The organism is Dermacoccus sp. MPR-E5 (genome assembly GCF_058809565.1).
Window position 1 is genome coordinate 169,923 of record NZ_JBXASS010000003.1, and the last position, 57,527, is coordinate 227,449.

Consider the following 57,527-nt stretch of genomic DNA (forward strand, 5'->3'; position numbering starts at 1 on the left):
CGCGAGAGATACCGCGGCTCGTGCGGCAGGTTGCTGACGTTGACGCTCCAGCTCGGCAGTCGCGTGACGGCCGACATCGGCAGACGGCCGTTCACCGCGCGCGCCGTCGTCGCGACGAGGACTGCGGACGTCACCCACCGCCCCTTGAACGCACCCTCGGCGATGCGGAACCACAGGCTGCTCGCGTCGTAGGAGCCTGTCAGCGTCGTGGTGTTCACCAGCGTCCCGACGATCCGGGCGCGCGGTTCCAGCGTGGGCTGATCGCGCACATTGACGCGGTAGGAAAGCGTCGCGGTCGCCCGTCGCACGAGGACCGACGTTGCCCCCGCACGGACCACCTGCCTCGACGCAGGAACCGCTGCGAAAGCCTGCGGCGCCCCTTCGATCACGAGGGCCGTCGTCGCCGCAGCGAGGCCGGCGTGTCGAAGTGCGCCACGTCGCGTCAGTGTCTCCATCGCAGAATTCCCCCGTCACTCGTCGGCGCGCTGCCCGCCCCGCCATCAGCTCTTGAGTGTGACACACATCACCGCGGCTCGCGGGATCGTGCGTCACGCTCGTGAAACAGCGGCGCGCTGCGGCAGCACCGGTGCGGCCACCGCCTCGAGACACACCCCCACCCGGGGGCACCCACGCGTCGTGCCGTCCGCGCGAGAATGGGCCCATGACTTCTTTCGACGCCTGGCTCGAAGCCGCTTCCATCGATGACTCCGTGCGCGAACTGCGCCCCGATTACCGTGCCGTTCTCGTCGTCGCGCAGGGCCTGCACGGCGGTGAGTCGAACGAGGAGAGCGAGACGCTGCTGTTCGCCGCCGAGGAGCACGTACGCGGCGTGCTCGGGCACACGCCTCCCGAGGAACTGCCGCACATCGCGGCCTGGCGCGATGCGTACCGCGCGTTCGGCGCGAAACCGCAGCGCACACGCAACTCGGCGGAGGCGCTGCTGCGCCGAGCCGACGCCCTCCCCCGCGTCAACGCGCTGACGGATGCCTACAACGCGGTGTCCGTGCGTCACCAGACGCCCCTCGGCGGTGAGGATCTCGACGCCTACGACGGTGCGCTGCGCCTCACGCGCGCCACCGGCGACGAGGAGTTCTCGACGATGTCGTCGGGCGCCGAGACGATCGAGCACCCCGACGCCGGCGAAGTCGTCTGGCGTGACGACGCCGGCGTCACCTGCCGCCGCTGGAACTGGCGTCAGTGCTATCGCACCCGCCTGACGGACGAGACGACTAACGCGATCTTCATCTGCGACATCCTCGACGTCGAACCGGGTGACGGCGAGCAGCGCGCCACCGAGGTGCGCGACGCGCTGTGCGAGGCGCTCGAGGCCGTCAGCCCCGGAGTGACGCTGACGAGCCGCATCCTCTGATCCATCGGCGGCGCCGATGTTGCCCGGGTTTCGCGACATCGGCGCCCCGTTTCCCGGGCAACATCGGGGCGGCCGACGTCACGTCGCGCGCCTGCCGACTCACTAAAACTGCCGAATAACGCCCAAGAGTCGCCTTTCACCTCTACTGTGATTCACATCACGATGACAAGAGGTGACGCATGCCGAACATGGCCGACCCAATCTGGACGCACGCAACGAGCGCACCCGAGCGCCCCGCGCTTCGCAGCCCGAGCACGACCTGGAACTACGCCACGCTGAGGGACAAGGTGGCCGCGTTCGCGGGGCATCTACGTGACCACGGCATCAGCCAGGGCGACCGAGTCCTGCTCATCGCCCCCTCCGTTCCGGAGTTCGCCGTCGCCTACTACGCCGCGCAGGCCGTCGGGGCGATTGCGGTGACTCTCAACACGATGTCCACTCCCGCAGAGATCGAATACGTGGCGACGGACTCGGGCGCTCGGCACATCGTCGCGTGGCACGCGAGCGCCGCGGCTGGCGAACGCGTCGCGAGCAAGCTGACGATGGACCTCGTCATCCTCGATGCCGGCGCCGACGCCGCCACGCCAGCCCCGCTCGACGAACCCGTCGAGCGCGCTGACGACGACACCGCCATCCTGCTGTACACCTCCGGCACGACCGGCCGCCCCAAGGGGGTCCAGCTGACGGTGGCGAACCTCTTCGCCGTGGCGAGCGCGTTCATCACGCAGCTGAACTTCGCGCCGACGGAGAAGTTCGGCACCGCGCTCCCCCTGTTCCACGTCTTCGGTCAGTGCGTGTGCATGAACACGGCCATGCTGGCCGGCGGGTCGTTCTCGGTGCTCTCCCCCTTCGAACCACGCGCGATGCTGGCGATGATCCGCGACCACGAGATCAACGTCGTCGCGGGTGTGCCGACGATGTGGAACTACCTCGTCCACGTCGAGGGTGACTTCGGGCCGAAGGACTGCCCCGACCTGCGCCTCGCGGCCTCCGGCGGTGCGAGCCTGCCTGTCGAGGTCATCACCGCCTTCGAGCGTCGCTTCGCCTGCACCATCCTCGAGGGGTACGGCCTGACGGAGACGACGGGCGCCGCGAGCTACCACCGCGACGGCATCGAGCAGCGCGCCGGCACCGTCGGCGTCGCGCTGCCCGACACCGAGATCGTCATCGAGAGCCTCGACGGGGGCCGCGCGCCCGTCGGTGAGGTCGGACAGGTGCTCGTCAAGGGCCCGACGGTCATGAAGGGGTACTGGAACAACGAGGCGGCCACCGCCGCAGACCTGAGCGACGGTTGGCTGCGCACCGGCGACCTGGGCCGTCTCGATGGGGACGGCTACCTGGCGATCGTCGACCGGGCGAAGGACCTCATCATCCGCGGTGGGTACAACGTCTACCCCCGCGAGGTCGAGGAGGTGCTCTACAGCCACCCCGACGTCGTCGAGGCAGCCGTCATCGGCGTGCCGGACGAGCGTTACGGCGAGGAGGTCGCAGCCGTCGTCGTCCTGGCGCCGGGGCGCGAACTGAGCGCCGACGAGCTGCGCGCGTGGCTCAAGGAGCAGCTGTCCGCGTACAAGGTGCCCCACCTCATCCGCTTCGACGACGCACTGCCCAAGGGCGCCACCGGAAAGATCCTCAAGCGCGCCATCGAATGGACCACCGACGAAGGAGCAACACCATGACGCAGGTCCAGACCGTCACCGGCCCCATCGACGTCGAGCAGATGGGTGCGACTCTCGTCCACGAGCACATCTTCGTGATGAACGAGGAATACCGCCTCAACTACGCCGAGTGGGACGATCAGGCCCAGATCGCCGATGCCGTCGAGCAGCTGACGCAGCTCGAGGGGCTCGGCATCGACACGATCATGGATCCCACCGTGCTGGGGCTCGGGCGCTACATCCCCCGGGTGCAGCGCATCGCGCAGCAGGTGAAGCTGAACATCATCGTCGCGACGGGCGTCTACACCTACAACGAGGTGCCGTTCCAGTTCCACCACAGCGGGCCGGGGCTGCTGTTCGACCAGCCCGAGCCGATGGTGCAGCTCTTCCTGAAGGACCTCAACGACGGCATCGCGGACACCGGAGTGCGTGCCGCATTCCTCAAGTGCGCCATCGAGGAGCAGGGCCTGACGCCCGGCGTCGAACGCGTCATGCGTGCCGTCGGCGCGACGAGCGCGCAGAGCGGCGCGCCGATCACGGTGCACACGCACGCCGCGAGCGAATCGGGGCTCGTCGCGCAACGCGTGCTGGCGGAGGAAGGCGCCGACCTGAGCCGGGTCATCATCGGTCACAGCGGCGACTCGACGGACCTCGACTACCTGTGCCGCCTCGCCGACGCAGGCAGCTACCTCGGCATGGACCGCTTCGGCCTCGACGTGCTGCTGCCCTTCGAAGAACGCGTCGACACCGTCGCGGAATTGTGCCGACGTGGGTACACCGAGCGCGTCGTCCTCGCGCATGACGCGTCGTGTTCCATCGACTGGTTTCCCGCCGAGGCACGCAAGGCGGCCGCGCCGAACTGGAACTACCGCCACATCAGCGAGGACGTCCTGCCGGCCCTGCGTGAGCGCGGCGTCGAGGATGCTCAGATCACGACAATGCTCGTCGACAACCCGCGCCGCCACTTCGGCGGCTGACCCTGGCGCCGAGCACTCCGGCACCTGTGTCCGCACGAAACCCGCCCGAAGGTTGAGGTGATTCGCGCTCCATGGAGCGCGAATCACCTCAACCTCCCGCGCCGCCGAGGGGCCCGCGGCCTCAGACGGACGCAGCGTCGGCGAGTCGTTCGTAGCCGTAGAAGTCGCGCTGGCGTTCGTTCACCCAGACGCGAGGCCCGTCGGGGGCGCTGATGAGCGCGGTGCGCCCATAGGTCTCGTCGACGATCTCGACTTCCACCCCGGCCTCGCGACACAGGCGCTCGAGATCGTCGAGCGCGTCGATCTGGAACGACAGTGCGGCACCGCCCTCCCCCTCGTGGACGAGCACCTCGCCGCCGCCCGCCGCGACCATCTCGACGAAGGTGCCCGCGTCACTGCGCAGGACCGGGTGGAGACCCAACGCCTCGAACGCCGTGACGGTCGTGTCAATCTCGCCGACCAACGACAGCGGCGTCACCATGAGCGCACCCGGTCGTCGCGGCCCCGTCGGCACCCGTCCTTCGACGACGGCGACGTCCGGCCCCGCAGGGCCGCGGTGCACGTCGAGCACGCGGCCGAAGTCCTCCGTCACCATCGTTCCGCCAACCCCCACCGCGGCCAGGGCGCCGCGCGCGGCATCGAGATCGGCGACGACGACCTGCAACGCGCAGGAGCCGGTCGGCGCCTCGTCGGAGGCGGCATGCACGCCCAGCAACCCACCGCCCGACATCTCGAACTCGGCGTACTCGGGCGAGGTCACGACCGGGTCGCCTCCCAAGGCCCGCGCCAGGTCACTCCATCGCTCGGCATCGCCGGTGAACACGATCTGCCTCACCGCCACGCGCTGCGTGCCCTGCTCTTTCATCGCTTCTCCTCGAGGTAGTCGCTCATGACGTGCTCGACGAAGGCGGACAGGCTCAGCCCCTCGTCGATGCTGCGGTGCTTGATCTCGCGAACTAGGTCCGCAGGTAGGTAGACGTTGAACTGTGCCTTTTTCGGACGATTCTCGACCATCACCCCTCCTTGTTATCTTGCTAGCAATTTAGCATGGACGACGACGTTACCGCGCCAGAAGCAGGAAGTTGCTCGACACGACGACGCGGCCCGGCTCCCCGAAGGGGAACCGGGCCGCGTCGCTCGTGCAGGTGGGTCAGATCGCTCAGGCGGCGTTCTTCACCAGGTTGCGTAGCACGTACTGCAGGATGCCGTCATTGCGGTAGTAGTCGGCCTCACCGGGGGTGTCGATGCGAACGACCGCGTCGAACTCGATCGGCTCGCCGCCGTCCTTCGACGCGACGACCTTGACCGTCTTCGGCGTCGTGCCCTCGTTGAGCGCCTCGATGCCGGTGATCTCGAACGTCTCGGTGCCGTCGAGGCCCAGGTCGTCCGCGGTCTTGCCGGCCGGGAACTGCAGCGGCAGCACGCCCATGCCGATGAGGTTCGAGCGGTGGATGCGCTCGAACGACTCGGCGATGACGGCCTTGACGCCGAGCAGACGCGTGCCCTTGGCAGCCCAGTCGCGCGAGCTACCCGAGCCGTACTCCTTGCCACCGAGGACGACGAGCGGAACGCCGGCCTCCTGGTAGGCCTCGGACGCTTCGAAGATCGTCGTCTGCTCACCACCGTTGAGGAAGTTGCGCGTGAAGCCGCCCTCGACGCCGTCGAGGAGCTGGTTCTTCAGACGGATGTTCGCGAACGTACCGCGCACCATGACCTCGTGGTTGCCGCGACGCGAGCCGTAGGAGTTGAAGTCCTTGCGCTCGACGCCACGCTCGGCGAGGTACTTGCCCGCCGGGCTGTCGGCCTTGATGTTGCCGGCCGGGCTGATGTGGTCGGTCGTGACGGAGTCGCCGAGCTTCGCGAGCACGCGAGCGCCCTTGATGTCGGTGACCGGCGTCGTCTCCATCTTCATGCCGTCGAAGTAGTTCGGCTTGCGCACGTACGTCGACTTCTCGTCCCACGCGAAGGTCTTGCCCTCGGGCGTCTGCAGGCTCTGCCAGCGCTCGTCACCGGCGAAGACGTCGGCGTACTCCTTCGTGAACAGGTCCTTCTTGATCGCGCCCTTGATCGCGGCGTCGACCTCCTCGGCGGACGGCCAGATGTCCTTGAGGAACACATCGTTGCCGTCGTCGTCCTTGCCGATGGCGTCGTTCTCGAAGTCGAAGTCCATCGTGCCGGCCAGCGCGTAGGCGATGACGAGCGGCGGGGAGGCGAGGTAGTTCATCTTGACGTCGGGGCTGATGCGGCCCTCGAAGTTGCGGTTACCCGACAGGACGGCCGTCGCGGTGATGTCGTTCGCGTTGATCGCGTCCGAGATCTCCTGCTCGAGCGGACCCGAGTTACCGATGCAGGTCGCGCAGCCGTAACCGACGAGGTAGAAGCCGACCTTCTCGAGGCTCTCCCACAGACCGGCGGCGTCGTAGTACGCGGTGACGACCTTCGAACCGGGCGCCATCGACGTCTTGACCCACGGCTTGCGCGTCAGGCCCTTGTCGGCGGCCTTCTTCGCGAGCAGACCGGCGGCCATCATGACCGACGGGTTCGACGTGTTCGTGCACGACGTGATCGAGGCGATCGCCACGTGACCGTGGTCGAGCGTGAACGAGCGACCGTCGTTCATCTTCACCTCGACCGGCTTCGAGATACGGCCCTCGGCCGACGGCACCGCGGCCTCGACGGGCGTGACGGGCGTGGAGTTGTCGGCCTGCTCGTCGCTGCCCGGCTGCATCGGGTCGGAGGCCGGGAACGTCGTGCCCTCGACGCCGTTGCCCTCGACACCCGAGGTGTAGCTCGGCAGCTGCTCGCGGAACGTCTTCTTCGACTCGGACAGGATGATGCGGTCCTGCGGGCGCTTCGGGCCGGCGATCGACGGGACGACGTCGCCGAGGTCGAGCTCGAGGTACTCGGAGAAGCGGGGCTCGTTGCTCGGGTCGTGCCACAGGCCCTGCTCCTTGGCGTAGGCCTCGACGAGAGCCACCTGCTCGTCGTCACGGCCCGTCAGGCGCAGGTAGTCGAGCGTGACGTCGTCGATGGGGAAGATCGCACACGTCGAACCGAACTCGGGGCTCATGTTGCCGATCGTCGCGCGGTTGGCGAGCGGAACCTCGGCGACACCGTCGCCGTAGAACTCGACGAACTTGCCGACGACGCCGTGCTTGCGCAGCATCTCGGTGATCGTGAGGACGACGTCCGTGGCTGTGACGCCCGGCTTCGTCGAGCCCGTCAGCTTGAAGCCGACGACGCGCGGGATGAGCATGGAGACGGGCTGGCCGAGCATGGCCGCCTCGGCCTCGATGCCGCCAACGCCCCAGCCGAGCACGCCGAGGCCGTTGACCATCGTCGTGTGCGAGTCGGTGCCGACGCAGCTGTCGGGGTAGGCCTTGCCCTCGCGCACCATGACGGTGCGGGCGAGGCGCTCGATGTTGACCTGGTGGACGATGCCCGTGTCCGGCGGGACGACCGCGAACTCGTTGAACGCCGTCTGGCCCCAGCGCAGGAACTGGTATCGCTCCTCGTTGCGCTGGTACTCGATCTCGATGTTCTTCTCGAACGCCTGCGGGTTGCCGAAGTCCTCGATGATGACGGAGTGGTCGATGACCATCTCGGCCGGGGCGAGGGGGTTGATCTTCGCCGGGTCGCCGCCGAGGTCGCCGACGGCCTCACGCATCGTGGCGAGGTCGACGACACAGGGAACACCGGTGAAGTCCTGCATGATCACGCGCGCCGGCGTGAACTGGATCTCGGTGTCGGGGTCGGCGTTCTCGTCCCAGTTGCCCAGAGCAGCGATCTGCTCCTTCGTGACGTTCGCGCCGTCCTCGGTGCGCAGCAGGTTCTCGAGGAGAACCTTGAGGCTGTACGGGAGGTTCTTGCTGCCCTCGACCGTGTTGATGCGGTAGATCTCGTAGCTGTTCGAGCCAACCTCAAGGCTGCCCTTTGCTCCGAAGCTGTCCGTGCTCTGACTCACGCCGACTCCTTCGTCTGTTGCCTGGGCACGCACCCCTCGGGCACGCGTCCCGCGTCATTTATCTTGACGTCAAGATAATCAAATCACACGCCGGGAACGGGCCTCAGCAAAGGCATGCCTAACTTCGACAGCCCCGTCGTGACGCCGCTCTCACGATCGATCGTAGGCCGATCCGACGCGCCTGTCTGCCCGTGCGCACACTTGGTCGCGCCTGTTCCTGCTCACTGCCGTCGCGCCGAAGAACGGCTGACGATCAACCCCGCGGACGCAGCGTCGCGATGCACTCGATGTGCTGCGTCATCGGGAACGCGTCGAAGCCGCGCAGGTTCGTCAGCTCGTACCCGTGCGACACGAAGTAGCCGAGGTCGCGCGCGAGTGCCGCCGGGTCGCACGCCACGTACGTGACGACGCGCGGTGCGAGGCCGACGATCGTCGCGACGACATCGCGTCCGGCACCGGCGCGCGGTGGGTCGAGGACGACGACGTCGGCGCGCTCCAGCGGCAGGCGCGCCTTCTCCACGGGTGAGGTGAGGAGGTCGACGTGGCGCGCACCGCCCATGTTGGTGCGCGCGTGGTCGACTGCGTCCGCGTCGGCTTCGACACCGACGACGCGCCCGTCAGGCCCGACGAGGTCGGCGAGCGCCCGCGTGAACAGGCCGACACCGCAGTACAGATCGAGGGCGCTCTCCCCCGGCTGCGGGTCGGTCTCGTCGATGACGGCGTCGAGGAACGTCGCCGCGGCGCCCGGGTGGACCTGCCAGAAACCGCGGGCACTGACGTCGAACTCCGCACTGCCGTGCGCCGATTCGACGACCTCGCGGACGGTCGGCGTGATCTCACCCCTCGGCTGAGGCAGTTCGATGCCGATGATGTCGTCGCCGACACTCGGGCGCACCAGGTCGAACCCGGTGACGCCGGCGTCGAAGCGTTCGTGCAGGGCGGGTGTGAACCCGGCATCGGCGATGAGGCAGTCGTCGATCTCGACGAGGCGGTGCGAGCGGTGCTCACGCAGTCCGGCCACGCCACCGTCGACGGCGAGTTCCAGGCGGGTGCGCCAGCGCAGACCTTCGGCTATCGGGCCGTCACCGGGCAGGGCCTCGACGGTGAAGTCGGGGAAGCGTGCGTCAACATCGAGCTTCGCGATGCGGGTGAGCTGTTCGCGCACGACGTCGGCCTTGAGGCGGCGCTGCGCGTCGAGACTCGCGTGCTGCCAGTCGCAGCCCCCACACAGGCCCGGCCCGGAGAACGGGCACGGCGGCGTCACCCGATCCGGTGAGGCGCTGAGGATCTCGATGGCGTCGGCGCGCAGGAACTTGGACTCGCTCGTGCCGTCCGTGATGCGCGCGACGACGCGCTCCCCCGGCAGCGCGTGCCGCACGAACACGACGCGCCCGTCGTGACGCGCGACGCAGTGACCACCGTGCGCGACGTTCTCGACGTCGAGCTCGAGGCGCTGCCCCTCCATCGCAGTGCCCTTGCGAGTGCGTCGACGGTTCTGCGCGCTGCGGCGCCCGGGTGCGGTGCGAGAGGTTGCCATACGCCCCAGGGTTCCTGTCGTCGCCGCGAAACGCAACGAAGGTGGGCTTGGCTCGGATGGACACGGCTTCGATAAGGTCGAAGCGTGCACTACGTCATCATGGGTTGCGGTCGCGTCGGCTCCTACCTCGCGCGCAACCTCCAGGACGCCGGCCACTCCGTCGCCGTCGTCGACCGCGACGAGGCGGCGTTCCGTCGCCTGCCGAGCTCGTTCGAGGGCAGGCGTGTCGTCGGCATCGGTTTCGACCGCGACACCCTCGTCGCCGCGGGCATCGAGCAGGCGTATGCGTTCGCCGCCGTGTCCAGCGGCGACAACTCGAACATCCTCGCCGCACGCGTCGCGCGCGAGACGTACGGCGTCGACCACGTCGTCGCCCGTATCTACGACCCGGGCCGCGCCGAGATCTACGAGCGCCTCGGCATCCCGACCGTCGCGACGGTGCGCTGGGCCGCCGACCAGGTGATGCGGCGGCTCGTACCGCAGCAGGCCGTCACGGTCCACCAGGACCGTACGGGCAGCGTCAGCATCGTCGACATGCCCGTGGACGCCGCGTGGATCGGCACCCGCTACCGCGACCTCGAAGCCGCGACGGGCACGCGCGTCGCGTACGTCGCGCGCACCGGCACGGCGCTGCTTCCGCGCGAGGATCTCGTGCATCAGGACGGCGACACCGTGCATCTCGTCCTCGCCACCCGCGACGTCGAGCGTGTCGAGGCCGTGCTCGCGGCACCGCCGTCGAGCATCACGGGTGTGCGCCCTGCGTCGTCAGGAACCGCGTCCTCCGGACATGCAGAAGCGTCCAACCCGACGACCCGCCGGCCCTGAGTCGACCCGCCGCCCGTCCGATCCGAACCGAAAGGCCCAGCATGCGCGTCGTCCTCGTCGGAGCAGGCAGCGTCGGACGTTCCATCGCCCGCGAACTACTGCTCAACGACCACCAGGTGCTACTCATCGACAAGTACGCTCGCGAGTCCCGCGTGCAGTCGATTCCGGAGGCCACCTGGCTGCTCGCCGACGCGTGCGAGGTCACGACGCTGCACGAGGCCCAGCTCGAGGCAGCCGACGTCGTGGTCTGCGCGACCGGTGACGACAAGGTCAATCTCGTCGTCTCTCTGCTCGCCAAGACCGAGTTCGGCGTGCCGCGCACCGTCGCACGCGTCAACAACCCGAAGAACGAGTGGATGTTCGACGACGGCTGGGGCGTCGACGTCGCCGTCTCGACGCCGCGGCTCATGACGGCGCTCGTCGAGGAGGCCGTCAGCGTCGGTGACCTCGTGCGCCTGTTCGAGTTCCAGCAGGGCAAAGCGACGATGGTCGAGCTGACGCTGCCCGCTCACGCGCCGTTCGTCGGCAGCCGCGTCGACGAGGTGCACCTGCCCGCCGACTGCGTGCTCGTCGGCATCATCCGCGACCAGCTGCCCATCGCACCGAGCCCCCACGACACCCTGCATGCCCTCGACGAACTGCTGTTCCTCGCGACCCCGTCGGCCGAGCGCGAGCTCGCGGCGACGCTGACGGGCCGGCGCCCCGAGGAGATCTCGACGGTGCACTCCGGCCCGCAGGCCTGAGGCCGCTCCGGGCTCGCGGCAGCGACGTTCGTCAGCGACCCTCGTCGACCTCGGCGGGCCGGATGTTCCTCCCGCGCCCGAGGTTCTCCTCACGGGCGATGTCTTCGACGTGCTCGGCGTGTTCAAGGCGCTCGTGGCCCTCGGGGTCGTCGTGCAGCAGCGGGTCGTGCGACTCGAGCGGCGTCTCACCCTTGACGAGCAACAACACCATGAGCCCGAGCGCCGCGAGGTACAGCGGCCAACCGAGCACGATCTTGCAGACGCCGAGCGCGGTGACGTCGTCGGCGAGGTACAGCGGCACCATGACGGCGAGACGGATGGCGAACAGCGCGGCGAACACCCACGTCAGGCGCGTGCAGACGCGCACCATCGAGTGGCTGCGCTGCCATGCCGTCGGGTCGTCCTTGAGGTTCGGGTCGCCGCCCGCGACGATGAAGCCCACGAGCGGCCAGCGCACGGCGATCGACAGCACGCTGATCGCGAGCATGACGCCGCCCTGGATGAGCCCAGGCAGGAACACGTCGGAGGCGTGCCCGGAGCGCTTCGCGAGGAACGCCGCGAGGGCCGTCGCGAACGCCGCCATGAGCACGAACCTCAGCGTCTGACGCTGCACGAGACGCAGTAGCGCGGCGAGGACGAGAACGGCGCCGGCGGCCAGCAACGCGGCGTTGAGGTTCTTCGTCGCCGTCCACACGATGACGAAGGCGACGGTCGGCAGCGCGGCCTCACAGGAACCGCGCCAGCCGCCCATCGCGGTCGACAACCGCTCGCGGATGACGGCCTCGACGGTGTTCGGTGCGTTCACGGCTGCTCCTCGGTGCGTGGGCTCGGCACCAGTTCGTACGCGGGGTTGAAGATGGCAGGCCGGGTGCGGTGCGTCGCGGCGAGACCGCGCGCCCGCACGACGACACCGGGCTCGATGCCGCCGATGTGGCGTCGCCCCAACCACACGAGCGCGACCTCGTCGCCGTCCGCCTCGCGGACCTGGGCGACGACGGCGGGCACGTGACCGTCCGCGGCTCGCTCGTCGACGGAGGCGATGACGCCCTCGACGACGCGCGGTGTGCGCACCGGCGCGAGGCCCGGCATCGACGCCGGTTCGCGTTCCGGTGGCGAGTCGAGGCGGTGCGAGCCTCGCCGGCGCTCGACGCGGCGTCGCAACCCGGTGGGCGCGACGCGGCGCGCGAGCCACGGACGCATCAGCGGGTCTCCGTGATCTCCGGGCCGCGCTCGAGGGGGCCGACGGTGGAGGCGTCGGTGTGCTGTTCGTGCTCCTGCGCGCTCGCCTGAGCCTGCGCCATGAGCTCGGGCGGCAACGTCAGTTCGAGCAGTTCGCGCGGGGCGCGCGGGTCGGAACCACGGTGCACGACGACGGTGCGGACGAACTCCATCGCGCGGGCTGCGGCCTCGTCGTCAGTGGCTGCGTCACCGGAGAGGACGGCGCGCAGGAACCAGCGCGGGCCGTCGACGCCGACGAAACGAGCCGGCGAGAACGTCGTGCGTCCGTCGGGTCCCTGGCTGGGCATCCGCACGTGCAGTTCCGTGCCGAGCGGTCCGTCGACCTCCTCGGCCGTGCCTCCGCCGGCGACGATCGCCTCGGCGATCTCGCGCCGGATGCCGTACCAGACGCCCGTCGTCTTGGGCGCGGCGAACACCTGCAGCTGCACCGCAGACGTGCCGGCCTCGCCGAAGACGGCCGTCATGCCCGTGAGGGTCTGGGACGTCTCGTCGACGTCGAGGCGCAACTCGATGTCCGCGGTCGGCACGAGGCGCAGCGAACCGAAGTCCATCTCATCGCGCGTCGGGGCCGAGGCGGAGTCGAAGGGGCCGTCGCTCAGGTCGACCTCCTCCCGCGGACGCAGCTTCGAACGGCGTCGGCGCGCAGCCTCGTCGTCCTCGGCGCTCGGCTCGTCGAGGTCGACAGCCTCGGCATCGAGGTCGCCGGCGTCGAGGTCATCAACGTCCGTGGAAGCGTCGTCAGCGGGCGTGGTCGGTTCGACCTCTTCGCTCGTCGCAGCGTCCTGCGCCGCGTCGGCGCCCTTCTTGCGTCGTCCGAAAACGGCCATGTTCACTTTCCCTCTCGCTGGGGCGCGCGCCCCGTGTCGAAACCACCGCTGGAGCCGTGGCCGGATTCACCGCGTTGCGTGCTCGTCAGCGATTCGACGTGCTCGAACACCACGGGCTCGACGCGCTGGATGACGAGCTGGGCGATGCGATCGCCGCGTGAGATCGTGAAGGACTCGCGCGCGTCGGTGTTGATGAGGTTGACCTGGATCTCGCCGCGATACCCCGAGTCGACGACGCCCGGTGCGTTGAGCACCGTGATGCCGTGGCGCGCCGCGAGCCCCGAGCGGGGGTGCACGAAACCGGCCCAGCCAGGCGGCAGTGCGAGCGCGACGCCCGTCGGGACGAGCGCACGGTGGCCGGGCGCGAGCGTCAGGCCGATGCGGGCACGCAGGTCGGCGCCCGCATCACCGTCGTAGGCGTAGGCGAGCGGCTCGAGACCGGCGTCGAGCTGGAGCACCTCGACGTGCAGGGCTTCGGCGGCACTCATCCTCAGGCGCAGTCGCTGCAGACCGGCAGGCCGCCGTCTTCCTCGGCGAGCTGGCTGCGGTGGTGGACGAGGAAGCACTTGCTGCAGGTGAACTCGTCGGCCTGACGCGGCAGGACGCGGACGGACAGCTCTTCGCCGGACAGGTCGGCTCCCGGCAGCTCGAAGCCTTCGGCGTGCTCGGTCTCGTCGACGTCGACGCTGCCGGACGACTTGTCGGTGCGCCGGGACTTCAGCTCCTCGATCGAATCCTCGTTGACGTCGTCGTCGTTCTTGCGGGGGGCATCGTAATCAGTTGCCATCAGTGTTCTTTCTTCGCTGCGTGCGTGATGGTGGGCGAAGCGCCCCCATCACTTGATTCCCCGCTGTAACGCGCGGCTGAGCCATTTTGTGCCCGCATACTAACGCGCCGCGGGGAAAAGGCAACCGCGAAGCGCCTCGTGAATCTTCGGGGTCGACGCGACGGCCATGGTCTTACCCGCGGGAAGCCCGGGCATGCCGCTCATGAGAGCGCCCGCCTCGGTTGCGATGACCTGGCCGGCGGCCTGATCCCAGGCGTTGATCCCCGACTCGTAGTACGCGTCGAGAATGCCCTCAGCGACGAAGCACAGGTCGATGGCGGCCGCGCCGGCGCGACGCACGTCACGCACCTGCGGCAGCAACGATGCGAGCATCTGCCCCTGCTCGCGGCGTTTGTCGGCCTCGTAGCCGAACCCGGTGCCGACGAGGGCAAGCTCGAGCCGCTTGCACCCGCTGACGGCGAGTGGGCGTCGCCGTCCCGCCCGGTCGACGACCTCGGCGCCCTGGCCGTGGCCCGCGACGTACGTGCGATCCAGCTCCGGCACCGCGACGGCGCCCGCGACCGGCAGCCATGCGCCCTCGCGGGCGGTGTCGCCGACGCACACGGCGACGGAGACGGCGTAGAACGGGTGGCCGTAGAGGTAGTTGACGGTGCCGTCGATCGGGTCGATGACCCACGTCAGCCCGGACGTGCCGGCGCTCGCGCCGTCCTCCTCACCGAGGATGGCGTCGTCGGGGCGCGCCGCGGCGATACGCGCGCGCAGCAGTTCTTCGCTGCGACGGTCCATGACGGTGACGACGTCGACCTCGCTCGACTTCGTGTCGGCGACGCCGAGCGCGTCGGGGCGTTCGTCGACGATGAGCTCGCCCGCCTCGCGCGCGAGATCGAACGCGAAATCGCGCAACACGCGCACCGTCGCGTCATCCGGCACGAGGTGCGTCAGCGCGCCGAGGCCGCGCTCGCCGGCCTGTTCGCTCACCGCGTCAGTCCCGGCCGCACAGCGCGGGCTTCGTGGCGCGCAGGTTGGGGCAGCAGCCGGGTTCGCAGACGCTGGGCCGCGCCTCACCGGGCCACGCGGGGTGCTCGGGCGATTCGCCGCGTGTCTCCGCGGCGCGTTCCTCGAGCAGGTCGACGAGGCCGTGGACGAACTCGGGGTCGACGCCGACCGTAGGCACGCGACGCATCGTCAGCCCCAGGCGCTCGGCGGTCTCGGCGGCCTCGGTGTCGAGGTCGAACGCGACCTCCATGTGGTCGGAGACGAACCCGATCGGCGCGACGACGACGTGCGTCACACCGCGCTCGGCGAGGTTCTCGAGGTGGTCGTTGATGTCCGGTTCGAGCCACGGCTGCGACGGCGGGCCCGAACGCGAGCAGTACACGAGCGCACCTTCGAGCTCGCGTGACAGCGTCGCGTTGGCCTCCGAGAGGATCGCCGCGCCCAGCTCGTCGTGCTGCTGCCAGTACAGGTTGCCGTCGCCGTCACCGGGGCCGGAAGTGTCGTCCATCGCGAGCGGGATCGAGTGGGTGACGAACACGACCTGCACCTGCTCGTCGGCAACGCCCGCGAACTCACGCAGGGCGTCCGTCACGAGGCGCGTGTTGGTGCGCGCGAAGCTCGGGTGCGTCGCGAACTGACGCACCTTGTCGATGCTCAAGGCACCCTCGGGGACGCTGCCGTCCTCGGACAGCTCGTGCGAGGCCGCCGCGAGATCCTCGCGGTACTGACGGCACGAACTGTAGGAGGAGTAGGCGCTCGTCGTCAGCGTGACGACGCGGCGCGCGCCGCCAGCGTACGCCTCGCGCAGCGTGTCGGCGAGGAACGGTTCGGAGTTGCGGTTGCCCCACACGATCGGCGTCGTGATGCCGCGACGCTCGAACTCGGCGCGCAGCGCCGCGATGAGGGCACGGTTCTGATCGTTGATGGGGCTGCGCCCACCCATGATCTCGTAGTGGTGCGCGACGTCGGCGAGCCGCTCGTCGGGGATGCCGCGCCCGGCCGTCACGCGGCGCAGGAACGGCATGATCTCGTCGGCCTTCTCGGGGCCGCCGAACGAGGCAAGCAGCACCGCGTCGTAGGGCTCGAGGGCGTTCGCTTCGGTCATGGGCGATCTCCTGTTCGAAGGGGCTGCGGCGCGTTGAGGTCGAGGATGACGGCCACGATGCGCAGCACGAAGACGATGACGACGCAGCACCACAGTACGGGCACGCTGTAGTGGTGGCTCTCGTGGGCCACGACGACGAGGGACGAACCGAGCAGCGCCGGCACCGCGTACAACTCGCGGCGCAGCACCTCGGGGACCTGGCCGACGATGACGTCACGCATGAGCCCGCCGCCGACAGCCGTCAGCACGCCGACGAAGATCGACGTCGTCGCACCCATCCCGTACGCCAGCGCCTTGATCGATCCGGCGACGCAGAACAGGGCGAGGCCCGCGGCGTCGAGGATGCGCACGAGGCGCGCGATGCGGCTCACCTCGGGGTGCAGGACGAACGCACAGATGCCGGCGAGCACGCAGACGCCCATGAGGCGCCAGTCGCTGACGCCGACGGGCGGCGTCTGGCCGATGAGCAGGTCGCGCAGCACCCCGCCGCCGAGGCCTGACATGCCGGCGAGGACGATGACGCCGAGTACGTCGAGGCGTTTGCGCACCCCGACGAGCCCGCCCGACAGGGCGAAGACGAAGACGCCGACGAGGTCGAGGACGAGCTGCAACGAGTGGCTTTGCGTGAGCACCATGGCAGGCGACACGCTACCGCGGGCGGGGCGGCCTCCCGGAATCGTTCGTGGGAGCATGGCAGGGTAACGCCCAAGGTCTGGTTACGGATGGAGTTCGTCGTGCAGGAATTGCGTTTGGTGGGGGTCGCGGAAGACGGGGCGAACCTCCTGCTCGCCGACGGTGACGGCGGGCGCTTCACCCTCGCCATCACCGACGAGCTGCGCACGACGATCCGGCGCGATCGTCGTGAGCCGGCCAGCGCCGACCGCCAGGCCAAGCAGGAGAACCCGCTGCGTCCGCGCGACGTGCAGGGCCTCATTCGCGGCGGCGTGCCGCTCGAGGAGATCGCCGAGCGCGCCGGCTGGTCGCTCGAGAAGGTGCAGCGCTACGAGGGCCCGATCCGCGCCGAGCGCGACTACGTCTCCGAACTTGCCCAGAGGGTGCAACTGTTCGGTCGCGGTGAGACGACGACGCTGCGCGAGCGCGCCGACCGCCGTCTCGCCGAACGCGGCGTCGAGGCCGAGCGCGTCGTGTGGGACAGCTGGAAGAACGACGACACGCACTGGACCGTCATCGTGCGTTTCCCCGCAGGCGGCCGTCAGCGCGAAGCGACGTGGCTGTTCGACCCGGTCAACCGCGCGCTGCGCACCGTCGACGACGAGGCCCGTTGGCTCGGCGGCGACGAGATCGCCGCGGCCGACGAGGATTCCCCGCAGCGTCAGAAGGCCGCCGCCCGCAAGGGCGGCGCCCGCACGCACCGTGACGCGCCCGTCTACGACGTCGAGGCCGAAGGTGGCCTCGCCGATGCCCAGGACCCGCACCTCGGTGCGCGCCTGTCACCCTCCGACCCGCGCGCCGGCGCCGGTGACCTCACCGCGTCGATGCGCGCACGTCAGGCCAGCCGCGGCCGTGGCCGCTCGTCGTCGCAGCGTTCGAGCGGCGGCGCGGGCACGACGTCGGCGACGTCACGGGCCACCCAGTTGCCGGCGTCGATGGCACCGACCGAACGCACCGAGCGCATCGACGTGGGCACGACTCCCCCGCCGCTGCCCTCTCACCCGCGTCCCGAAGAACTCACCGAATCCGGCGACGAGTCGCGTGAGGCGCCCGTGAATACCGCTGGGGGCAAACGTGATTCGTCGGGTCGTGACGGCGACGCCGTCACGAACGATGCGGTGACGACGAGTGCCGCGGGTTCTGGTGCCGACGCTCGGGGCGTGACCGGCGCGAGCGACGACGACTCGCACGCCGGCGCGCAGAGTGACGACACGAACAGCGAGACGTCGCACCATGTAGACGTCGACGAGGCGTCCGGCAAGGCCGCGCGCGGCTCCCGTCGTCGCAAGTCGCGCCGCCCGCGCGCCCGCGTCGAACAGGCATCTGTGCGTGGCGCACTGCGCGATGACGACGACGAGCACGACGAGTCGCTCTTCGGCGAACTGCCCGGCCACCACGACGGTGGCGACGTCTACGAGGACGACGCCATCGACGCGGAGGAGCACGACGGCGAACACGAGTTCGATGACGTCGCGACTACCTCGTCCGCGGAATTCGACGACGAGGTAGCGGCACAGGCCGAGAACGAGTCTTCCGACGATGCCGAGAGCGCGTCGGCGGCCGACGAGGAGACCTCCGGCACCGAGACCCGCGAAGCCGCGCCGACGAAGAACGACACCACGTCGAGGGACGCGTCGTCGAAGGGCACCTCGAAGGGCACCTCGCCCGCGGTGCCGCCGCGCGCGAGTCAGAGCCGCAAGAGCTCGCGTCCGAGCGTGCCGAGCTGGGACGACATCATGTTCGGGGGCCGCGGCCCCAAGAAGTGAGGCGCGGACCGCGCCCTGCGTTCCATGCGACGACGAGTGCGGTCCACGTCAGCAGCACGACCGCGGCGGCGTACATGCCGATCGTCGCGTCGGTCGGGATGATGCAGGCGAAGATGCCGCCGAGCACCCACGCGAGCTGCAGCACCGTCTCCGATCGCGCGAAGGCGCTGGTGCGTACGGCCTCGGCGAGATGATCCTGGATCAGCGTGTCGAGCGCCAGTTTGCCGAGCGCCTGCCCGAGGCCGGCGACGAGCCCGACGATGACGGCCGTCATGAGATCGAAGTGCACCGCGGCGACGACGACGGCCGCGGTGTCCGCGAGCAGGCACGCGAGGATGACGACGCGAGGCGCGAGCGCGCGCACGACAGCTCCGGCAACGGATCCGAGCGCGTTGCCGACGGCGGCGGCGCCGACGACGATGGCGAGCAGCGTCGTCACCTTGTCCTCCCACCCGGGCAGCGGATGGGTCTTCATGAGGAACGCCATGAACATCGTGAGGAAGCCGCTGACCCAGCGCAGCCCGGTGTTCGTGCGCAGCGCAGCGACGACGGCGGGCGGCATCGTCAGCTTCGGGGCGCGCAGTGAACCATCGTGGCGGTCGGAGTCGATGTTCGCCGGCAGCAGGATGGCGAGGATGGTGCCGACCACGAACAGCAGGAACGCGGCGCGGAACGCCCACGTCGCCCCGAACAGCGCGGCCGCGCCACCAGCGAGCGGGCCACCGATCGTCGCGCCCGTGACGCCCGCGAGGCTCATGCGGCTGTTGGCGCGCACGAGGCTCATCCCGTCGGGCAGCAACCGCGGCGTCGCCGACGATCGGGTGACGATGTAGGCCTTGCTCGCGACGAGGATGGCGAGCGCCGCGGGGAACTGCCAGACGGAGTCGCGTTCGATCGCGTCGGCGAGCACCCAGCACAGGAAGCCGCGCAGCGCGAACGTCGCACCCATCGCCCACCGACGGCCGTGACGATAGCGGTCGAGCAGCGGCCCGACGAGGGGCGCGACGATGGCGAACGGCAGCATCGTGAGCACGAGGAAGAGCACGACGTGGCTCTTCGCCTCCCCCGGCTGCGCGGAGATGAACAGCGTCCCGGCGAGTCCGACGGTGACGGCGGCGTCCCCCGCGTTCGACAGCGCGTGCACCTCCATGAGGCGCCCCAGGCCGCTCTCGCCGGCGCCCTGGGCGTTGCTCGCGCGGCGGGCAGCGCGCAGGGACGCCTTCGTCGCCCCCGCGCTCAGGCGAGCAGCACCACGCACGCCCTGGCCGGCCAGGCGCCCCGCGGCGAGTGCGCCACCGGCCATGCGTCGGGCGTTGTCGGATGCGGACGTTCCGGCCGTGCCCTGGGTGGCGTCAGGCGCCGGGCCGTCCGTCTCGTCGCCTCGATTCGATGCAGCCGCGCGTCCGAGCTCGCGCGTCTCGTCCAGCTCACGGGCGCCACCGCGCCCGGTCGTCTCGTCCCACCCGCGGGCGTCATCGTCCGCGGCGGGTCGTCCGGCGCGCCAACTCGGAGCGTACGAACCGCGCGCCCAGTACGGCGTCGTGTCGTCGGCGTCGTCGTCTCGAGGGCCGGAGCCTGGCGTGGACATGGCGACTCAGGGGCCTTCGTGTGCCGTCGACGATTCGCCCGCTGGCTCGGACGCGACGAACGTCGAGGCGGGCACCGGGCAGACGTCGAGGTCGAACGGCATCTGCTGCGCCCCGATCGTGCGCGCGGCATGTGACGTCATCCGACGCATGAAGTGGCGCCGGCACAGCACCTCGTACTCGACGAGCGGCGTCTCGCCCTGGTCGCCGGTGTCGCCGACGACGACCTGCTCGCCCTCGACGACCATCGTGCCGTCGACGACGCGGGCGTTGTGCGTCGCGCGCTTGCCGCACCAGCACAACGCCTCGACCTGCAGCAGCTGCGTGCGGTCGGACAGTTCGAACAGGCGACGCGAGCCGGGGAACAGTTGGGTCTTGAAGTCGGCGGTGATGCCGAACGCGAAGACGTCGACGTCGAGTTCGTCGACAACGCGCGCGAGCTGATCGATCTGCTCGGGCTCGTAGAACTGCACCTCGTCGGCGATGACGTAGTCGAGCTCGCCGAGGGTGACGCGCGCGGAGACGGCGAGATCCCACAGGTCGAGGCCGGCGTTCACCTCGAGGGCCTCGCGGCGCAGGCCGAGGCGTGAGGAGATGACGGCCTCACCGGCGCGGTCGTGCTGGGTGAGGACGATGCCGCGACGGCCGCGCGCGGCATGGTTGTGATCCATCTGCAGCGCCAGCGTCGACTTGCCGCAATCCATCGTTCCGGTGAAAAACACGAGCTCAGCCACGGTCAGTCACCCTAGCGCGCCCCGAGGTGGAGGAACGGCACGTCGAGTTCGTCGGGCGTCATCGCACCGTGCTGGCCGAGCAGCGTGAGCACGCGGTCGCTCATGACACGCGAGTCGACGTACCCGCGCGCGCTCGTGACGGAGACGACGACGTCGCCGAAGCGTCCGGCGGTGGCGGGATCGAGCCCGCCGACCCAGCCGGCGTCGGCGAGCTGTTCGCGGGTGAAGACGTGTCCGTGCGCGCCGATCTCGGCGCGCCAACGCGACTCGACGTCCACGAGCGCCCCCGGCTCGACGTACAGGTGCAGCGCGCGCATCTCTCCCCCGACGCGTCGGACGCCGTCGCGCAGGTGCGGCGTCGTCGCGATGTCGACGCGCGCGTCGAGAGGGACGTCGACCATGCCGTGGTCGGCGGTCAGCGTGAGCGACGTGCCCGCGGGGCGCCCGAAGTCGAGGCGCGCCATTGCGTCGTCGAACAGCGCGAGCTCGTGCGCCCACTGCGGCGAGCCGACGCCGTGGACGTGGCCGGCCTTGTCGATCTCGCCCCAGTACAGGTAGACGAGTCGGTGACCGCGCCGGGTCGCGGCCAGCGCTGCGTCGACGCGATCGTTGAGCCCCTCGGCCGGGTAGAACGTCGCGCCGCGCAGGGCGGCGTTCGTCAGGCCCGAGCCGTCGAAGTAGCCGGGGCCGATCATGGCGGGACGCAGGCCGGCGACGTCGGCGCGTTCGAACACCGTCGGGTTCGGTTGCCACGCCTGCGGATTCGGCCCGTCCTTCCACGTCAGCTCGTTGAACACGCGCCCCGTCGCGGGGTCGACGACGAGGTAGCCGGCCAGGCCGTGCGCGCCGGGGGGCAGGCCGGTGCCGAACGTGCCCATCGACGTCGCCGTCGTCGTCGGGAAGCCCGCGGCGAGGGTCTGCATCCGCTCGAGGTGTTCGCGCAGGAACGGTGCGTGCGCGCTCTGACGGCGCAGCAGCCGCGCGCCCAGCCCGTCGGCGAGGACGACGATCGCCGCGCGCGCCTGCGGCAGCTTGCGCCCGGCCCCCGCGAACGCGACGGGGTCGAGGCTGCGTGCCACGGACGGCAGCACACCGGCGAGCCCGTCGGCGTCGTAGCGGGGAGCCTTCATCGCGGGCGTCAGCGGGCCGTGGAGCCGACGACGGCCGACAGGGCGTGCGCGAACGTCATCGCCTGCTGCAGGCGACCCTCTCCCTCGGCGTCGGCGGAGATGCGCAGGCTGATGTCGTCGCCGGTGATGGTGCCGTCGTAGCCGTGGTCGGCGTCGCAGTTCGGGTCGCCGCACGTCGCGGGCAGCAGGTCGATGCGGCTGATCGTGCCCCAGCCGATCGTCAGCGTCACCTCGCGCCCGAGGCTGCCGGAGCGGTAGCCCTCCGGGGAAGTGACGACGTGCGTCAGCGTCACGCCGCGCACGAACGACAGCGCGACCGTCTCCGACGTCGCCGTCACGGCCTGACGCGTCGAGCGCACACCCCCGGCGGCTGAGTCGTCGTGGTCGTCGGCGTGAACGATGACGAGCTTCGTCGGCGTCAGCACGAGCACCGTGATGTGACGCAGCAGTTCGTCCTGCTCGAAGGTCGTCTCCACGTGCACGAGGTGCTGGCGCACCTCGTCACCGGCGAGCGCGGTGGCCACGACGTCGCGCACGAGCGCGGGAAAGTAGCCGGCCTCGTCGATGGCACGAGCGAGGTCGGTGGGAAGGTTCTGAGCCATGCCTGCCATCATCCCATCCTGCGGCCCGCGCTCGCCTCTGGAGGGCGACCTCACGTCATGGCCCGTCGGCCCGAGTCCTGACGCAGCGACGCGGGCGCCAGCGTGATGCGCGCGCCGAGGACGTCGAGGCCGCCGGGGTGCGTGCTCACCGGGTTGAGTTCGAGGTGAGCGATCTCGGGGTTCTCGTCGGCGAGCACCGACACCCGCGCCACGAGATCCTCGATGGCGGCGCGGTCGATGCCGCGCCCGCGACTGCCGTCGAGCAGCGGCCACGCCTTGATCGAGCTGACGAGTTCGCTCACGTCACCGGTCGTCAGCGGCGGGTTGCGGTAACCGACGTCGTCGAGCAGGTCGGTCGGCGGGCCGGAGACGGAGAACGAGACGACGGGACCGAACAGCGGATCCTCGACGCTCGTGACGGAGCAGCCGATGCCGGGGGTGGCCATCTTCTGCACGACGAACTGGTCGGGGCCGTACTCCTCGAGACGCTCCGCGAGCGCCTCGTAAGCCTCGACGACGGCGAGCGGCGAGCGCAGGTCGGCGCGCAGCGCGCTCGCGACCTGGTGACGCACCTGCGGCGCAATCGACTTGACGACGACGGGGAAGCCCAGCTGCTCGGCCGCGTCGACCGCCTCCTTGGGCGAGCGCGCCGGAACGGAAGGCCACACCGAGATCTTGGCGAGCGCGAGCAGCTGCGCGGTCTCGTCGGCGGTGAGCTCCCGCCCGTCGGGCGATTCGGCCATGATCGAGCGCACCATCTCGTGCACGCCCTTGCGGTCGATGCCGAGCGGCGCGACGGGTTCACCGCGATCGCGCCCGCGCCACTCGGCGTAGTTCGTCGCGGCGGCGAGCGCTCGCACGCCGTCCTCGGGCATCGGGTAGGAAGGCACGATGCGCGTCGAGCCGTCGGGCGCGGACGCCGACAGGTCGTCGCTCACACCGTCGATGCCGAGGAACGTCGTGACGCAGGGCTTGTCGTACTGCGCGCTGACGGCGGCGACGGTGCGCGCGACGTCACGCCCGCCCGTGATGAGCGGCGGGATGAAGCTCGCGACGACCGAGTCGACGTTCTCGTCCTCGAACGCGGCGACGAGCGCCTCACGGAACGCGTCCTCACTCGCGTCCGCGGCGACGGCGACGGGGCCGCGGGTGACGTCGAGCTTCCAGCTCAGCGCCGCGTCACCGCACAGCGCGCCGAGCGCGTCGGAGTTGGCGACGACGGCGACGCGCCGCCCCTTCGGCAGCGGCTGGTTGACGACGAGCTGCGCGACGTCGAAGAGTTGGTGGACGTTGCCGACGCGGATGACGCCGCTCTGGCGCAGCATCTCGCGGAAGGCACGCGGAGGCGTCCGTGTCTCCCGGACGCGGTGCCCGGGCGGGCGTCCGAACGCGGAGACCTCGGACTTCACGACGACGACGGGTTTGCGCAGCGCGAGCTGCCGCGCGATACGCGTGAACTTGCGCGGGTTGCCGACCGATTCGAGGTAGAGGCCGACGGCGTGGGTGTCGTCGTCGTCGATCCAGTACTGCAGGAGGTCGTTGCCGGAGACGTCGATGCGGTTGCCGGCGGAAGCGAAATCGGACAGGCCGAGGCCGCGCCGTCCGGCGCTCGCGAGCACGGCGATGCCGAGCGCGCCGCTCTGCGCGAACAGCCCGAGGTGGCCGGCGGGCGGCATCTCGTAGGCGATGGAGGCGTTGAGGCGTGTGTCCTCGCGCGTGTTGATGAGTCCGAAACTGTTCGGCCCGACGACGCGCATGCCGTGTCGGCGGGCCAGCGCGAGCAGCTGGGCCTGACGCTCGGCGCCCTCGGGGCCCGACTCGGCGAACCCGGCGGAAACGACGAGCAGCGCTCGCACGCCCGCGCCGCCGCACTCGGCGACGACGTCGAGCACCCTCGGAGCAGGCACGGCGATGACGACGAGATCGATCGGTTCCCCGATCGCGCTGATCGAGGGCACTGTCGGCAGGCCCTCGATCGTCCCCGCCTCGGGGTGCACGACGTGGAGTGTGCCGCGGTAGCCTCCCTCGACGAGGTTGGCGAGCACACGACCGCCGACGGAGCGTCCGTCGCGCGAGACGCCGACGACGGCGATCGACGACGGGTTGAGCAGGGCACGCACCGACTGCGACTCGGCGCGCTGCTCGCGCGCGAGGCGCACGGCCTGCGACTTCTCGTTGGGCTCGATCTCGAAGCGCACGGAGATGACGCCGTCGTCGAAGTTGCGGCTGACGTCGTAGCCGGCCTCGGTGAAGACCTGGATCATCTTGCGGTTCTGCGGCAGCACGTCGGCGACGAACTCGGCGACGCCGTTCTCGGCGCCGATCGCCGCGAGATGCTCGAGCATGACGGAGCCGACGCCGCGGCCCTGGAAACTGTCGGCGACGTTGAACGCGACCTCGGCGCTCGTCGCGTCGCGCCCTCCGAGGCGGTCGTAGCGGCCGATGCCGATGATGTCGTCGGCAACGGTCGCGACGAGGGCGACTCGTTCGACGTAGTCGACGTGCGTGAAACGGCGCACGTCACGATCGCTCAGGCGCTTGATCGGGGCGAAGAAGCGCAGGTAGATCGATTCCTCGCTCTGCGCGGCGTGGAAGCGGTGGATGCGTTCGGCGTCGTCGGGGCGGATGGGGCGCACGTGGGCCACCGAACCGTCGCGCAGGACGACGTCGGCCTCCCACTCGCGTGGGTAGTCGGCCGGGATGCTGGGCTCCACATCGCTCATGTCGTCATTCAATCACCGTGCGCCGACAGCGTGGCGTGACCAGTGCACGCCGTTGTCGGCGGAGGTCCAGATGTCGCCGTCATGGCGCGTGACGGCGGCGACGCCGGGCTGGTTCGCCTGCAGGGAGTCGAACCCTCCCGGGCTGGGGCGCGACGTCGGGGAACCCTCCGTCCACGACGCGCCGCCGTCCTTGCTCGCGGCGACGGCGATGTCGCTGAGCGATCGCGTCGTGCCGTCGAGGGCTTCGCGTGGGCCGCCGCTGACGGCGACGACGTGCGTCGCATCCTTCGCGGCGATCGTCACGTGTCCCTGCGTGGGCAGTGTGAGGTTGCCGGCGCCGACGAGCTGCCACGTCGCGCCGCCGTCGACGCTCGTGACGGTGGAGTAGCTCGTCGAGCGGGCCGTGACGACGGCGTCGCAGACGGCGACCATCCGTGACGTCGCGCCGAGGCCGGTCGCCGCTTCGATGGTCTTGCCGTTGCACGCGGGCGGGGTCGACAGCGGCGTGAGGGCGTCGCCCGTGAGTCGCCACGCGCCGGAGGCTTCGCCGCCGCTGCGTTCGGCGCGCGCGAGGACGAGCAGGTTCTCGCCGGCCGTCACGATGCCGGCGTCGCTCACCTCGCCGGGCGGCGTGACGCCCGCCACGGCGTCGATGAGGGCGGGCGTGCGGGCGGTGCCGATGCGGGCGACCTCGAGGCGGCCGGTGCAGCCACCTTGGATGCAGCTCGCGGCGGTGAGGGCGTAGGCCTGGCTGTCGTGAACGGCGACGTCGAGAACGCTGACGCCGGGGTGCTGCACCTGCGTGAAGCTGCGACCACCGTCGTGGGTGACCCACAGGTCGGAGCCGAACAGGTATCCGGTGCGCGCGTCGAGGAAGCGCAGGTCACTGATCGCGCCGGCGGGTTGGATGAGGGGTTGCGCGTCGCCCTGCGCGGACGACACGTCGGCCTGCGTGAAGGAGTGCACCTGCTGCCAGGTGCTGCCGCCGTCCTGGGTGCGCAGCAGGGCCGGGCAGGGTGTGCCCGCGCACGTCGTCTGCGCGAGCGCGAACTGGGTCCGGCCGAAGCGCGCTGACAGCGCCCACACGATCGACGACGTCGACGCCGGCGTCGCGGCCTGCGCGGTCTCGACGTTCGGCGACGAGCCGGACGACGGCTCGGCCGCCACGCCCCCGCCGACCGGTTCGCCGGCGCGCACGGCGCCCGGGCGCAGTGGGTCGCGGACGATGGCACGCGCGCCGTAGATGACCGCAACGACGCCCAGGGCCGCAAGCACGAGCGCGAGCGCCGCCCGCATGCTCGGCGAGCGGCGCAGTCGATGCCACCGGTCCGCCGTGGACGGGCGCCGGCCTTGCCCGCTCACCCCACCATCTCCCGTCGGAACTCGTCGTACGTGCCGGCGAGGTGGCCGATCAGCGCCCGCTTGAGGCCCGGCTTCTCGAAGTAGGAGTTGACGAACTGCTCGTTCGCGTCGTGCCGTTCGAGCATGACGTCGGCGAGCAGTTGTTCGAGCACCAGCTCGAAGGCGGAGCGGTCGTTGTACTGCGCGACGACGCGCAGGCGGTCGTTGTCCTTGACGGCGGCCCATTGCTGGTCGATCCAGATGCGGTCGCCCTCGCCCAGGTCGGCGCCGAACTTCTCGTTCATCGCCTCGATGAGCGCCGAGAGCTTGTCCTTCTCCGGCTCGTTCTGCGAGCCCTTGCCCTCGCCGGGCAGTGCGACGCCCGCCTCGTCGCTCGCCTCGAGCCCGATGTCACCCTCGTGCGAGACCGACAGCCGCAGGTGCGTGAGCTGGACGGCCTTCGACAGCTGCGGCATCGGGTCGCTCTCGCGCTGCGGCAGGTCGGCGAGCAGCAGCTTGCCGTAGAGGAACAGCCGCTCCAGCGTCGCGTCGACCCACGGCATGACCTGCGCGAGAAACGCGTACGCGCGCACGAACTGTTCGAGCGTGCTGCGGAACTCTTCGGCCGCGTCGTCGTCGAGGGCGATGAATCGCCCGACGGCCGCGCCCACGTTCGCGTAGATGGCGGGCTGCTTCGCGTCCGCCCCGTCGAGCAGGGCGACAACCGCCGCCTCCATCTCGGCGAGCGACAGCACGCCCGCCGATTCGAGGTCGTGCTGCAGCGTGTAAAGGATGTTCGGGTCGGTCGGCGCCGCGAACGATTGCTCGTAGAACGGCGCGAACGCGTCGCGGATCTCCTCGGCGGTGTTCGCGAAGTCGAGCACGAACGTGTCCTGCTTGCCCGGCCGCGTGCGGTTGAGCCGCGACAGCGTCTGCACCGCCTTCACCCCGGCGAGCTTCTTGTCGACGTACATCGTGTGCAGCAGCGGCTCGTCGAACCCGGTCTGGTACTTCTCGGCGACGACGAGGAACTTCGCGTCGTCGTCCTCCTTGAACCGCTTGGGCAGCTGCGACTCGGCGAAGCCGTTGATCGACGCCTCGGTGAGCACGACGTCGGGCGCCGCGTCCTCGGTGACGGTGCCGGAGAACGCGACGAGCGCGCGCAGCGGGCGAGCGCCCGTGTCGTACCCCATGCGTGCGATGTAGCGCGCGATGGCCTCCTGGGTGCGCACCGCGTGCAGCCGTGAGCGCGTCACCACCATGGCCTTGGCCCGGCCGTCGATCTTGTTCATCGTCTTGGCGCGGAAGTGCTCGACGATGATCTCCGCCTTCGCGTCGAGCTCGTACGGGTGCAGCGACGCGAACCGGGCGAGTGCGGCGCGGCCCTTGCGGGTGTCGAGGTCGACGTCGTCGCGCGGTTCGGTGTTCGCCAGACGGTAGTAGACGTCGTACGTCGTGTAGGAGGCGAGCACGTCGAGGATGAAGCCCTCGTCGATGGCCTGGCGCATCGAGTACGTGTGGAAGGGTCGGTAGTCACCGTCGGCGTCCTTCTCCCCGAACTGTTCGAGCGTCTTCGGTTTCGGCGTGGCCGTGAACGCGAAGAACGACAGGTTCGTGCTCTTGCCGCGTTGCTTCGCGGAGGCGAGCAACGCATCGTTCGCCTCTTCGGCTTCTTCTGCTTCGGCCTGCGCAGCTTCCTCGGCCTCGAGCCGGTCGTCTCCGCGCAGGACGCCCTTGAGTTTCTTCATGCCGTCGCCGCCGGTGGAGCTGTGGGCCTCGTCGACGATGACGGCGAACCGCTTGCCGGCCACCTCGCTCGTCTCCCCCTCGGCGGCGGCCTTCTTCGCGAGTTCGACGACGACGGGGAACTTCTGCAGCGTCGTGATGATGACGCGCGCGGCGTTGCCTTCGAGTGCTTCCTTGAGCTGCGCCGAGTTCTTGTCGATGCGCACGATCGTGCCGGGCGTGTGTTCGAGCCCGGCGACGGTCTCCTGCAGCTGACGGTCGAGCACCGTGCGGTCGGTGATGACGACGACCTTGTCGAAGATCGGCGTGTCGTCCTCGCCGTGCAGGCGCGAGAGCGAGTGTGCCGTCCACGCGATGGTGTTCGACTTGCCCGAGCCCGCCGAGTGCTGGATGAGCCGGTCGACGCCCGCACCGTCGCGGCGGGTGGCGTCGAGGATCGAACGCACCGCGTGCCACTGGTGGAAACGCGGGAACAGCACCGTGCCGTCACTGACGTGGAGGAACGTGCCGAGCAGGTCGAGCCACGCGTCGCGCTGCCACACCTGCTCCCACAGGTAGGCGCTCTGATACGCGCCGCTCGTGGGGTCGACGGGCGGGTTGCCGGCGCTGCCCGGGTGGCCAGGGCCCGCGGAGCCCTGGTTGAAGGGCAGGAAGCGTGTGGCCGCGCCGGCGAGACGCGTCGTCATCGCCACGGCGTGCGGGTCGATGGCGAAATGCACGAGCATGCGGCTCGCGAAGATGAGGTCGGCCGGGTTGCGGTCGCTGCGGTACTGCGCCATCGCGTGTTCGATGCCCTGCCCGCTCAGCGGGTTCTTCAGTTCGGCGGACGCGACGGGCAGGCCGTTGACGACGAGCGCGAGGTCGAGCGAATCGCGCGGGTTCGACTCGGAGTGGTGCAGCTGACGCACGACGCCGAGCCGGTTCGCGTCGTACTTGCGCTGCATCTCGTCGTTGAGCCCCGAGGCGGGCTTGAAGTAGCAGAGCTTCACCGGCACGCCGGAATCCTTGACGCCATTGCGGAGGACGTCGAGCGTGCCACGGTGGTCGACCTGCTGCTGCACGACGGTGACGAACTTCTCCCGCGCCGCAGGTTCGCCGCCGTGACGCGTGACGAGCTGCGCCCACGCCTTCGGTTGGGACGCCTCGACGAACGCGATCACCTCGTCGGGAAACAGGCCGCGCTTGCGGTCGTACGTCGTCGGATCGACGCTCACCCACCCCGCACCGAGCAGGTGCGCCTCGATGTTCGCCTCGAACACCTTCTCCTGCGTGACGGTCATGCCTGCTCCCCAGGGATTCGTGTCGAAGCCGTCGTCACGTCGAACTCACCCGTGACGGCGGCCGTGATGAGGGATTGCTTGTATTCGGTCAGGCGCGCGATCGACATCTCACTGGTGTCGCGAGCAGCCGACACCGCGCGGCGCGACACCGACAGGCCGTGCATCAGGCGAAGCTGCTCCGCGCGCTCGGGGAACGGGAAACGCGTCGCCCGGAGCTGCTCGTTGGTGAGATGGCCTATCGTCGACTGCCCGTTCTCGACGGCGAAAACGTTGAGGTCGACGCACACGCGCAGGCATTCCAGGAGCCATTCCGGTGCACTGCGCCCACGCGTACGCGCTCGATGAAGCGCCTTTTGGAAACCCATCTCCTCGATGCGGCCGTCCCACAAGGCGGCGCGTCCCGGCTGCCCCCCTTCGCAGATCAGGAGGTCGCCGGCCTTCACGGAGTAGCGATCGAACTCGTGTGGGGCGATGTCCATCGACTTCAGATCATCGACCTCGATGACATCCCATTGCACGTTGGTGTTTCGCAGATAGCGCACCGGGTGGTCCCCCGTCTGGCGGGACTCATCAAGCATCTTCCCGAGCTCGACCTCGAATTGACTTCCAACCGTCAGGACTGGCCAATCCACCGGCACGGTAGGTGTCCACGTCAATGCGCTCGGCCGGCGATCGACCTCATGCGCGCCAACCACCGCTTCGTAGGACAGACGCGCCGCCAGAGCGTCGAGCTTTCGAATCTGCTGTTGGCGCGCAGTGATGATCTGGTCGATGCGGGCAACGCGGTCGTCGAGGAAGTCTGCGATTCGCCGCTGCTGCGCGACGGAGACGCTGGCCACTTGGACCCTTTTGATGTCCGAACCCGTGATAAGCGGCTGAGCTGTTGAACCCACAATGTCATGGCCAAGGCGCGCACCCATAAGGCAGTAGGCGAGCCACCGTTCGTCGACACCGATTGGCGTCACGACCACGGTGTTATCCGTCGCCCAAGCGGGTTCATGCAATAACCGGACTGAACCGACGGTGCCCACTCGCCCAATCAAGAGTTGGCCAGGACGCGTGTTTACTGCCCCAACTGACCCCATTCGGCCCCCGGCCCCAAAGACTGGGAATGCGCCATCCCCCAGGCCTCGCGGACTATCTCCGCTCCTCACTTTTACGACATACCCCAGTTTCACAGCCCCAAGCCCTTCATCCAGCCTTGAATCTGCGTTTCGAGGTCACGGATCTCGGCGGCGATCTCCTCCACCGGGCGGGGCGGTTCGTGCACGTAGAACTGGCGGGTGAAGGGAATCTCGACGCCAATCTTCGTCTTCGTGTGGTCGATCCACGCGTCGGGCACGTAGGGGCGAATCTCGGATTCGAGGTGCGCCCCGGCCGTCTCGCGCAGGGCGGTCTCACGGGCATCGGGGTCGAGGGAGAACCAGCCGTCAGGCAGGGGCACGTTCTCGGCGTCGCGCAGATCGGGGTCGGGCTCGGGCTGCCCCTTCTTCGTGACGATCGGCGCGTCGGAGTCGGCCACGGCACACGCGGCGGCGAACTTCTTGCGCTGCGCCGCCGTCAGCTTCGCGATCGCGTCGGCCTCGGCCAGCAGTGCCTTCTCCGTCTCGAACCGCTGACCGACCAGCGGCGCGAACACGTCGAACGGCGCATCGGCGACGGCCTCCGTCGTCACCTCCCAACGGCGGCGCATCGGACGCTCCACCGTGATGCGCTGGAACCCGAACGCCTCGCGCGGCAGCACCTTGACGCGCGCATCGCCGTCCGCCTCGTCGAGGGCGCCGCCGTAGAGGCGCCCGATCTCGGCGATGGCGTCGGCCGTCAGCTCCTTGCGCTTGTCGCCGAGCGATTTGCGCATCTTCGTGCCCATGGCGCGGGCGTCGACGAGCTTGACGAGGCCGCGGTCGGCGTCGGCCTTGTCGTTCGTCAGGATCCACACGTACGTCGAGATACCGGTGTTGTAGAACATCTGGTCGGGCAACGCGACGATGCCTTCGAGCCAGTCGTTCTCGAGGATCCACTGGCGGATGCGCGACTCCCCCGAGTCGGCCGCGCCGGAGAACAGCGGCGAGCCCGACAGCACGATGCCGACGCGCGAACCCGTCGGCTTCATCTTCGAGAGCATGTGCTGCAGGAACAGCAGTGAGCCGTCGGACGAGCGCGGCAGGCCCGCGCCGAAGCGTCCGTTGATGCCCTGCTTGGCGTGCTCCTCCTTGATCGGCGCCGCGTACCCGGCCCAGTTCACGCCGTAGGGCGGGTTGGCGAGGATGAAGTCGAAGTGCTCACCGCCGAACGCGTCCTGCGTCAGCGAGTTGCCGTTGCGCATCTGCTTGGGGTCGATGTCCTGCATCATGAGGTCGGATTGCGCGATGGCCCACGTCTCGTCGTTGAGCTCCTGGCCGTAGACCTTCACCTCGGTTTCGGGGTTGAGCGCCCTCATGTGCTCCATCGCCGTCATGAGCATGCCGCCGGTGCCCGCCGCGGGGTCGTAGACGGTGCGCACCGGCAGGGGGCTCTCGACGAGCTCGCGGTGCGCCTCGCCGCCGACGAGCAACTCGACCATGAGACGGATCACCTCACGCGGCGTGTAGTGCTCACCAGCCGTCTCGTTACTCATCTCCGAGAAACGCCGCAACAGGTCTTCGAAGATGTACCCCATCGCCTCGTTGCTCACGACACTCGGGCGCAGGTCGAGATCGGCGAAGTCGGCGAGCACGCGATAGAGGATGCCCGCGCGATCCATGCGCGCGATCTTGTCGTCGAGGTTGTATGCCTCCATGACGACGTAGGCGTCGCTGCTCAGGCCACGGATGTAGTTCGATAGGTTCTCCGCGAGCGCCTTGTCGTCGCTGAGCAGACTCGTGAACGTGAAGCGCGAGATGTTGTAGAACCGCTGCCCCGCCACCTTCTTCAGCATCATCGCCTGAGGGGCGGCGATCGTCTCGAACGTCTTCGCCTTGGCGAGCACGGCGGGCTTGGTGTCGCCGAGCACGGCGTCCATGCGGCGCAGCACGAGCAGCGGCAGCATCACCTGGCCGTACTCGTGCTGACGGAACGTGCCGCGCAGCGTGTCGGCGACCTTCCAGACGAAGGCGACCTTGTCCTCGAAACCTTGCGGTGATGCCATGCGGGCCATTCAATCAGCACGCTCCGCGCGATCGGGCGTCAACGTGCGCGCGTCCTCCACGGCCAGGGGAAAGCCGCCAGGCGGCGTCCGGCCACCATGGGCCCGATCGGGGTCTGCGTGCCGAGCGGGGCAGGCGGGGCGACGAAACCCGAACCCGTCAGCTGGCCCTGCCGCTGATGCCGTGGATTTCGCTGGTGATGTGAGTCATCGTGCCAGGCGCTGAACGCGCCTCGACGCTACGGAAGGTTCGCACGGATCTGCCGCATGAGATCGGGGTACGGGTCGACGAGGGTGCGCTCGCCGCGCGCCTCGCGCACGACGTTCTGCAAGAGCTCGCCCGGAAGGTAGTAGCGGCCACGGCCGCGCGTCGTCCCCTCGGGGCTGAGCAAACCCGCCGTGGCCAGCGCCGCCAGGTCACGTGTCGCCGTGCGTTCTTCCACACCGGTGCGGTTGACGTAGGTGCTGCGCCGGATGCGGATGCCCAGGGCAGCGTCGAAGAGTGCATCGACCGAGCGCTCCGGCACCCCTGTCGTCGCCACCAGGCCGTCGAGCGCGCTCCAGACGTTCTCCGCGTCGCGGAAGCGCCGCCGGAGCGTCTGGGCCTGCTGGTGGTGGGCTCTGAGGGAGAACTTCACCCACGCCGTCGCGTCGCGCTGGGGGTTCCAGGCACCCTGCCCCGTCGCGGCCAGGACGTCGTAGTAGGCCCGCGTGTTGGCGCCCAACCACTCCTCGATGCTGGAGAACTCCGGCTCGAGAATGTCGTCGGTGGCGAGCACCAGCGTCTGCAGGACGCGGGCCATACGTCCGTTGCCATCACGGAAAGGGTGGATCATGACGAAGTTCAAGTGAGCCATGGCACCACGAACCATGCTGTGCTCCCCCGATGACGCACTCATGGCGCCGACCATGGCGTCGATGAGGGCCGGCACGTCGTCCGGATCGGGCCCCTCGTAGACGTTCGCTCCGGTCGATTCGTCCTGAACGTAGATGGCTGCCCGCCGGAACTCGCCGGGGCTCTTCGACAGGTCATGTTCGAGGAGCATGAAGTGCATCGTCCTGAGCGTGTGAGCATCGAGAGCGAACCCCGGCAACGTCGCCATACGCAGCACGTACGTGAGCACGCGCCGATAGCCCTCGATCTCCTTCCATGTGCGCTCATCCGCCGTCAGCGGCTCATCGCCCTCGACTGCAGCCGCCGCATCCTCGGGGGTCACGTCGTACCCCTCGATGCTGTTCGACCCCCTGATGGCACGCGCTTGGGTCGTCCGGCGCAGGCCCCCGGACCATCGTTTCGGGGCGCGCAGCACAGCGGCCATCTCGCGACGGATGGCATCGATCTCGTCGAGCACAGCGACGTCGACCTCGTCGAGGTCCGGTGTCTCGTACAACATGGCCACCCCTCCGTCGTGTCCCGATGTCTCGATGTCGTTTGCATTAGGACATAGAGACAGTAACCCGCCGCGTCTCTATGTCCTAATGCAAACGACATAGAGACATGACTGCCACAGGATGCACCCACACCTCCGCCGCGTGTCGCGAACCCCCGTCAGCGCGCGGATGCGCGAGGATGAGCGATGCACCCTGCCCGGGCACCGGGCGTCAGCGAGCTAGTGAGGAAGCGCAGTGGCACGCACGAAGAAGCCCGAGATGCCGGACGAGGACATCGTCGAGAACATCATCGACATCGATGTCGAGGACGAGATGCGGGCGGCTTTCCTCGAGTACAGCTACTCCGTCATCTACTCGCGTGCCCTTCCCGACGCGCGTGACGGGCTCAAGCCGGTGCAGCGGCGCATTCTGTTCTCGATGGACGAACTCGGCCTGACGCCGAACAAGAACCACGTCAAGTCCTCGCGCGTCGTCGGGGAGGTCATGGGCAAGTACCACCCGCACGGCGACTCGGCGATCTACGACACGCTCGTGCGCATGGCGCAGGACTTCACGATGCGCCTGCCGCTGATCGACGGCCATGGCAACTTCGGCTCGCTCGACCAGGGCCCCGCGGCGTCGCGTTACACCGAGGCGCGTCTCGCGCCCGCATCGCTGACGCTCGTGGCCGGCCTCGACGAGAACACCGTCGACTTCGTGCCCAACTACGACGACTCGCTGCAGCAACCGTCCGTCCTGCCCGCCGCGTTCCCGAACCTGCTCGTCAACGGCGCGAGCGGCATCGCCGTCGGCATGGCGACGAACATGGCGCCGCACAACCTCGGCGAGGTCGTGCAGGCCGCGGTCCACCTCATCAAGAACCCCGACTGCAGCCTCGACGACCTCATGCGCTTCGTGCCGGGCCCCGACCTGCCGATGGGCGGGCGCATCATCGGCCTCGACGGCATCCGCGACGCCTACCTCACCGGCCGCGGCACGTTCCGCACGCGCGCGACGGCGACGATCGAGAACGTCACGCCGCGCCGCAAGGGCATTGTCGTCACCGAACTGCCGTACCTCGTCGGGCCCGAGAAGGTCATCGACAAGATGAAAGACCTCGTCGGGCAGAAGAAACTGCAGGGCGTCTCCGACGTCAAGGACCTGTCCGACCGCCACCACGGCCTGCGCCTCGTCATCGAACTGAAGAACGGCTTCAACCCCGAAGCGGTGCTCGAGCAGCTCTACAAGCTGACGCCGATGGAGGAGAGCTTCGGCATCAACAACGTCGCACTCGTCGACGGTCAGCCGCGCACCCTCGGGCTCAAGGAGCTTCTGCGCGTCTACACGGACTTCCGCATCGACGTCGTACGCCGACGCACCACGCACCGCCTCGGCAAGAAGGAGGACCGCCTCCACCTCGTCGACGGCCTGCTCATCGCGATCCTCGACATCGACGAGGTCATCCAGATCATCCGCTCCTCCGACGACTCCGCGACGGCGCGGGCGCGCCTCATGCAGGTGTTCGACCTGTCCGAGGCGCAGGCGACGTACATTCTCGACCTGCAGCTGCGCCGCCTGACGAAGTTCAGCCGCCTCGAACTCGAGAAGGAAGCCGACGAGCTGCGCGCCGAGATCGAGAAGCTGCGCGCGATCCTCGCCGACGTCAAACTGCTGCACAAGGTCGTCTGCGACGAGCTGCTCGCCGTCGCCAAGGAATTCGGGACGCCGCGTCGCACCGTCCTGCTCGAGGGCAACGGCGCCCAGGCGGTGGCGAGGTCGGCATCCAAGTCGTCGATGCCGCTCGAGATCCCCGACGACCCGTGCTGGGTGCTGCTGTCGTCAACCGGCCTCATCGCGCGCACCACCTCGGCCGATCCGCTGTCGACCGACGGTGGCCGCCGCAAGCACGACGTCGTCCTCGCCGCCGCGCGCACCAGCGCGCGCGGTGAGTTCGGCATCGTCACGTCCGCAGGTCGGCTGTTCCGTGTCAGCGCGCTCGAACTGCCGCACCTCGTCGACACGCACGCAGCGCCCGTCCTCGACGGCGGCGCGCCCGTCGCCGCGTTCGTCGACCTCGCACCCGGCGAGAAGGTGCTGACGGTGACGTCGCTGCGCGCCGACTCCCCCGGCCTCGCACTCGGCACCGCGGCGGGCGTCGTCAAGCGCGTGACGACGGAGTACGCGAACAAGCCGATCATGGAGGTCATCACGCTCAAGGGCGACGACGTCGTCATCGGCGCCGTCGAACTGCAGACCGGCACCGAGGAGCTGACGTTCGTCACGAACGAGGCGCAACTGCTGCACTTCAACGCTGCGAACGTGCGCCCGCAGGGCCGCACCGGCGGCGGTGTCGCCGGCATCAAGCTCGGTGCCGGCGCACGAGCGATCTTCTTCGGCTCCGTCTCGCGCGACGGCATCGTCGTCACCGGCGCGGGGCACCCGGGCTCGCCGAACGGTGAGATCACCTCGCTCAAGGTCGCACCGTTCACCGAGTTCCCCGCCAAGGGACGCGCGACAGCCGGCGTCCGCGCCCACCGCTTCCTGCGCGGCGAGAACCACCTGACGTTCGCGTGGGTCGGCTCCGCGCCGGCGCGCGCGGCGGATGCTTCGGGCAAGGCGATCGGCAAGCTGCTCACCCTCGACGACGCCGACGGCAAGCGCGACGGTTCCGGCGACACCGCCCCCGGCCAGATCGCCGCGATCGGCACGACGGCGCCCTACGCGTCGGTGGCCGCCGATGCGTCGTCCGCCGAAGTGGCCGAGCAGACGCCGGTGACGGCGGGCGAAGAGACGGGCGACGGTGCGATCGGCGACGACGGCAGCCGCCTCAGTCTGTTCGACGGTGACGACGCCTGACGTTTGACGGGGTGGGTGCTGGCGCGGGGCGTTGCGGGCCTCTATGGCGGCCCCTGGTGCAGTTCGCATCGACAGCTGAGTCACGTGGTTACCGCTGTGTCAGTCAGGACTGACTCAACGATCACCAAGTGACGCAGCTGCGTCGCCTCCATCCGTTGATGGCGACGGTGGCACTCCGAAGCCACCGCGGCGCATCAGCCTGTGTTGGCCAGCTGAGTCAGTTGTTCGCCCGTGCGGCAGTCAGGACTGACACAACCACCACCACGTGACGCAGCTGCGGCGGGCGCGCCGGGTGACGGCCAGGGTTCTGCTGAGCGCGTGTCATCTGAGGCGCTCGCATCAGAGCGCGAGACCCACCGTGCCTTGGCGCGCCTCTAGGCTGGGGGCATGATGACGTCACCCAGTTCGTGCTCGCTCGATTGGGAAGCGGCCGGCATGCCTGCGTGGGGGACGGCGAAGGTGGCGCGCGTCATCGTCGCCGTCGAGGTGCCGGGCGCGTGGGGACGCGATGCCGTCGGCGATTCCGGGCTGCCGCAACCTGCGGACGCAACGCTGTACCTCATCCGTCGTGTCGGGCGACATGCCGTGGCGGGTGAGACGGCCCGGGTGTTCGTCGGCGGTGGTTTCGGTGACGAACCGTGGCTCGTCGAAGCGACCCTGCGACGCCAAGACGTGACAGGTCTGCTCGCCGGCGATGTGGCAGATCGCGCGAGGTTGACGTCTTTCGGTTTCGCCGCACGTCCCGAGCCTGTGCTGCTCGTGTGCACGAACGGCCGCCGCGATGCCTGCTGTGCCGTCCGTGCCCGGCCCGTCGCGGAAGCTGCGCATGCCGCCGCACCCGACAACGTGTGGGAGGTCTCGCACATCGGCGGACATCGGTTCGCGCCGACGGCAATCCATCTGCCGAGCGGCCAGACGTTTGGCCGGCTCACTGGTCAGGCGGCCGCTCAGCTCGCGACGACGACGATGACTTCGACGCTCGATCCTGCTGTGCAGCAGTCTTTCTCATCGACCACACACCGCGGGCGAATCGACCTGCCGCCTGTCGCTCAGGTGGCAGAGACGTGGTGGCGCGAGCGCCATCCGGGCCTGACGATGGCCCCCGTCAACGACATCGGGGTACCCGTAGCCGACCGCCAGGACGGGTGGCTCGTCTCCCTGCCCGACGGAACGACCCTGGCCGTCACGTCGGTCGTCGGTGAGCCGCTTCGCGACTCGTGCCTCAAGGACGCGAAACCGTCCGCGTCCTACAGCGCGCGGGTGAGCTGAGTTCTCCTCGATCACATGCTCAGGGCGTCATGCCTTCGTCGACCCGCCTGCCTCCGTGTTGACGGCACTGTCAGGCGCAGCATCGGCTGTTGAATCGGCCCCCGCGAGTTCGACGGGGTCGCGCTGGCCCGGTGGGTCGTCATTCGTCGCAGAGTCGTCGTCGTCGAGATCCTTCTTCGCGTCGCGTTGCGCGGCGTCGAGCGTCGAGCTCTTCACCTCGTAGCGCGTCTTGTAGAGGTCGAGGATGGCCATGGCCGTCGCGGCGGCGGGCACACCGAGCAAACCGCCGGCGAGGCCGAACATGTTCGCGCCGGCGAGGGCGGATGCGAACGAGACGGCCGGGTGGACGTCGACGGCGCGTGCGCTGATGTTCGGCTCGATCGTGACGTTCTCGATCTGCTGGTAGACGATCGCGAAGATGAGGATGAACAGGCCGGTGATCGGTTTGTCGCTCGTCGCGCCGACGAGGACGGGCAGGACGATCGAGATGTACGTGCCGATGTTGGGCACGAACTGCGCGATGATGCCCGTCCACAACCCGAGCGCCAGCCAGTACGGCATGCCGATGAGCATCATGAACGTGCCGTGAATCGTCGCCGAGATCGTCGCGAGGATGAAGCGCGCCGCGACGTACCCGCCGACCTTTGCGACGAACACCTCCCACACCGTCAGCACGACGCGCTGCTGACGCGGCGGGAACAGCCCTGCCACCCAGGTGCGCAGACGCGGTAGGCCGGCCGAGATGTAACAGGTGAAGAAGATGAGGACGAACAGGTTGAACGCCGTGGACACGACGCTCGTCACGAGCCCGAGGACGCCGCCGGCCAGCTGCGAACCGTAGTTCGCGACGTTGTCGGGCGTCAGGTTGACGCTCGAGAGCAGCTTGTTGATGTCGTAGTCGGTGTCGAACTTGCGGTTGACCCAGTCGACGCAATCCGTGACGAGGCCGGGCGCCGCACTGATGAGCGCCTGCACCTCGTCGACGAGGAGGCCCCCGAACGCGGCGAAGAACCCGACGACGGCGCACGCCAGCAGCAGGACGACGAGACCCGTCGCGAGCGCACGCGGCATGTGCATCGCGAAGCGCGACACGGCCGGTTCGATGGCTGCGGCGAGGAAGAACGCCATGACGACGTTGAAGACGACCGAACCCGCCGACCCCGTCAGATAACCGAGGGCGGTGAGCAGGGCGAGGGCGCCGATGACGATCCAGGTGGCATGCCACACCGACTTGAGGTCCAGAGAGACCTTGAGGTGCTGCGGTTCGTCGTCACCGACATCGGCGCGCCTGAACAGTGTCATGTCGTCGTCGTTTCGCTCGCTGAGTGATCTGGCGTGATCCTCTCACGAGGTGGTGACATCGACATGTTCCTTGGGCCGCGCCGCCCTACGATGCCTGCATGCCCCGATTGCACATCGCCCAGAACGACCGTGCCGACGCCGTCATCTCGGAGCGTCTGTTCGGGCTGCTCGTCGGAATGCTGCTCGAGCAGCAGATCGCGATGGAGGTGGCGTTCTCCGGCCCCGCCAAGATCTACGACCGGTTCGGCACGCTCGATCCGACGAAGATCGCCGCGATCGAACCGGGTGAGTTCGTCGAGAAGTGCACGACGCCTCCCGCCCTTCACCGTCACGGCCGCTCGATGGCAGAGCGCGTGCAGAAGCTCGCCGCCGTGCGCGACGACTACGACGGCGACACCCGCGCCATCTGGGCAACGGACGACGCCGCCGAACTGCTGAGGCGACTCTAGGCGCTGCCCGGATTCGGCGACCAGAAAGCGTGCATCTTCGCGGCCCTGCTCGGCAAACAACTCGACGTCCGCCCCGACGGCTGGCGCAAGAGCGTCGGCCCCCTTCGCCGAGGACGGCTCGTTCCGCTCGGTGGCCGACGTCGTCGACGCCGACTCACTGCAGAAGGTTCGCGAGACGAAACGTGAGATGAAGGCGGCGAAGAAGGCCGCAGCCCGATCGTGACGGCGGCGTCAGCGGCACCTCGCCGACGTTGGGCGAGGGACGCCGCGCTGCCAGGGGGGCTCAGGTGCGCAACCACGCCACGAGACCCGCGCAGCCGCACGCCCACAGGACGCTGACGAACGTGCCGATGATGAACCGCTCGGCGACGGCCGACTTCTCGCCGCTGCGCAGCTCCGGATAACGCCCGAGCCCCTTGACGGCGAGAACGATCGCGATCGCCTCCGGCCACGACGCGACGAGCCCCGCGAAGATCGCCAACCGCTCAAGCGCGCCGATCCACGCGCCGCCGCGCAGGATCGTGGCGGCCTGTGCGACCCCGTCCGAGGACTCCGGCAGGCTCTCCCCCACCTCGGACGCCCGACGATCGACGCTGCGGAACACGAGCGTCGTCACGACACCACCACCCGCGAGCGCCAGTGACCCGAACAGCGCGACGACGAGAACATCCCTGACATCCATGACCCGACGGTAGACGCCGCCACCGACAGTGGTGAGGACACAGGCCGGGACGATCCGTTCCGTCGGGCGCAACGCCGAGCCGGGTGAGGGCCGGGCTGGTGATCCGAGCGCGCCCACAGCCGTCATGCCGCGGGCGCACACGATCAGAGCATGTCGGCTCTCGAGCGACGCCGCCCCTCAGCAGAGCGAGCGCGCGCAGCGTCCATGAGGCGCGCGGCGAGGCGCATGCCTGCGTCGCTCTCCTCGACGGCTGCGGCCCGCGCGCGTTGGCTGACGGCCGAGGGGGTGATGTCGAGTTCGGCGGCGACCTCGCGCCCCGTCAGCCCCTGCCCCAACAACTCGGCAACAGCCCACCCCGCAGGTGTGCGGCGATGCCAAAGCAGGTGCAGCAGCGCCAGCGCCGCGTCGAGGTCGGCCCCTGCCTCGGGCGCCGAAGGAGCCCGAACGGCCACGCGCGCCGGCACGAGCCGGGACGCCTCGACCGCCTCACGCGCCGCGATGAACGCCTCACCCGAGGCGGCACGCACATCGTCGGGTACGGGCGTCACGACCGCGCCGATGCCGACCCCCACCCGCCAGCACCCGAGGCGCGCCAGCCGTTCGAGCGCCTCGACCGTATCGCTCGAACGCGTGAACAGGGCCTGGATCTCATCCCCCGCCGTCCGCGCGAAGCCGCGCGCAGACCCCCCGCTCGACGGGAGAGCGCGCAGCGCTCGCAGGGCGGAGGGCACGGCGTCGCCGCCAGAGCGGCTGTCGACCTGATCCGCCGTCAGCACCACGAGAGAGGATCGGAGTGAAGGCATGGACCTAAACTAGCAGAAGTTAAGGGGAAAAGCTTCATTCGTAGAACCGTCCAGATCGACCATCCGCCGACGCTCAGCCTGACCACACACGGCGCCAAACGACGGGGACGGCCCCACTCGCCCGGCCAGCCGTCATCGCGGACACCCCTGCCCGAGACCGACGAAGCCACATCACGGTTGCCGCACCCGGTTCGGCCCGGCGCGCCCCACGACTCAGGCAGCGAGTCGATACCGCCGGAAGGACGGGACGAGCAGGCCCACGAGCACGACACCGATGACGACGCACACGCCGCCGAGCCACGCCGTCGTCGCCGCTCCGATCGCGGTCGCGCCGGCGCCGTGGATGACGTCCGCGATGCGTGGGCCGCCGGCGACGACGACGAGGAACACGCCCTGCAGCCGCCCGCGCACCTCGTCGCTCGCCGCCGTCTGAAGCATCGACGTGCGGAAGGCCGCGGAAACCATGTCGGCCGCACCTCCGATGACGAGGGCGATGAACGCGAGCCAGAACACGACGTCGACGCGCCCGTTCGCGAGCGCTACCGCCGCACCGAACCCGATGATGGCGAGGCCCCATACGAGCACCGCGGCCAGCACGGCGACGCCGTGTCGTCGCACGCGCGACACCCACCCGGAGAACACGCCGCCGAGCACGGCGCCGACGGGGATCGCCGCGAACAGCCACGCGAACGCGAAACCACCCCCGAGCGGACCGCCGAACGACTCGTGCGCGATCTGGGGAAACTCCGAGCGCGGCATGCCGAACACCATCGCGATGAGGTCGACGACGAAGCTCGCGAGCAGGACGGGGTGACGCGTCAGGTAGCGCAACCCGTCGAGAACCGACGAAAAACCGGCCTTGACGACCTCACCGATCGGCGGCAGCGCGGGCATGCGGAACACGGCCCACAGCGTCGAGAGCAGGCAGATCGTGTCGATCGCGTACATCCACGAGAACCCGAGTACGGGGATGAGCGCGCCGGCGAGCAGCGGGCCGGCAATGCCACCGGCCATCGCGACCGTCATGAGCAGCGAGTTCGCGGCGGGCAGCAACTCGGGTTCGAGCAGGCGCGGCAGCGACGATTGCAACGCCGGTTGATGCAGCGCGAACAACGCCTGCTGTGCTGCGAACAGACACAGCAGCACCCAGACGTTGACGCCGCCTGCTGCCGCCTGCGCCCAGAACAGCGCGCTCGCGACGACCAAGCCGCCCGAGGTGAACAGCAGGATCCGTCGACGATCGTGCGCGTCGGCGAGCGATCCGCCGTACAGGCCGAACACGATGAGCGGCACGAGGCCGAACAACCCCGTAAGCCCGACGTAACTCGAATCGCGCGTCTGCGCGTAGATCTGCGCGGGCACGGACACGATCGTCAGCTGGGCGCCGACGACGGTGACGATGTCGGCGATCCACAACCGCCGGAAGGCGGGGTTGCGCAACGGCCGCGTATCGGCGAGAACCGAGCGAAACCGTTGCAGCCGAGTCGAACTCATGCGTCGATGCGCTCGGTGTCGAGATCGTTGGCGCTGGAGATGATGAAATCCTTGCGCGGCGCGACCTCGCTGCCCATGAGCAGGTCGAACACCTGCTCGGCCATCTCGGCGTCCTTGAGCGTGACACGACGCAGCGTGCGGTGGCGCGGGTCCATCGTCGTCTCCGCGAGCTGGTCGGCGTCCATCTCACCGAGGCCCTTGTAGCGCTGCGGCTGCTTGAACGTGCGGCCCTTCTTCTCCCACGCCGCGACGGTGGCTCGCATCTCGTCCTCGGAATAGGTGTAGATGACCTCACCCTTCGCGCGGCCCTGCGCGCTCACCTCGAGACGGTGCAGCGGCGGCATCGCTGCGTACACGCGCCCCGCCGCGACGAGCGGACGCATGTAGCGGAAGAACAACGTCAGCAGCAGCGTGCGGATGTGGGCGCCGTCGACGTCGGCGTCCGTCATGAGGATGATCTTGCCGTAGCGCACCATGTCGAGGTCGAAACTGCGCCCCGAACCCCCTCCGACGACCTGGATGATCGAGGCGCACTCCGCGTTCTTCAGCATGTCGCCGACGGACGCCTTCTGCACGTTGAGGATCTTGCCGCGGATCGGCAGCAGCGCCTGGTACTCCGAGTTGCGCGCCGCCATGCCCGTACCGAGCGCCGAGTCGCCCTCGACGATGAACAGCTCGCTGCGCTCACCGTCGGTCGAGCGGCAGTCCTTCAGCTTGCCCGGCAGGCTCGAGGATTCGAGCGCCGTCTTGCGACGCTGCGTCTCCTTGTGGGCGCGCGCGCTGATGCGCGACTTCATCTCGGCGACGACCTTCTCCAGCAGTAGCGCGGCCTGCGCCTTGTCGTCACGCTTCGTCGACGTCAGGTGCGCGCTCAGCTCCTTCTCGACGACCTTGCTGACGATGGCACGCACGGCCGCGGTGCCGAGCACCTCCTTCGTCTGGCCCTCGAACTGCGGCTCCGCGAGGCGGACGGTGACGACGGCCGTCAGGCCCGCGAGGACGTCGTCCTTCTCGACCTTGTCATTGCCGACCTTGAGCTTGCGCGCGTTGACCTCGAGCTGCTTCTTGAACACCTTCATGAGCGCCTGCTCGAAACCGGTGTTGTGCGTGCCACCCTTCGGCGTCGCGATGATGTTGACGAAGCTGCGCACCTTCGTCTCGTACCCGGTGCCCCAACGCAGCGCGATGTCGACGCCGCACTCGCGCGTCACGTCCTGGCTCGTCATGTGGCCGCTCGATTCGTCGAGCACCGGCACCGTCTCGGTGAACGACCCGCTGCCCTGCAGGCGCCAGATGCCGGTGACGGCCGTGTCAGGCGCGAGGTACTCGCAGAACTCGCTGATGCCGCCGTCGTGGAGGAAGGTCTCCTCGTGCGGACCGTTCTCCCCCGGCGTACCGGCGAGGCCCCGCTCGTCACGAATGATGATGGTGAGGCCCGGCACGAGGAAACTCGTCTGACGAGCGCGCGCGATGAGCTGGTCGTAGTCGAACTGCGCGGTCTTGAGGAAGATCGTCGTGTCGGCCCAATAGCGCACGCGCGAACCGGTGACGCCGCGCCTGGCCTTGCCGACAACCTCGAGCTGGCTGCCGGACTCGAACGGCGTGAACGGGTTCGTCGGGCTCTTCGCGAGCGGATCGGAGGAGTCGCCGTCGGCGAACGTGCCGGGCTCGCCGCGGCGGAAACTCATGCCGTACGTCTTGCTCGCACGGTCGACCTCGACGTCGAGACGCGAACTGAGCGCGTTGACGACGGATGCACCGACGCCGTGCAGACCACCGGAGGCCGTGTAGGACCCGCCACCGAACTTGCCGCCCGCGTGCAGTTTCGTGAAGACGACCTCGACACCCGACAGGCCCGTGCGCGGCTCGACGTCGACGGGAATGCCGCGGCCGTTGTCGCGCACCTCGACGGAGCCGTCGGGCAGGAGGATGACCTCGATGCGGTCGCAGTACCCGCCGAGCGCCTCGTCGACGGCGTTGTCGATGATCTCCCAGAGGCAGTGCATGAGGCCGCGACCGTCGGTCGAGCCGATGTACATGCCGGGACGCTTGCGGACGGCCTCGAGCCCCTCGAGCACCTGGAGGTGGCGGGCGGTGTAGTTCTCTTGGTTCTCGCTGGGCGACACCTGGGGAATCTCCTTGACCTTCGTCACGCGCACACTCGGCATGTGCCTCGCTACGCTATCGGACGAACCCTGTCGTTCCGCGTCGCCACGCGCAAGGCGCCCCTCGTGGGCGCTCCGGCATGTGGTGTGCATGGTGGTGTGCGGCCGCGGGTGCACGCGGGTCGAGGCAATCGCTCGGGCGCGCGAGGACGCCCGCAGATCGAAACCGGCTTCGCGGAAATGCCTCCACGTGGAAGACTGTTATGCATTGTCGAGAACCACATTCGTGTGGGTTCACGAATACGCGTGCGACGGCCCCCGCGCCGTCCGACGAGGAGGATGGATATGACCGCAACGATGGAACAGACGATGACCGCCGCCGACCGCTGCGACCGCTGTGGCGCCCAGGCGTTCATCAAGGCCGTCATGTCCGAAGGTCTCGAACTGCGCTTCTGCGGCCACCACGGCCGTGAGCACCTCGACAAGCTGCGGGAGGTCGCCGTCGAGGTCGTCGACGAAACCCCCCGCCTCAGCGAGGTCTGAGCATCTCGCCCCTTCGGCACAGCGAACCGTTCGGCCCCGCGTCCTCGATCATCGAGGCGCGGGGCCGAACGCATGCCGGGGGCACTGTCGGACGCACCCGGGCATGAGGCCTCGCGCGATGGGTGTCGCGCGATCGGTGCCGTGCGACTGGCGTCGCGCGACGGCGGTGATCTCGGGCGCAGCGATGCGCTGATGGGCCATGATGAACACCATGGTGGTCTCCACAGAAACCTTGACGACGCTCGGTGCGGCCCTGCTCGTCGCGGTCGGCATCGCCGGCCTCATCGTGCCCGTCCTACCGGGCCTCGCGTGCGTCGTGCTCGGCGTGCTCGTCTGGGCCATCGGCCAGTCGAGCACGGCGGCATGGGTGGTGTTCGCTGTCGCGTGCGTCCTCGCTGTCGCAGGCTATGTCGTGCAGGTTCTCGTGCCGGGGCGTCAGCTCTCGCGGGGTGGGGTTGCGCGGCGCAGCAACATCGTCGGTCTCGTGTGCGCGGTGGTCGGCGTCTTCGTCGTCCCCGTGATCGGGCTGCTGCTGGGCTTCGTCATCGGCGTGTTCTTGGCGGAGAGCGCACGACTGCGTGATCGCACGCAGGCGTGGGCAGCGACCCGCGTCGCCATCCGGGCAGCACTGACGTCGGTGGGCATCGAACTGGCCGCAGCCGTGACGATCGCCGTCGGCTGGGCCATCGCAGCGTTCGTGCTGGCGCGGTGAGCGCGGGGCGCGCTGAGCGTCATCGCTGCAGGCGAGCAGCGGGCGCTCACCTCAGCGACGCCGCTGCCGATTCACCATCCCTGGTTCTCGTAGCGGCGACGCTCCCAGCGCTGCTCCATCCGCTGCATGAAGTCACCCTGCCGACGGGGAGCCGACGAGCGCGGCCGAGCGGTGCGCGCCGGACGCGCCATCCGTGACGCGGGGTGCGCGCCGGTCTGGGCCGTGATGCCCTCGAACGAGTTCGGGTCGACGACGTACAGGGCGGGCCGTGACGGCGTCTGCACGGACAGCAGAGCACCGGCGGCGATGACGAGCATGCCGACCAGACCCATCCACATGTGCGAGGAGTACGTGCCGGCCGCGGTGAGGCCGAGACCCCCGAGGCACACCGCGCCGGCGAAGAGGGCGCGCCTACGTCGACGGCGGCGCTCCGGGTCGGCCTGCATCGCCGAGGCGAACTTGGGATCCTCGGCGGAAAGCTGCGCCTCGAGCTGCTCCAACGTGCGCAACTCATGCTCGGACAACGGCATGGTGGCCCTCCATCCCTTCGTCACCCCACATGATGCACAGCTCGTGCGGCGGGTGACACATAACGTCAGTTGTAGCACTGCAGCGCGGTGCACGACGGGGAAAGTGCATCACACCCTGACCTTTCACGCCAGAGCCTGCCGCCATGGGCCGCCCGTGCCCGCTCATCCGACGAGGCTCGCCGGGCGCACGATGCCTGCCCCGAAGCGCGCGCTCGCCCGATCGATCGCCCGATCCGCCTCCCGCCATCCGTTCTCCCGCTCCCCGAGCCGGATCTGCCGCGACGTCTGACGCACGTCCTTCAACCCCTGCACCCGCACCCCGACGAGCCGCACCCGCGCGCGCTGCAGGGCGAGCGCGTCGAACAATTGCGCTGCGACGTCGTAGATCTCGCGGCTGACGTCGGTGTGCTCGGGCAGCGTGCGCGAGCGCGTGATCGTCGTGAAGTCCGAGAACCTCACCTTGAGTACGACCGTCCGACCCGCGACCTGCGCCGCCCGCATCCGCGCCGCCACCCGATCACTCAGCTTGAGCAGCTCGCGCTTGATCTCGACGGCGTCGTCGAGGTCGGCGGGAAACGTCTCGTCCGAACCGATGCTGCGCTCGGGTTCGTGCGGGACGACGCGGCGCTCGTCATGCCCCCAGGCGAGGCGGTGCAGGGTGACGCCCGCGCTCTGCCCGAGGGCGCGCACGAGCGTGCGTTCGGGCAGGTGTGCGACATCGCCGACGGTGCGCAGCCCGAGGCGATGCAGTTTCTCCTTCGTCGTCTCACCCACGCCCCACAGCGCCTCGACGGGCAGCGGGTGGAGGAAGTCGAGGGTCTCGTGGCGCTCGACGAGGAGCAGCCCGTCAGGTTTCGCGCGCGTCGAGGCCAGCTTGGCGACGAACTTGACCGGCGCGATGCCGACCGAGCACGTGATCATCTGCTCGTCCGCGACGGCGTCACGCAGTTGGTGCCCGAGCGCAACCGCCTGACGCGGTGTCGGTGCCACCCCGCTCACGTCGAGGAACGCCTCGTCGAGTGAGATGGGTTCGACGAGCGGCGTCACCTGAGCGAACAGGTGCATGACGGCTCCCGAGATGCGCGAGTACAGCTCGGCGTCGGGTGGCAGCACCACCGCCTGCGGGCACAGCCTGCGCGCGCGCCCCATGGGCATGCCGGAGTTCACCCCGAACCGTCGCGCCTCGTACGTGGCGGACAGCACCACCCCGCGACCCGCACCCCCGACGATGACGGGGGTGCCCACGAGTTCGGGGCGCTCGATGAGCGACGCCGAGGCGTAAAAGGCGTCCATGTCGACGTGCAGGATCATCGTTTCCATCCTCCTGAGCTTCCCGGGCTCGCGTGCCACAGGTGTGACGGAGCCTCACCCTCGCCGGGCAGTTCGGCGCGCGAGGCACGAAGCGCCTCCCCCGCCGGTTTGATGTCGGTGTACGGCGACTGCGCGAACCCCGACGCGTGCACGAGCTGACGCCGCCCGCGCGCGGCCCCGACCGAGCGCTCCGCCCCGCGCCGCTCGCTCTCCTCGACGAGACGGTGGACCCCGGCCTCGCCGTCGTGCTCCCACGCCTTCCACGCCTGCGCCAGATCCCACGCTCCCGTCGCGCGGATCGAGACCCCACGCGGGCCGGTGCGGCGCACGACGCCCCGCACGAGGAGCATCCACGCGTGGAAGACCGTGTCGGCGTAGGGGCCCTGGACGTCCTCGAAGAACGTCGCGTCGGCCGGGCCCGTACCGTCGTCGACGGTGAGGAAGATGACGCGTCGCCCCGAACGCACCGGCGGTGTCTGCGTGGCGACCTTGATGCCGGCGCACCACACCGTCTCGCCGCCGTGCAGCGACGCGAGGTCACAGGCCCGGCTGACGCCCAACGCCCGCACGAGAGGCGCGTAGAACTGCATGACGTGCCCGCTGACGTCCAACCCGAGGATGTCGAGCTCGGCCCGCACCTTCTCGGCCGGGGTGAACTCGGGCAGGCCACTGCTCACCGCCTCACCGTCGTCGAGCATGTCGAAGGCCAGCTGCGAGCCGTGCGTCTCGTACCGCTCGTGCGGCCGTCGCCCCTGCGCCTGACGACGCGCCGCCTCGACGCTGTCGAAAGCCATCACCGTTCCTACGTCCCCGTCCGCGTTCACAGACGCGCCCACGCCCGGGGCCGAACTGATCATGCGACGGCGAGCGCCACGCGTCAGACGCGCCGAGGCGTGCCGATCCAACCGTTCGAGGTCGTCGAGCTCGAGCAGCAGATCTCGCCGCGTCGGTGCGCCGCATACGCCGGGTCGTCCGGTGCCGTGCAGTGCGTCGAAGGCGCCGACGAGCAGCAACCGCTCGACGACGGGCCGGTTCAGACCCGCCCGGCGCCACACGTCCGTCAGGCTCGTGTAGGGCTGGCCCTCCACGAGTGACGTCATCTCGCGCTCGCTCATACCCTTGACGTCGAGGAAACCGATGCGCAACCCGAGATGGTCGTCCTCGCTGCCCTCGCCCGGCACGCGCTCGATGCGGTACTCGCGGCGCGAGGCGTTGATGTCGACGCCCAGCACGGGCACGCCGAACGTCCGCACGTCGGCGAGGATGAGTCGCTTGGGGTACATCCCCGGGTCGTGGGTGAGAACGCCTGCGACGAACGCGGCGAGGTGATGGGTCTTCAACCACGCCGACTGGTAGGTGGGGACGGCGAACGCGGCGGCGTGCGCCTTGCAGAAACCGAACGAGGCGAACGCGGCGAGTACCTCCCAGATGCGGTCGCGTTCCGCACTCGTGTAGCCGCGGTGCTGCGCGGCCTCGCGCCACCACAGTTCGATCTTCTCCTGCCCGGCGCTCGAGCCCATCGCCCGTCGCACCTCGTCGGCCTGCGCCAACGTGATGCCGGTCGTCTGCGCGAAGATGCGCAGCACCTGTTCGTGGAAGACGACGACACCCATCGTCTCCTCCAGCGCCGGGCGCAGACTCTCGTGCAGGTACTCGGGCGGCGCCCACCCCTGCCGCGCGCGCAGGAACGGAGTGATCATGTCGCTCTTGACCGGCCCGGGGCGGAACAGCGAGATGTCGATGATGAGGTCTTCGAAGCGCTGCGGCCCGAACTTGCCGATGAGTTCCCGCTGCCCGGGCGACTCGATCTGGAAGCACCCCAGGGTGCGCGTCGTGCGGATGAGTTCGAAGGTGGCCTCGTCGTCGAACGGCACGCACTCGGGGTCGTCGAGGTCGACGACGACGCCCTCGACGCGTTCGATCTCGGCGACGGCGTGTGCCATGGCCGACTGCATGCGGATGCCGAGCACGTCGAGCTTGAGCAGCCCCAGCGTCTCGACGTCGTCCTTGTCGAACTGACTCATCGGGAAACCGAGCCAGCTCGCCTCCATCGGAGTGCGCTGCGCCAGCCCGGCGTTCGACAGGATCACCCCGCACGGATGCAGCGCGATGTGCCGCGGCAGCCCGTCGAGGCGCTCGACGAGGTCGAACAGCCGGTCGAGCTCCGGTTCGGCGAGCCCGCGCGCCCGCAGCTCGGGCAGCTCCTCGATCGCGTGCCGCACGTCCCGGGCCGCGACGTGCGGGAAGGCCTTCGCGATGACGTCGACGTCGGCCGGCACCATCCCGAGCGCGGCACCGGCGTCACGGATGGCGTGGCGCACCCGGTAGGTCTCCATCATCGACACGCACGTCACCCGCTCCCCGCCGAAGCGCTCCATGATGCGTTCGTAGATCTCGGTGCGGCGCGCCGACTCGACGTCGATGTCGATGTCGGGCAGCGACGCGCGGGCCCTCGTGCAGAACCGCTCCATGAGCAGTCGGTGCTCGATGGGGTCGACCCCGCTGATGCCGAGCAGATAGGTGATGAGGCTGCCCGCGCCCGACCCGCGGGCCGCGACGCGCCCGCCCATGTCGCGGATGAGGTCGCAGACCTGCGCGACGGTGAGGAAGTACGTCGGATACCCGAGGTGACGCACCACGTCGAGCTCCTCCTCGAGCCGCTCCAGCACCTCGCGCCGTTTCGCCTTCGACGCGTGCGGGTAGCGTCCGTTCACCGCGGCGTGACAGCGCTCGCTGAGCACCCGCTGCGGGTCGGTGCCCATCAGGCCCAGCACCTCGACCTCGGGCAGGTGCACCGCCCCGATGCCGATGTCTCGGAACGGGTGCTGGACGCACGCCTGCGCCAGTCGGTCGCTCGCCCCGATGAGCTCGAGCGCGGCGCCGAGATCACCCAGCCCTTCGGCGAGCGCCTCGGCCTGCGCCAGCATCTGCGCCTCAGGGCGCAGATGGCCCTGAACGCTCGTGCGATCCAGGTGACGCAGGTCGAGCGCCACCCCACGGCGCGCCGCGTCGAGGACGTCGGCAGTGATCGCCTCGTCGACCTCACCATGGCGCACCCAGCCGCTCAGCACGGCGGGCACGCCGCACCGACGGGCGAGGCGCCACAGGTTCGTCGCGTGACGCCGACTGGCCATCGCCTCGGGCGGGCCGTCGTGGCAGGCCACCTCGAGGGCGAGCGCACCGTGCGGGAGAGCGGTTCGCCAGCGACGCACCAGGGCCTCGGCTTCGGCGTGACGACCGCGCAGGAGTGCCTGCCCGACGTCCGAATCCGGGCCGAGGAGCACCGTGAGTGCCGGCTGGTTCGGTTCGCTCTCGTGCGTGACGTGCGCGGCCACCCGGTCGAGACTCGTGGCGGGCGCGCCGCGCTCACCGCTCAGATGAGCGTCGGTGACGAGACGGCACAGCTGGGCCCACCCCAGCCCCGGCGCGAGCCCCGACGCCGCACCGCGGGCGAGGACGGTGACGCGCGGGCTCCGCTCGTCCCGCGCCGGGCCACCCTTGGCGGGGGTACGCGCCCGCAGCACGCGCTCGGGCGCCAGCGCGAGGTCGACGCCGAGGATCGGCTCGAGGCCTGCGGCGGTGCACGCCTCGACGAACTTGACGCTGCCGTACAGACCGTCGCGGTCGGTGAGCGCGAGGCGTCCGTACCCGAGCTCGGCGGCGCGGGCGACGAGTGTCGCGGGTGGGGTCGTGCCGTACTGCAGCGAGTACGACGAGGCGACCCGAAGGTGCGTGAACTGCATGGTTCACCTCACCTGGACCGGGGTCATGCGCGAACCGACCGGCGCGAGCGGCGGGAGACCGGCGTGCTCGAGGACGATCTGCAGGAACGTCTCGGCCTGCCGCACGAGATCGTCGGCCTCTCGTGCGGCGGGCACGAGGATGCCTGCGCTCACGGCGCGGCTGCGGCGCCCGCTCTCGGTGAAGAACGCCGCCCATTCACCCAGCTCGGGCGCGTGCTGGGCAAGCGTCACCCACGCACTGCGCGGCTTGGAGCTGAGGCTGCGCGGCGCCTTCCACGCGAGCAACCCAGCAGCGGCGCGCAGCGCCGCGAGATGCGCCGCGACGTAGCGCTGCGAACTCGTCGAGACGGTGCAGGCCTCGACGAGGGTGTCGTGGGAACGCGCGACGAGGTCGAGCAGATCGGTGGAGCAGACGGCGGGGACGTCGTTCGTCGAGGTGACCGACGTCGACGTGGTCGGGGCTGTGGTCAGGGTCGTCATGGGGCACTTCCTTCGTCGATGGGGCGGGAACGGACGGTTCAGTCGATGAGCTCAGTCGGTGAGGGCGCGCAGCGACCAGCGCTCACCGTGGTGCACGAGGTGGAAGACCCCGCTCGAGGCGCGGCGCCCGGCCGTCGCCTCGACACGCCAGGTGCGTTGCTCGAGCCGGCGCTGGACGTCAGGGGCGCCCTGCTCGTCAGGTGTCGTGGGACGGGCCGGATCACGCCACCACGGCACCCGTTCACGCCAGGTGTCGAGCACCTGCGTCACTCGGTAGCGACGCCCGCGCCACTCGAAGACCACGGGCCTGCCGCACGCGTCGACCCCCATGGCGACGACGTCGTCGTACTCGCGCATCACACGACCTCCTCCTCGGTGGAGGGCAGAGCCCTCCCCACGAAAAATCGAACTTCTGTTCGATGAGAAGAATGTACGACCGACGTCTGACAACCCCGTCAGGTCGCGGTTCCCACGCCGCTACGCGTAGGCTCACGGGTAGCCGATCTGGAAAAGGAAACGCACCGTGCCCGACTCTCTCGATGCGCCGCGCCTGCTCGAACGACTGCAGGAGACCCTCGATGCCGAGGTGAGCCATCAGCGCGACGTCCTCGCCCCCCTCGGCGGCCAGACCGACCTCATGCTCGACGCCGTCGCCACCCTCCTGCGCGGAGGCAAACGTGTGCGTGCGTCGTTCCTGTACTGGGGTTACCGCGCCGCCGGTGGAGCCGACAGCGACGCCCTCGTGCGCTGCGCCGCGTCGATGGAGCTGTTCCAGGCCGCCGCGTTGCTGCACGACGACGTCATGGACGCGAGCGACACCCGACGCGGCATGCCCGCCGCGCACCGGGCGATGGCCGCCGCGCACCGCAGCCGCGGTCTCGACGGTGACGCCGACCGCTTCGGCGAGGCCGGCGCCATCCTGGCCGGCGACCTGTGCCTGACGTGGGCCGACGAGATGTACGCGACGAGCGGCCTGCCCGCCGACGAGGTCGCGCGCGGCCGCGCCGTCTTCGACCTCATGCGCACGCAGCTCATGGGCGGTCAGTTCCTCGACGTCCTCGAGGCCTCGACGCCCTGGGCGACGATGGGCACGCCCGAGCGCATCGCGCGTGCGCTGCGCGTCATCCGTTTCAAGAGCGCCAAGTACACGATGGAGCACCCCCTGCTCATCGGTGCGGCGAGCGCGGGCGCCTCCCCCGACGTCACGCAGGCCCTGTCGCAGTACGGTCTCGCGCTCGGTGAGGCCTACCAGCTGCGTGACGACCTGCTCGGCGTCTTCGGCGACCCGGCCCAGACGGGCAAGCCCGCCGGCGACGACCTGCGCGAGGGCAAGCGCACCGTCCTCGTCGCTCACCTGCTCGACGCCGCCGGTGACGAGCCGGAGGTCGGCACGTTCTTCGCCGAGCGTTTCGGCCACGACGACCTGCGCGAGGACGAGGTCGAACGCATCCGTGTGCTCGCTCGCGAATCAGGGGCCGTCGACGCCGTCGAAGCGTGCATCGCCGAGGGCGCTCAGCGTGCCCGCGCGGCGTTGGACGGCGTGCGCAGCCAGGTGCCGGCCGACGCCTACGCCGCGCTGGAGGCGTTCATCGAGTCGACGACGGCCCGCACGTTCTGACGCGGCAGCTCGCGATCAGAACGCGTCCTCCATGGCGCGCTTGCGCACCTCGGCCTTGCGGCCCGCGCGCAGCATGTCGATCGGTGCCCCGTCGATCGGGAGGGTCTCGTCCGGCGTGCACAGCCAACGGATGGCCTCGTCGTCGTCGAACCCGCCGTCGTTGAGCACCGTGACGGTGCCCATGAGCGAGGCGAGCACGCCGCCGCCCTGGATGAAGGCGGCCGGCACCGCGACGACGTTGCGTTCCCCGACGCGGCTCGCGATGATCTCGCGGTCGGCGATCATCTGACGCACCTGGCGCAGCGACATGCCGAGCGCCTCGGCGAGGTCGGGTACGGTCAGCCAGTCGCCGACGAGGGTCTCGAGGTCAGGTGCGGTTGCGTCATTCACCCTCACAGGGTGCCAGAGACTCTCTCATCGGCGCACGTCGAGCGCGCCTCCACCAAAACGTCACAGCCGCGACCTAGCGTGGACACATGCCCGCCCTTCTCGCCCTGCCCGTCGCCGTCCACAGCGCCGCCCAGCCCGTGCACCACCAGCTGCGCGGCCCGCAGTCGCACGCCGAGACGCCGACGTCACACCGCGCGAACGCCGCGAAGAAGCCGGTGCGCAGGATGGCGACGACGCGCGTGCGCGTCGGCGACACCGTCTACGGCATCGCGCGACGCATGCACTCCAGCGTCGCCGCCATCGTCAAGGCGAATCCCGGCATCGAGGTGCGCCGCCTGCTCCCCGGCACGACGCTGCGCGTCCCCGTCGCTACCTCCGCCGCGCACACGCCGTCACCCCACCCGGCGACGAAGCCCACCCGTGCGGCGACGAAACCCGCAGCCACGCCGCACCCGGGCCCTTCGACGCACGCCCCGAAGCCGAAGCGCGTCGTCCGCTACGCCGGGACGGCGGCGGCGCGCGGCTATCCGGCGTCCCTCGTCGCCTCCGGTGACCGCCACCGCCGACAGCTCGCCGCGGCCGACCTGCCCGGGCAGGCGCAGATCCGCGCGATGATCACCTCGACCGCGAAGCGCTACGGCGTCAGCCCGAAGCTCGCCCTCGCGATCGGCTGGCAGGAATCGGGTCACCGGCAGAGCGCCGTCTCGGTCTGCGACGCCCTCGGCACGATGCAGGTCATGCCCACGACCGGGCAGTGGGCCGGCTCCATCGTGCATCGCCACCTCGACCTGCTCGACACGCAGGACAACATCACCGCCGGCGTCGTGACGCTGCGCTTCCTCACCGAGCACGCGCACGATCAGAACGAGGCCATCGCCGCCTACTACCAAGGTCTTGGAGCAGTGCGCGCGCACGGCATGTACCCCGACACCCGCCGGTACGTCGCGAGCGTCAATACCCACATGAAACGCTTCTCCTGACGCGGGCGTGCACAGCCGACGCACACGCGGAGCCGCCTAGACTGCGCTCGTGGAGCCGATCCAAGCCGACCCCCTCATCGGGCAGCTGATCGAACGCCGCTATCAGGTGAGAAGCCACCTGGCCGACGGCGGGATGGGGCGCGTCTACGTCGCGCACGACACACGCCTCGAGCGCGACGTAGCGTTCAAGGTGCTGCGCGCCGACCTCGCACGCGACCCCGCCTTCGTCACCCGCTTCCAGCGCGAGGCGCGCGCCGCCGCACGGCTCAGCCACCCGCACGTCGTCGCCGTCCACGACCAGGGGCGCGACGGTGACGTCGTGTTCCTCGCGATGGAACTCGTCGACGGCGTCACGATGCGCGACGTCATCAACCGTGGCGGACGCCCCACCGGCGAGCTGCTCGCACTGTTCGAGCAGGTGCTCGACGGGCTCGGCGCCGCCCATCACGCGGGCCTCGTCCACCGCGACATCAAGCCCGAGAACATCCTCATCAGCTCGCGCGGGGTCGTGAAGATCGCCGATTTCGGTCTAGCGCGCGCCGTCTCGTCGGCGCGCTCGTCCGTGAGCGCCGACAACGAGATGCTCATCGGCACCGCCTCCTACCTCGCGCCCGAGCAGGTGGAACCCGCCCGATTCGGCCACTCCGGTCCGCGCGGCGACGTCTACGCCTCCGCCCTCGTCCTCGCCGAGATGTTGACGGGGCGTCGCTCGTTCGACGGCGACTCCCCGGTCCAGGTCGCCTACCGCCACGTCCACGAAGCGCCGCATCCACCCTCGAGCGCTGACGCGTCCCTGGCCCCCCTCGACGCCTGGTTCACCCGCGCGACGAGCAAGATGCCCGCCGATCGTCCGGCCGACGCCACCGCCTCCGCCCACGAACTGCACGCCGCGCGCGCCCGGCTGACGCCCGAGGCCCTGGGTCACCCCGCCCCGCCGGCCGCCCACGTCACCGCGCCAACCGCCCAGCTTGACGTGCCGGCCGCCTCGCCGGACGCCTATGGCGTCGAGGGCACGATCGCTCCTGGTGCCATCCCATCCACCGGCCAGGACGGCGGCAGGCCGACCGGTGCCCGGACCGGCCCACAGGGTGCTGACGAAGGCCGGAGCGCGGCGCTGCGCCCTGCCCACACGCACGTCATCCCGGCGACGACCACCCAGACGCTCGGCGCGACACCCGCGGGCGGCCCGCGCCGTCGTCGTCGCTGGCCGTGGGTCGCCGCAGCCGCGACGGCGATCGCTGCCGGCGGCCTCGCGCTCGCCCTGACGGTGGGGCCGCTGACGTCGACCGACATCCCCGAGGTGAACGCTCGACCTCAGGGTGAGGCCATTTCGACCCTCCGTTCCGCCGGATTCGACACGCGCGTCACGCTGGCTGATTCCGACTCCGTCCCGGCTGGCCGGGTCATCTCGACCTCACCCGAGCAGGGCTCGAGTCATCGTCGCGGCACCGACGTCACCCTCGTCGTGAGCAACGGACCGAAGATGGTCGACGTCCCCGCCGTGGTCGGCCTGCAGCGCGACAAGGCTGAAGCAAAACTCAAGAGTGAGGGTTTTGGCCACGTGACGCACACCGAACGGCACGACGTCCGTGAGGCGGGAACGGTACTGTCGGTCTCTCCCGGGGCGGGCGCCCACATCCGTCACGACACCACCGTCACCCTCGTCGTCAGCTCGGGGCCGGAGGAGTTCCACCTGCCCGACGTGGCGAAGCAGACGCAGGAGAACGCGACGACGGCACTGCAGGAGCGCGGCCTGACGGTCACGACGCGCGAGGAGTTCTCCCCCGACGTCCCTTCCGGCTCGGTCATCGGCACCGACCCGACGAGTGGAACCCAGGTGAAGACGGGTGACACGATCACGCTGCGCGTCTCGAAGGGCGTCGAGATGGCCGACGTGCCCGACGTCACCGGAATGAAGGCCGCCGAGGCCCGTTCTCGCCTCGAGGACGCGGGCTTCCACGTCGACGGGGCGTCCTGGCTCGACGAGCTGCTCAGCTCCACCGTCAGCTCGCAGACGCCGTCGGGCGGCTCGCGCACCCCCAAGGGGAGCAGCGTCACCCTGAGCTTCTGACGGCGCACCGTCGGAACATACGACGATGCCCGCCCACCATGAGGCGTGCGGGCATCGTCGTCAGTTCGACACGGACGTCACTGCGCG

At 69.7% G+C, this 57,527-nt stretch carries 49 protein-coding genes (2 of these 49 cut by a window edge); 14 read left to right on the forward strand and 35 right to left on the reverse strand.

What is annotated here, in order from left to right:
- Positions 1-218: the 5' portion of a hypothetical protein gene (locus AC1RS9_RS03320; RefSeq protein WP_197418810.1), read on the reverse strand. Its footprint begins 91 nt before the window's first position; the window shows 218 of its 309 coding nt (coding positions 1-218); it begins with the start codon at positions 216-218; its stop codon lies beyond the left edge, outside the window.
- 443 nt (positions 219-661) lie between these two features.
- Between AC1RS9_RS03320 and AC1RS9_RS03325 the strand changes: the two genes are divergently transcribed.
- The 3 genes from AC1RS9_RS03325 (at position 662) to AC1RS9_RS03335 (ending at position 4,004) form a co-directional block, all read left to right on the forward strand.
- Entirely contained in the window at positions 662-1,369 is a 708-nt protein-coding gene (locus AC1RS9_RS03325) for a B3/B4 domain-containing protein (protein WP_062255854.1), read from the forward strand.
- A 188-nt stretch (positions 1,370-1,557) separates the two neighbouring features.
- Positions 1,558-3,048: an AMP-binding protein gene (locus AC1RS9_RS03330; protein WP_492920498.1), complete on the forward strand. Its 1,491-nt coding sequence runs from the start codon at positions 1,558-1,560 to the stop codon at positions 3,046-3,048.
- Positions 3,045-4,004 carry a phosphotriesterase family protein gene (locus AC1RS9_RS03335; RefSeq protein ID WP_062255860.1) on the forward strand — a complete coding sequence of 320 codons (960 nt, stop codon included), beginning with the start codon at positions 3,045-3,047 and terminating at the stop codon, positions 4,002-4,004. The genes AC1RS9_RS03330 and AC1RS9_RS03335 overlap by 4 nt, the downstream gene beginning before the upstream one ends.
- A 121-nt stretch (positions 4,005-4,125) precedes the next feature.
- On the opposite strand, the gene AC1RS9_RS03340 is transcribed toward AC1RS9_RS03335, so the two are convergent.
- The 4 genes from AC1RS9_RS03340 to AC1RS9_RS03355 form a co-directional block, all read right to left on the reverse strand.
- Complete coding sequence (locus tag AC1RS9_RS03340) at positions 4,126-4,869, reverse strand: VOC family protein (protein ID WP_062255861.1); 744 nt, start codon at positions 4,867-4,869, stop codon at positions 4,126-4,128.
- Positions 4,866-5,018: a ribbon-helix-helix domain-containing protein gene (locus AC1RS9_RS03345; RefSeq protein WP_062255911.1), complete on the reverse strand. Its 153-nt coding sequence runs from the start codon at positions 5,016-5,018 to the stop codon at positions 4,866-4,868. The genes AC1RS9_RS03340 and AC1RS9_RS03345 overlap by 4 nt, the downstream gene beginning before the upstream one ends.
- A gap of 145 nt (positions 5,019-5,163) precedes the next feature.
- Entirely contained in the window at positions 5,164-7,968 is a 2,805-nt protein-coding gene (gene acnA / locus AC1RS9_RS03350; protein ID WP_006945233.1) for an aconitate hydratase AcnA, read from the reverse strand.
- A 253-nt stretch (positions 7,969-8,221) separates the two neighbouring features.
- Entirely contained in the window at positions 8,222-9,505 is a 1,284-nt protein-coding gene (locus AC1RS9_RS03355) for a class I SAM-dependent RNA methyltransferase (RefSeq protein ID WP_062255863.1), read from the reverse strand.
- An 84-nt stretch (positions 9,506-9,589) separates the two neighbouring features.
- Here AC1RS9_RS03355 and AC1RS9_RS03360 point away from each other — a divergent pair, with 84 nt between their 5' ends.
- On the forward strand, positions 9,590-10,330 hold the full coding sequence (locus AC1RS9_RS03360; protein ID WP_006945206.1) for a potassium channel family protein: 741 nt from the start codon (positions 9,590-9,592) through the stop codon (positions 10,328-10,330).
- A 41-nt stretch (positions 10,331-10,371) separates the two neighbouring features.
- Complete coding sequence (locus AC1RS9_RS03365; protein WP_062255865.1) at positions 10,372-11,073, forward strand: potassium channel family protein; 702 nt, start codon at positions 10,372-10,374, stop codon at positions 11,071-11,073.
- Between the two features lie 31 nt (positions 11,074-11,104).
- Here AC1RS9_RS03365 and AC1RS9_RS03370 read toward each other — a convergent pair whose 3' ends face one another.
- The 8 genes from AC1RS9_RS03370 to AC1RS9_RS03405 all read right to left on the reverse strand — a co-directional run bounded on the left by AC1RS9_RS03370 (position 11,105) and on the right by AC1RS9_RS03405 (position 16,662).
- A complete protein-coding gene (locus AC1RS9_RS03370; RefSeq protein ID WP_062255867.1) occupies positions 11,105-11,878 on the reverse strand; it encodes a DUF3159 domain-containing protein in 774 nt (257 codons plus the stop codon).
- On the reverse strand, positions 11,875-12,273 hold the full coding sequence (locus AC1RS9_RS03375) for a single stranded DNA-binding domain-containing protein (RefSeq protein WP_051805820.1): 399 nt from the start codon (positions 12,271-12,273) through the stop codon (positions 11,875-11,877). The genes AC1RS9_RS03370 and AC1RS9_RS03375 overlap by 4 nt, the downstream gene beginning before the upstream one ends.
- Positions 12,273-13,139 (reverse strand): DUF3710 domain-containing protein, encoded by an 867-nt coding sequence (locus AC1RS9_RS03380; RefSeq protein WP_062255869.1) that lies wholly within the window; start codon positions 13,137-13,139, stop codon positions 12,273-12,275. Before AC1RS9_RS03380 ends, AC1RS9_RS03375 begins: the two co-directional genes overlap by 1 nt.
- Before the next feature lie 2 nt (positions 13,140-13,141).
- On the reverse strand, positions 13,142-13,627 hold the full coding sequence (gene dut / locus AC1RS9_RS03385; RefSeq protein WP_062255871.1) for a dUTP diphosphatase: 486 nt from the start codon (positions 13,625-13,627) through the stop codon (positions 13,142-13,144).
- Between the two features lie 2 nt (positions 13,628-13,629).
- Positions 13,630-13,926, reverse strand: coding sequence for a DUF4193 domain-containing protein (locus tag AC1RS9_RS03390; protein ID WP_006945221.1), 297 nt, complete (start codon positions 13,924-13,926; stop codon positions 13,630-13,632).
- Positions 13,927-14,025: 99 nt separating this feature from the next.
- Entirely contained in the window at positions 14,026-14,904 is an 879-nt protein-coding gene (locus AC1RS9_RS03395; RefSeq protein ID WP_062255873.1) for an inositol monophosphatase family protein, read from the reverse strand.
- A gap of 4 nt (positions 14,905-14,908) precedes the next feature.
- A complete protein-coding gene (locus AC1RS9_RS03400) occupies positions 14,909-16,027 on the reverse strand; it encodes a ferrochelatase (protein WP_062255875.1) in 1,119 nt (372 codons plus the stop codon).
- On the reverse strand, positions 16,024-16,662 hold the full coding sequence (locus tag AC1RS9_RS03405; protein ID WP_062255877.1) for a trimeric intracellular cation channel family protein: 639 nt from the start codon (positions 16,660-16,662) through the stop codon (positions 16,024-16,026). The genes AC1RS9_RS03400 and AC1RS9_RS03405 overlap by 4 nt, the downstream gene beginning before the upstream one ends.
- Positions 16,663-16,749: 87 nt before the next feature.
- On the opposite strand from AC1RS9_RS03405, the gene sepH reads away from it, so the two are divergent.
- Positions 16,750-18,465 carry a septation protein SepH gene (gene sepH, locus AC1RS9_RS03410; RefSeq protein ID WP_492920505.1) on the forward strand — a complete coding sequence of 572 codons (1,716 nt, stop codon included), beginning with the start codon at positions 16,750-16,752 and terminating at the stop codon, positions 18,463-18,465.
- Here sepH and AC1RS9_RS03415 read toward each other — a convergent pair.
- The 10 genes from AC1RS9_RS03415 to AC1RS9_RS03460 form a co-directional block, all read right to left on the reverse strand.
- Positions 18,434-20,053 carry an MFS transporter gene (locus tag AC1RS9_RS03415; RefSeq protein WP_165584641.1) on the reverse strand — a complete coding sequence of 540 codons (1,620 nt, stop codon included), beginning with the start codon at positions 20,051-20,053 and terminating at the stop codon, positions 18,434-18,436. The two genes, sepH and AC1RS9_RS03415, sit on opposite strands and share 32 nt — an antisense overlap.
- Before the next feature lie 6 nt (positions 20,054-20,059).
- Entirely contained in the window at positions 20,060-20,785 is a 726-nt protein-coding gene (locus tag AC1RS9_RS03420; protein WP_165584640.1) for a thymidine kinase, read from the reverse strand.
- Positions 20,786-20,796: 11 nt separating this feature from the next.
- Positions 20,797-21,915, reverse strand: a complete 1,119-nt coding sequence (locus AC1RS9_RS03425) for an alkaline phosphatase family protein (RefSeq protein WP_165584639.1) — start codon at positions 21,913-21,915, stop codon at positions 20,797-20,799.
- An 8-nt stretch (positions 21,916-21,923) separates the two neighbouring features.
- Positions 21,924-22,526, reverse strand: a complete 603-nt coding sequence (locus tag AC1RS9_RS03430) for a DUF5998 family protein (RefSeq protein ID WP_492920508.1) — start codon at positions 22,524-22,526, stop codon at positions 21,924-21,926.
- Positions 22,527-22,567: 41 nt separating this feature from the next.
- Entirely contained in the window at positions 22,568-25,240 is a 2,673-nt protein-coding gene (locus tag AC1RS9_RS03435) for a bifunctional acetate--CoA ligase family protein/GNAT family N-acetyltransferase (protein ID WP_492920510.1), read from the reverse strand.
- Between the two features lie 12 nt (positions 25,241-25,252).
- Positions 25,253-26,602: a WD40/YVTN/BNR-like repeat-containing protein gene (locus AC1RS9_RS03440; protein ID WP_492920512.1), complete on the reverse strand. Its 1,350-nt coding sequence runs from the start codon at positions 26,600-26,602 to the stop codon at positions 25,253-25,255.
- The gene (locus AC1RS9_RS03445) at positions 26,599-29,607 is read right to left on the reverse strand and encodes a type I restriction endonuclease subunit R (protein WP_492920514.1); all 3,009 of its coding nucleotides are present in this window, start codon (positions 29,605-29,607) and stop codon (positions 26,599-26,601) included. The genes AC1RS9_RS03440 and AC1RS9_RS03445 overlap by 4 nt, the downstream gene beginning before the upstream one ends.
- Positions 29,604-30,785, reverse strand: coding sequence for a restriction endonuclease subunit S (locus AC1RS9_RS03450; protein ID WP_492920516.1), 1,182 nt, complete (start codon positions 30,783-30,785; stop codon positions 29,604-29,606). Before AC1RS9_RS03450 ends, AC1RS9_RS03445 begins: the two co-directional genes overlap by 4 nt.
- Positions 30,782-32,734: a type I restriction-modification system subunit M gene (locus tag AC1RS9_RS03455; RefSeq protein ID WP_492920518.1), complete on the reverse strand. Its 1,953-nt coding sequence runs from the start codon at positions 32,732-32,734 to the stop codon at positions 30,782-30,784. The genes AC1RS9_RS03450 and AC1RS9_RS03455 overlap by 4 nt, the downstream gene beginning before the upstream one ends.
- Before the next feature lie 236 nt (positions 32,735-32,970).
- Positions 32,971-34,125 carry a Fic family protein gene (locus tag AC1RS9_RS03460; RefSeq protein ID WP_492920520.1) on the reverse strand — a complete coding sequence of 385 codons (1,155 nt, stop codon included), beginning with the start codon at positions 34,123-34,125 and terminating at the stop codon, positions 32,971-32,973.
- Positions 34,126-34,357: 232 nt separating this feature from the next.
- Here AC1RS9_RS03460 and AC1RS9_RS03465 point away from each other — a divergent pair, with 232 nt between their 5' ends.
- Positions 34,358-36,958 (forward strand): DNA gyrase/topoisomerase IV subunit A, encoded by a 2,601-nt coding sequence (locus tag AC1RS9_RS03465; RefSeq protein WP_492920522.1) that lies wholly within the window; start codon positions 34,358-34,360, stop codon positions 36,956-36,958.
- 387 nt (positions 36,959-37,345) lie between these two features.
- A complete protein-coding gene (locus tag AC1RS9_RS03470; protein ID WP_144708172.1) occupies positions 37,346-38,227 on the forward strand; it encodes a sucrase ferredoxin in 882 nt (293 codons plus the stop codon).
- 27 nt (positions 38,228-38,254) lie between these two features.
- Here AC1RS9_RS03470 and AC1RS9_RS03475 read toward each other — a convergent pair whose 3' ends face one another.
- Positions 38,255-39,529: an AI-2E family transporter gene (locus tag AC1RS9_RS03475; RefSeq protein WP_062255899.1), complete on the reverse strand. Its 1,275-nt coding sequence runs from the start codon at positions 39,527-39,529 to the stop codon at positions 38,255-38,257.
- A gap of 98 nt (positions 39,530-39,627) precedes the next feature.
- Between AC1RS9_RS03475 and AC1RS9_RS03480 the strand changes: the two genes are divergently transcribed.
- Complete coding sequence (locus tag AC1RS9_RS03480) at positions 39,628-39,978, forward strand: HhH-GDP family DNA glycosylase (RefSeq protein ID WP_492920525.1); 351 nt, start codon at positions 39,628-39,630, stop codon at positions 39,976-39,978.
- A 283-nt stretch (positions 39,979-40,261) separates the two neighbouring features.
- On the opposite strand, the gene AC1RS9_RS03485 is transcribed toward AC1RS9_RS03480, so the two are convergent.
- From AC1RS9_RS03485 to AC1RS9_RS03500, 4 genes are all read right to left on the reverse strand, one after another.
- Positions 40,262-40,660, reverse strand: coding sequence for a hypothetical protein (locus AC1RS9_RS03485; protein ID WP_139023656.1), 399 nt, complete (start codon positions 40,658-40,660; stop codon positions 40,262-40,264).
- A gap of 143 nt (positions 40,661-40,803) precedes the next feature.
- Positions 40,804-41,463, reverse strand: coding sequence for a hypothetical protein (locus tag AC1RS9_RS03490; protein WP_040015027.1), 660 nt, complete (start codon positions 41,461-41,463; stop codon positions 40,804-40,806).
- A gap of 213 nt (positions 41,464-41,676) precedes the next feature.
- The gene (locus AC1RS9_RS03495; RefSeq protein ID WP_006946897.1) at positions 41,677-42,957 is read right to left on the reverse strand and encodes an MFS transporter; all 1,281 of its coding nucleotides are present in this window, start codon (positions 42,955-42,957) and stop codon (positions 41,677-41,679) included.
- Positions 42,954-45,125 (reverse strand): DNA gyrase/topoisomerase IV subunit B, encoded by a 2,172-nt coding sequence (locus tag AC1RS9_RS03500; RefSeq protein WP_051805806.1) that lies wholly within the window; start codon positions 45,123-45,125, stop codon positions 42,954-42,956. Before AC1RS9_RS03500 ends, AC1RS9_RS03495 begins: the two co-directional genes overlap by 4 nt.
- Before the next feature lie 282 nt (positions 45,126-45,407).
- Between AC1RS9_RS03500 and AC1RS9_RS03505 the strand changes: the two genes are divergently transcribed.
- Together AC1RS9_RS03505 and AC1RS9_RS03510 are read left to right on the forward strand one after the other, a co-directional pair.
- Positions 45,408-45,605 carry a DUF7455 domain-containing protein gene (locus tag AC1RS9_RS03505; protein ID WP_038567826.1) on the forward strand — a complete coding sequence of 66 codons (198 nt, stop codon included), beginning with the start codon at positions 45,408-45,410 and terminating at the stop codon, positions 45,603-45,605.
- A gap of 211 nt (positions 45,606-45,816) precedes the next feature.
- Entirely contained in the window at positions 45,817-46,317 is a 501-nt protein-coding gene (locus AC1RS9_RS03510) for a DUF456 domain-containing protein (RefSeq protein WP_235182023.1), read from the forward strand.
- 71 nt (positions 46,318-46,388) lie between these two features.
- Here AC1RS9_RS03510 and AC1RS9_RS03515 read toward each other — a convergent pair whose 3' ends face one another.
- The 5 genes from AC1RS9_RS03515 to AC1RS9_RS03535 all read right to left on the reverse strand — a co-directional run bounded on the left by AC1RS9_RS03515 (position 46,389) and on the right by AC1RS9_RS03535 (position 52,738).
- On the reverse strand, positions 46,389-46,847 hold the full coding sequence (locus tag AC1RS9_RS03515) for a DUF3040 domain-containing protein (RefSeq protein WP_038567824.1): 459 nt from the start codon (positions 46,845-46,847) through the stop codon (positions 46,389-46,391).
- A 162-nt stretch (positions 46,848-47,009) separates the two neighbouring features.
- The gene (gene dinB / locus AC1RS9_RS03520; protein ID WP_038567823.1) at positions 47,010-48,158 is read right to left on the reverse strand and encodes a DNA polymerase IV; all 1,149 of its coding nucleotides are present in this window, start codon (positions 48,156-48,158) and stop codon (positions 47,010-47,012) included.
- Positions 48,155-51,901 carry a DNA polymerase III subunit alpha gene (locus AC1RS9_RS03525; protein WP_474916753.1) on the reverse strand — a complete coding sequence of 1,249 codons (3,747 nt, stop codon included), beginning with the start codon at positions 51,899-51,901 and terminating at the stop codon, positions 48,155-48,157. The genes dinB and AC1RS9_RS03525 overlap by 4 nt, the downstream gene beginning before the upstream one ends.
- A 3-nt stretch (positions 51,902-51,904) precedes the next feature.
- Complete coding sequence (locus AC1RS9_RS03530; protein ID WP_062258230.1) at positions 51,905-52,381, reverse strand: SAV_6107 family HEPN domain-containing protein; 477 nt, start codon at positions 52,379-52,381, stop codon at positions 51,905-51,907.
- Between the two features lie 51 nt (positions 52,382-52,432).
- Positions 52,433-52,738 carry a DUF6504 family protein gene (locus tag AC1RS9_RS03535; RefSeq protein WP_136788344.1) on the reverse strand — a complete coding sequence of 102 codons (306 nt, stop codon included), beginning with the start codon at positions 52,736-52,738 and terminating at the stop codon, positions 52,433-52,435.
- A gap of 166 nt (positions 52,739-52,904) precedes the next feature.
- Here AC1RS9_RS03535 and AC1RS9_RS03540 point away from each other — a divergent pair, with 166 nt between their 5' ends.
- Positions 52,905-53,999 carry a polyprenyl synthetase family protein gene (locus tag AC1RS9_RS03540; RefSeq protein WP_474916754.1) on the forward strand — a complete coding sequence of 365 codons (1,095 nt, stop codon included), beginning with the start codon at positions 52,905-52,907 and terminating at the stop codon, positions 53,997-53,999.
- A gap of 15 nt (positions 54,000-54,014) precedes the next feature.
- Here the strand turns inward: AC1RS9_RS03540 and AC1RS9_RS03545 are convergent, their stop codons facing one another.
- Entirely contained in the window at positions 54,015-54,389 is a 375-nt protein-coding gene (locus AC1RS9_RS03545) for an Rv2175c family DNA-binding protein (protein WP_006946890.1), read from the reverse strand.
- Positions 54,390-54,475: 86 nt separating this feature from the next.
- Here AC1RS9_RS03545 and AC1RS9_RS03550 point away from each other — a divergent pair, with 86 nt between their 5' ends.
- Together AC1RS9_RS03550 and pknB are read left to right on the forward strand one after the other, a co-directional pair.
- Positions 54,476-55,369 (forward strand): lytic transglycosylase, encoded by an 894-nt coding sequence (locus AC1RS9_RS03550; RefSeq protein ID WP_074045440.1) that lies wholly within the window; start codon positions 54,476-54,478, stop codon positions 55,367-55,369.
- A 49-nt stretch (positions 55,370-55,418) separates the two neighbouring features.
- Positions 55,419-57,440: a Stk1 family PASTA domain-containing Ser/Thr kinase gene (gene pknB, locus AC1RS9_RS03555; RefSeq protein WP_474916755.1), complete on the forward strand. Its 2,022-nt coding sequence runs from the start codon at positions 55,419-55,421 to the stop codon at positions 57,438-57,440.
- 77 nt (positions 57,441-57,517) lie between these two features.
- Here the strand turns inward: pknB and AC1RS9_RS03560 are convergent, their stop codons facing one another.
- Positions 57,518-57,527: the 3' portion of a class II 3-deoxy-7-phosphoheptulonate synthase gene (locus tag AC1RS9_RS03560; RefSeq protein ID WP_006946641.1), read on the reverse strand. 1,331 nt of this gene lie beyond the right edge of the window; only the last 10 of its 1,341 coding nucleotides appear in the window; its start codon lies off the right edge, out of view; its stop codon occupies positions 57,518-57,520.

Excerpts from the sequence above, each read along its gene's own strand:
- AC1RS9_RS03480 (WP_492920525.1), top strand. The coding sequence starts at position 39,628 with ATGCCCCGATTGCACATCGCCCAGAACGACCGTGCCGACGCCGTCATC.
- AC1RS9_RS03530 (WP_062258230.1), bottom strand. The coding sequence starts at position 52,381 with ATGACGACCCTGACCACAGCCCCGACCACGTCGACGTCGGTCACCTCG.
- AC1RS9_RS03355 (WP_062255863.1), bottom strand. The coding sequence starts at position 9,505 with ATGGCAACCTCTCGCACCGCACCCGGGCGCCGCAGCGCGCAGAACCGT.
- AC1RS9_RS03375 (WP_051805820.1), bottom strand. The coding sequence starts at position 12,273 with ATGCGTCCGTGGCTCGCGCGCCGCGTCGCGCCCACCGGGTTGCGACGC.
- AC1RS9_RS03485 (WP_139023656.1), bottom strand. The coding sequence starts at position 40,660 with ATGGATGTCAGGGATGTTCTCGTCGTCGCGCTGTTCGGGTCACTGGCG.
- dut (WP_062255871.1), bottom strand. The coding sequence starts at position 13,627 with ATGAGTGCCGCCGAAGCCCTGCACGTCGAGGTGCTCCAGCTCGACGCC.
- AC1RS9_RS03490 (WP_040015027.1), bottom strand. The coding sequence starts at position 41,463 with ATGCCTTCACTCCGATCCTCTCTCGTGGTGCTGACGGCGGATCAGGTC.
- AC1RS9_RS03515 (WP_038567824.1), bottom strand. The coding sequence starts at position 46,847 with ATGCCGTTGTCCGAGCATGAGTTGCGCACGTTGGAGCAGCTCGAGGCG.
- AC1RS9_RS03455 (WP_492920518.1), bottom strand. The coding sequence starts at position 32,734 with ATGGCATCACCGCAAGGTTTCGAGGACAAGGTCGCCTTCGTCTGGAAG.
- AC1RS9_RS03445 (WP_492920514.1), bottom strand. The coding sequence starts at position 29,607 with ATGACCGTCACGCAGGAGAAGGTGTTCGAGGCGAACATCGAGGCGCAC.
- AC1RS9_RS03535 (WP_136788344.1), bottom strand. The coding sequence starts at position 52,738 with ATGCGCGAGTACGACGACGTCGTCGCCATGGGGGTCGACGCGTGCGGC.
- AC1RS9_RS03380 (WP_062255869.1), bottom strand. The coding sequence starts at position 13,139 with ATGGCCGTTTTCGGACGACGCAAGAAGGGCGCCGACGCGGCGCAGGAC.
- AC1RS9_RS03510 (WP_235182023.1), top strand. The coding sequence starts at position 45,817 with ATGGTGGTCTCCACAGAAACCTTGACGACGCTCGGTGCGGCCCTGCTC.
- dinB (WP_038567823.1), bottom strand. The coding sequence starts at position 48,158 with ATGATCCTGCACGTCGACATGGACGCCTTTTACGCCTCGGCGTCGCTC.
- AC1RS9_RS03525 (WP_474916753.1), bottom strand. The coding sequence starts at position 51,901 with ATGCAGTTCACGCACCTTCGGGTCGCCTCGTCGTACTCGCTGCAGTAC.
- AC1RS9_RS03505 (WP_038567826.1), top strand. The coding sequence starts at position 45,408 with ATGACCGCAACGATGGAACAGACGATGACCGCCGCCGACCGCTGCGAC.
- AC1RS9_RS03470 (WP_144708172.1), top strand. The coding sequence starts at position 37,346 with ATGATGACGTCACCCAGTTCGTGCTCGCTCGATTGGGAAGCGGCCGGC.
- sepH (WP_492920505.1), top strand. The coding sequence starts at position 16,750 with ATGGAGTTCGTCGTGCAGGAATTGCGTTTGGTGGGGGTCGCGGAAGAC.
- AC1RS9_RS03460 (WP_492920520.1), bottom strand. The coding sequence starts at position 34,125 with ATGTTGTACGAGACACCGGACCTCGACGAGGTCGACGTCGCTGTGCTC.
- AC1RS9_RS03435 (WP_492920510.1), bottom strand. The coding sequence starts at position 25,240 with ATGAGCGATGTGGAGCCCAGCATCCCGGCCGACTACCCACGCGAGTGG.
- AC1RS9_RS03330 (WP_492920498.1), top strand. The coding sequence starts at position 1,558 with ATGGCCGACCCAATCTGGACGCACGCAACGAGCGCACCCGAGCGCCCC.
- AC1RS9_RS03405 (WP_062255877.1), bottom strand. The coding sequence starts at position 16,662 with ATGGTGCTCACGCAAAGCCACTCGTTGCAGCTCGTCCTCGACCTCGTC.
- AC1RS9_RS03325 (WP_062255854.1), top strand. The coding sequence starts at position 662 with ATGACTTCTTTCGACGCCTGGCTCGAAGCCGCTTCCATCGATGACTCC.
- AC1RS9_RS03340 (WP_062255861.1), bottom strand. The coding sequence starts at position 4,869 with ATGAAAGAGCAGGGCACGCAGCGCGTGGCGGTGAGGCAGATCGTGTTC.
- AC1RS9_RS03430 (WP_492920508.1), bottom strand. The coding sequence starts at position 22,526 with ATGGCAGGCATGGCTCAGAACCTTCCCACCGACCTCGCTCGTGCCATC.
- AC1RS9_RS03550 (WP_074045440.1), top strand. The coding sequence starts at position 54,476 with ATGCCCGCCCTTCTCGCCCTGCCCGTCGCCGTCCACAGCGCCGCCCAG.
- AC1RS9_RS03345 (WP_062255911.1), bottom strand. The coding sequence starts at position 5,018 with ATGGTCGAGAATCGTCCGAAAAAGGCACAGTTCAACGTCTACCTACCT.
- AC1RS9_RS03335 (WP_062255860.1), top strand. The coding sequence starts at position 3,045 with ATGACGCAGGTCCAGACCGTCACCGGCCCCATCGACGTCGAGCAGATG.
- AC1RS9_RS03365 (WP_062255865.1), top strand. The coding sequence starts at position 10,372 with ATGCGCGTCGTCCTCGTCGGAGCAGGCAGCGTCGGACGTTCCATCGCC.
- AC1RS9_RS03495 (WP_006946897.1), bottom strand. The coding sequence starts at position 42,957 with ATGAGTTCGACTCGGCTGCAACGGTTTCGCTCGGTTCTCGCCGATACG.
- AC1RS9_RS03475 (WP_062255899.1), bottom strand. The coding sequence starts at position 39,529 with ATGACACTGTTCAGGCGCGCCGATGTCGGTGACGACGAACCGCAGCAC.
- AC1RS9_RS03415 (WP_165584641.1), bottom strand. The coding sequence starts at position 20,053 with ATGTCCACGCCAGGCTCCGGCCCTCGAGACGACGACGCCGACGACACG.
- AC1RS9_RS03400 (WP_062255875.1), bottom strand. The coding sequence starts at position 16,027 with ATGACCGAAGCGAACGCCCTCGAGCCCTACGACGCGGTGCTGCTTGCC.
- AC1RS9_RS03425 (WP_165584639.1), bottom strand. The coding sequence starts at position 21,915 with ATGAAGGCTCCCCGCTACGACGCCGACGGGCTCGCCGGTGTGCTGCCG.
- AC1RS9_RS03500 (WP_051805806.1), bottom strand. The coding sequence starts at position 45,125 with ATGCCGAGTGTGCGCGTGACGAAGGTCAAGGAGATTCCCCAGGTGTCG.
- AC1RS9_RS03390 (WP_006945221.1), bottom strand. The coding sequence starts at position 13,926 with ATGGCAACTGATTACGATGCCCCCCGCAAGAACGACGACGACGTCAAC.